Here is a 57671-nt window from a genome sequence, read left to right on the forward strand (position 1 = left end):
GTGGAGACCCGCCCGGCCGAACGCCATGCGCGGGCGACGAGGTCGGCGTCGTCGGCGGTGATGAGGTTGCCCATCACGCGCACCACCACCGACATCAGCCGCGCCGACCGAATGCCCGGGCGGCCGAGCGCGGGCACGGTCTGGGGCATGGTGAGCAGCCCGGCGAGGCGTCGGGCGGCGGAGAAGGCGAGCCCGTAGTGCTCGGCGAGCAGGCCGGGCCAGGCGTCGGTGTGGTCGTCGGCGCCGAGTCGCTCGACGGCCAGGCGCGCGGTCTCCAGCGCGTAGTCGATGCCCTCGCCGTTGAGCGGATTCACACACGCCGCGGCGTCGCCGATGAGCATCCAGTTGCGGCCGGCGACATTGCTGACGGCACCGCCCATCGGCAGCAGCGCCGATGCGATGCGCACGGGCGGTCCGCTGATCTGCCACTCGTCGGCGACCATGCGCGCGTAGTGCTCGAGAATCGGGCGAAGTGCCATGTGCGCCGGACGTTTTGATGTCGCGAGCGCGCCGACGCCGACGTTGAGCAGGCCGTCGCCTGCGGCGCGGTCAAGGCCGGCGAGCGGGCCGGAATCGACTGTGCCGAGCGGGAACACCCACCCGTAGCCCGGCAGCAATTCGCCGTCGGGGCGGCGCAGTTCGAGATGGGAGCCCATCAGGCGGGCGTCGGCGCGCGCCGACGGCACGTAGGCGCGGGCGGCGACTCCGTATGCGGTGTCGCGGTGCCACTTTCGGCCGAGAACCTTGCCCAGCCCGGACCGCACGCCGTCGGCGACGATGACCTGGCCGACGCGGATCGGGCGCACGCCGTGGCCGTCGTCGAGGAGAACCGAACCGATTGCCGCGCCATCCATTTCGACGTCGACGGCCTTGACGCCGCCCAGCATCTGTGCGCCGCGTTCGACGGCGAGGCGCCGGATGGCGTCGTCGAGTTCGAGGCGCGCGACCGCGCTGCCGTAGGCCGGGAAACGCCCGGACGGCCACGGCACGTACACCGACCGTCCCCAGCCGTTGAGGTCGAGGCCGTCGAGGCGGGGCCGCCCGTCGAGCAGGTGGCCGAGGCCGAGTCGGTCGAGCTCGGCGACGGCGCGCGGGGTCAGCCCGTCGCCGCACGTCTTGTCGCGCGGAAACACCGCCGCGTCGGCGAGAACCGCCTGACGGCCGGCCGATGCGGCGTAGGCAGCGGCCGCCGACCCGCCCGGGCCCGCGCCGACCACCAACACGTCGGTGGACTCGGGGATCTCGCCGCGGGGCTGGTCGCTGCTCACCCGACCAGTATGTCGGCGACGCGTACGGCGATGCTGTCCGGGCAGTGCGGTGCCCAGACGCTAGGCTGCACAGAAGCAGTGTCGTGTCGTGGCGCCTCCGGCGGCGCGGGATGACCTTGACCCTTCTCGAAACGGAGCGGCCAAACACGTGAAGTCGATTTTCGCCGGCGTAGACCTCGGCACCGATGAGTTCGCAGAAACCGTCCGATCATCGTTGGCGCGGGTCGAAGATCTCCTCCTCACCGAGCTGATCTCCGGCGACGATGTGATGACCGAGGCCGCCAGCCACCTCGCGCGGGCCGGCGGCAAGCGGTTCCGGCCGATGTTCGCCATCCTGGCCGCACAGTTCGGTGAGAATCCCGGCGCCGACGAGGTGATCACGTCGGCGACCGTCGTCGAGATGATCCATCTGGCGACGCTCTATCACGACGACGTGATGGACGAGGCGCCGATGCGCCGGGGTGCGCAGAGCGCCAACGCCCGCTGGTCCAACAGCATCGCGATTCTCTCCGGCGACTTCCTGTTCGCGCGGGCGTCGCGACTGGTGTCGACACTGGGCCCCGACGCGGTGCGCATCATCGCCGAGACGTTCGCCGAGCTCGTCACCGGGCAGATGCGCGAGACGGTCGGGGCGGCCGCCGGCGTCGACCCGATCGATCACTACCTGAAGGTGGTGTGGGAGAAGACGGGGTCGCTGATCGCGGCTGCGGGACGCTTCGGGGCGATGGCCGCCGGGGCGTCGGCAACCGACACCGACCGGCTCTCCCGGATCGGCGACATCGTCGGCACCGCATTCCAGGTGTCCGACGACATCATCGACATCAGCTCTGTCACAGGCGATTCCGGTAAGACGCCCGGTACCGACCTGCGTGAGGGTGTGCACACGTTGCCGGTGCTGTACGCGCTGGCCGAGGAGGACGCGTCGTCGGATCGACTGGGAGCGCTCCTGCTCACCGAGGGCGGAAAGGCGCGTCCGCTCACCGACGACGCCGAGGTCGCCGAAGCGCTGGATCTGCTCAACGCGTCCGGGGGCATGGCGCAGGCGAAGGACAAGCTGACCGAGTTCGCCGAGCAGGCGCGCGCCGAGCTCGCGCAGCTGCCGACCGGCCCGGCGCACGGAGCGCTGCGCTCGCTGGTCGGCTACACCGTCGACCGGACGGGTTAGCGCGGGCACGTCCGGACCGGCCGGAAACCGAACCGGCCGCCCGATCGTTTCCGGGTCGACAGGGGCATCGTCGCCTGGCAATCTGCCAGGACCGGACGTGATGTCGTGAGGTCGATCGAGGAACTGATGCATTTCAACGGACTGAAGACCGCGGCCCTGCTGGGCGTGATGTCGGCGATCATCGTCGGCATCGGCGCGGCGTTCCGCAACCCCGTCATCCTGTGGGGTTCGGTGATCGTCGCGATCGCGGTCAACGCATACGTGTACTTCAACAGTGCCAAGATGTCGCTGAAGGCGATGCACGCCCAGCCGGTGACCGAGGTGGAGGCGCCGGTGCTCTACCGCATCGTCCGCGAGCTGGCGACGCAGGCCCGTCAGCCCATGCCTGCGCTCTACATCAGTCCGACCGAATCGCCGAATGCCTTTGCCACCGGCCGCAACCCGAAGAACGCGGCGGTCTGCTGTACCGCCGGAATCCTGCAGCTGCTCGATGAGCGCGAGCTGCGGGCGGTGCTCGGTCACGAACTGTCGCACGTGTACAACCGCGACATCCTGATCAGCTCGATCGCCGGCGCGATGGCCGCGATCATCAGCGGGCTGGCGAACTTCGCGCTCTTCTTCGGCGGCAACCGCAACAACTCGAATCCACTGTTGATGCTGGTCGTCGCCTTCGTCGCGCCGATCGCGTCGACGGTGATCAAGCTGGCCGTCTCACGCTCACGCGAATATCAGGCCGACGCCTCGGGGGCCGAACTCACCGGCGATCCGCTGGCCCTGGCGTCGGCGCTGGCCAAGATCTCCGGTGGTATCCAGGCCGCGCCACTACCCCCGCAACCCGACATCGCCGCACAGAGTCACGCGATGATCGAGAATCCGTTCCGCGCCACCGACCGGATGGCCAAACTGTTTTCGACGCACCCGCCGACGCCCGAACGCATCGCCCGACTGCAGGAGATGGCCCGCCGCGGGACCGGGCAGTGACGTTCCCGCTCAGCTATTTACTTCCCGCTCAGCGAGATCGCTGAGCGGGAAGCAGATGAGTGAGCGGGAACGCCGCGCGGGTGCCTACCGGTAGTTGACGAACTGCAGCGCGATCCCGAAGTCCTCGCCCTTGAGCAGGGCGATGACGGCCTGCAGGTCGTCGCGCTTCTTGCTGGAGACCCGCAGTTCCTCGCCCTGGATCTGCGCCTTGACGCCCTTGGGGCCCTCGTCGCGGATCTTCTTGGAGATCTTCTTGGCGTGCTCGGAGTCGATGCCCTGCACGATCTTGCCGGTGATCTTGAACTGCTTGCCCGACGCCGCGGGCTCGTCGGCGTCGAACGCCTTGAGGGAGATGTCGCGGCGGATCAGCTTCTCCTTGAACACCTCGAGGCCGGCCTCGGCGCGTTCCTGTGCGTCGGAGGTGATGACGATCGCCTCCTCGCCGGACCACTCGATGCCCGTGCCGGTACCCCGGAAGTCGTAGCGCTGCGAGAGTTCCTTGGCGGCCTGGTTGAGGGCGTTGTCGACCTCTTGACGGTCGACCTTGCTCACGACATCGAACGATGAATCAGCCATGGGGTACAGGGTAGAGGGCGCGTGTGACCGAGTGGCGGGCGCTGTCGGTGGGGCGGGGAAGGGCGAATCGCTGACCTGCCGGTTTGCGTTGACCAGCGGTAGTCGTTGTATTCTTCACGGCGTTGTTCACGCGGACGGAGACGGCCTGCGGGAGCGGCACGGCAGGTTGCCCGAGCGGCCAAAGGGAGCGGACTGTAAATCCGTCGCGCAAGCTACATAGGTTCGAATCCTATACCTGCCACAACGAGGAGCTCGTCGTTGCGACGCGCCTTCAGGTCGTCGGTAACAGGCGATTTGGCGCGCCGTCGAATCGGTGTGTAACCTCGTTAAGGCTCTCGAGCGGTCCGCATCAGCACGATGCGGCGGCCCGGGTACGCCCCCTTAGCTCAGTCGGTAGAGCGTTTCCATGGTAAGGAAAAGGTCGACGGTTCGATTCCGTCAGGGGGCTCGGAACGACTGGATCGCCCTCGCGGGTGTTCAGGCCGTCAAGGCGGTGTAGCTCAGCTGGTTAGAGCGCACGACTCATAATCGTGAGGTCGAGGGATCGAGTCCCTCCACCGCTACACAACTGCAGCGCCCGCGGCGGCCCGGGGACACGGGACGCGAGCGCCGACAAATGCACCACCCGTGAAAGAAGGACTACAGTGGCTTCCTCAACCGATGTGCGGCCCAAGATCACCTTGGCCTGCGAGGTGTGCAAGCACCGCAACTACATCACCAAGAAGAACCGTCGCAACGATCCCGACCGCCTCGAGATCAAGAAGTTCTGCCCGAACTGCGGCAAGCATCAGGCACACAAGGAGTCACGCTGACGACATGTCAGCGTTTCCCGACATGAAACATCCTGCGGACCGCCTCGGTGAGGCGGTCCGCAGTCGTATTCGGGGCGTGTGTGTGAAGCGCCTCGCACAACGTGAACAAAGTCGTGGATCCCACTTGATTTCCGCCCATCGGGACCTGGCCAGGTAAGGAGCGAAGCGAATGCCCGCACAGATCAATGACGTCGAGATCAACGGCCGGGCGCCGGCGCGCTCGGCCGATGCGAAGCTCAGCCCGGAGGAGATCGCCGAGCACTCCAAGTCCCTCGTCGGCTTCGGCTACACCGTCGACGACTACTACGAGATCGGCCGCGAAGAGATCCGCAAGCACGCCCTGGCCGTGCAGGATCCGCATCCGACGCATTGGGACGAGGCCGAGGCACGCACATTCGGTCACGACACCCTCATCGCGGCGCCCACCTACGTATCGGTGCTCGGGATCGCCGCTCAGCGCAAGCTCTTCACCGACGTCGTCACCGGCTACGACCTGTGGCAGATCATGCAAACCGATCAGCGGCTGATCTACCACCAGCCGATGAAGGTCGGCGACCAGCTGGTCTGCGATGTGTCGCTGGAATCGTTCCGGCATGTCACCAGCCCGGAGATGATCGACTTGATGGTGACCAAGAACATCATCTGGAATCAGCACGACGAGCCGGTCATGACGACCTACACCTCGCTGGCCGCGCGTCCGGGGATGGAGATCGATCCGTCGCAGGCGCAGTCGCTGGACCACGTGATGATGAAGACCGATCGGGTCGGCGCCGTCGCGCGCACCGTCGAGGCCGATCCCGGTCGGTACGAGCTACCCGACCCGGTGCAGCGTTCCGGCGCATTCGGCGCCGTCGACTTCGACACGTTGACCGTGGGTCAGGAACTGCCCGCCAAGCGGTTTTTGCTGACGCGGGGCAATCTGACCAACTACGCCGGCGTCGCCGGTGATCCCAACCCGATCCACTTCTCCGATCACCTGGTGAAGGCGTCGGGCATGGAAGATGTTGTCGCTCATGGCATGCAGACCATGGGCTTGGGGGCGACCTACATCTCCGAGCACATCGGGGATCCGGCCGCGTTCTGCGAGTACAACGTCCGCTTCACCAGCCCGGTCTACGTGCCCGCCGACGACAGCGCGGCCGTCGACTACACCGGCAAGATCAAGTCGCTCGATCCGCAGACCCGCCGCGGCACCATCGCGATCGTCGCCAAGCAGGGCGACCGCAAGATCTTCGGGCGCGCGCAGGCGGTCATCCAGTTCAACTGACGGGGCGGCCTCGAACTCGGCTCCCCGAACGTGGCCGCGCTCAGGTGGGTCCCGTCGAGGCGTAGAGACCGATCAGCGGCACGGCTGCGGTGTCGACGATGTCGGCGATCGATTCGAGCGTGAGAGTGCCCGCCATGAGGAATCGGTAGCGGGCCAGGTCGAACGGCATGGTGACGACGGTGGCCGGGATGTCGCCGTCGCCGATCTCGCCGCGGTCACGTGCTCGCGCGATGATCGTGCCGCCCAACTCCTCGGCCTTGGCCTGCAGGACTCGCAGCGCGCCGGAATCGGGGTCGGCTGCCGCCCCCGCGAGGATTCCGAGCGCGACTTCGCGGCCGGGATCGTTCAATCGCTCGAGCACGTCACCGATCGTGGAGCGGAGATCACCGGCCAGGGTGCCGGTGTCGTCGGCCCGGATGAGCCCGAACCGGGTGTTCGCCATGGCGGCGACCACCATCTCCAACTTGGAGTCCCAGCGCCGATACAGCACGGCCTTGCTCGTGCCCGCCCGAGCCGCGACCGCTTCGAATGTGAGACCGGCGAAGCCGGAGTCATGAAGCTCGGCGACAACGGCTTCGTGGATCGCCGAATCGAGTTCGGCGCCACGGCGTCGGGTCGTCGCCACCGGTACCTCTTTCGCTGCACGAATGGGCAGATAAGAAACGTTGCGTTTCCTCTCCGGAGGAGACTAGCATCGCACTCGATAAGAAACGTCGAGTATCTTAAAGGGGCCGTTTTGTGAAGAAGTCGGAAGAAGGCAAGGCGCTCGCCCTGGTGTTCGGCCTGACCGCGGTCGTGTCGATCCTGTTGCTGGCCTTCGCGTTGCCGGGTGTGCACGCCAAGCCGAACGACGTGCCGCTGGCGGTGGTCGGCTCGCCTGCGGCGACCGCGCACATCGCCGACGGCCTCGAGGCCCGGCAGCCCGGCGCATTCGACGTCATGACGGTCGCCGACGAGGCGCAGGCCCGGCAGCAGATCCTCGATCGCGAGATCGAGGGCGCCCTGGTGGTGGCCCCGGATTCGGTGGAGGTCCTGGTGGCCACGGCCGGGAGTCCGACGGTGGCCACCCTGATCGAGGGAGTCGGGCAGGGGGTGGCCGCGCAACTCGGAAAGCCGCTGCACGTCAACGACGTGCGCGGATTCGGGACCGGCGACCCGAAGGGTGTGGGCCTGGCCGCGGGGGCGCTTCCGCTGGCATTGGGCGGCTGGATCGGTGGCGTGGCCCTGATGATGCTGATCCGTCGGCCACGTACTCTCGTCATCTCGGCACTTGCGTTCGCGGCGGTCGCGAGCATCACGCTGAACATCCTGCTGCGGTACGTGCTCGGCACCTTCGACACGAACTTCTGGTACCTGGTGCTCGCCGGTGTGCTGGGTATCGCCGCCACCGCGTTCACCGTGATCGGCCTGCGCAGCCTGCTGGGCGGAGCGGGATTGGCGGTGGCCGCGATCCTTCTCGTGGTGTTGGGCAACCCGCTGTCGGGGCTGAGCAGCTCACCCGACCTGCTGCCGCGGCCCTGGGGCACGATCGGGCAGCTGCTGCCTCCGGGCGCCACCGGTAGCCTCCTGCGCAACGTCGGATTCTTCAGCGGCCACCACATCCTGCACCCGGTCATCGTGCTGTCGGTGTGGCTGATCATCGGGCTGATGCTGTACACCGTCGCGGTGTTGCGCAAGACCGATGTGAGTGCCGACGATGAGCTGATCGACGAGGTGATCGGGGTCGCGGAGCCCGGCCGGGACGAGCCGCTCGAACAGGCCCGGCACCATCATGGCCGGCACGAGGCCGCCGGTGCCCGGTCATCCGGTCTGCCGCACTCGCCATGAGAATCTCCGCGTGCGAGCTCGACGAGCGGCGGCAGATCAACGCCCGACCGGGCTGCTCCGAGGCCGTTTTGGGTTCGGTCGGGCCCATGTTCTACACTGAAGTGTCTCGATTGACTTTGACTTGCGCGCTACCCATAGGGTGGCGCGTTGGTTTTGTCGGAGGAACTGCGATGGCCACGGTCGGCGCGGCAGTCCGTAGGGTGGATCGAGATGGTGGCCGGCACAGTCCCGTGAAATGTCCGCAGGACGCCGACGGCCACAAAGGGGCGTAGCTCAACTGGCAGAGCAGCGGTCTCCAAAACCGCAGGTTGCAGGTTCAAGTCCTGTCGCCCCTGCCCTGATGAGGGCATACGTAGACGAGAGGACCTCGAAGTTGAGCAAGCGAGATCGAGCCGCCCGCGCCAAAGACGCTGCGGAGGACGCCGCGTCGGCGGTCGATGAGCTCGATGTCTCCGATGCCCCCGACGGGTCGGACATGGGCGCCGACGGGTCGGACAAGGGCGCTGACGGGTCCAACAAGGGCGCTGACGGGTCGGGCGACACGTCCACCAAGGCGGCCGCGGACAACGAGCTCCGTCCGTCCGGCAAGCGGTCGGGTCGCGCTCGCCGGTCGGCGTCTGCCCCAGGCACCTCCGACGACGACACGGCTTCCGAAGGTGGAACCGCGGTCGCCGTCAAGGAACGCAAGAAGAAGAAGACGTCTTCTGCGGAGAGCCGGAATCCGTTCGTGCGGATCTGGGTTTTCCTGCAGCAGGTCGTCGCCGAGCTGAAGAAGGTCATCTGGCCGACCCAGCGCGAGATGATCACCTACACGGTTGCCGTGCTGGTGTTCGTCGTCGTCGTGACCGCCTTCGTGTTCGGTATCGACCTCGGCTTTGCCAAGGGTGTCCTCTGGCTGTTCGGTTAGCGGTTCACTGCGAGTGAGCCGAACGACCGGCCAGTCGGGCGACCGAATGGTCGCCGGGCGTGATCGGAACGGTCGACGGCGCGACCGGGCCGGCGCGGTCGAGTAGAGAACTCGGCCGGGCGGTCGACGTGAAGACCCGACCGGAACTGTGAGAAAGAGGAGCGTGGGCTGCAGTGAGCACCCCGGACAACACCGAAGCGGCTGAGTTCGACACCGTCGACGAGGCCGTCAATGACGCTGCCGTCGAGGCGGGCGTCGACGAGACCGACGAACCCGGCGTCGAGGCCCAGGCCGAGGCTGCCGAGGACGAGGCGGCTGCCATCGACGGTGGCGAGGCTGCGGTCGATGCCGACGAGGAAGCGGCGCATGAGCAAGCGGCCGACGTTCCCGCCGAGCCCGAGGAGACCGACCCCGTCGAGGAGCTGCGCAAGCAACTGCGCCGTGCCCCGGGCGAGTGGTATGTCATCCACAGCTACGCCGGCTACGAGAACAAGGTGAAGGCCAACCTCGAGACGCGCGTGCAGAACCTCGACGTCGGCGATTACATCTTCCAGGTCGAGGTGCCGACCGAAGAGGTCACCGAGATCAAGAACGGCCAGCAGAAGAAGGTCAACCGCAAGGTGCTGCCCGGCTACATCCTGGTGCGCATGGATCTCAACGACGAGTCGTGGGGCGCGGTGCGCAACACCCCGGGCGTCACCGGCTTCGTCGGGATGACGTCCAAGCCGTCGCCGCTGTCGCTCAACGAGGTGCTGCAGTTCCTGATGCCGCGCACCGAGGCCAAGAAGCCGTCCAAGGCGTCCTCGGCCGGCGAGAGCGTCGAGGCGGCGGCCGCCGCGGTCTCCTCGGCCATCGACGTCGACTTCGAGGTCGGCGAGTCGGTCACCGTCATGGACGGCCCGTTCGCCACCCTGCCTGCGTCGATCTCGGAGATCAACGCCGAGCAGCGCAAGGTCAAGGTGCTCGTGTCGATCTTCGGTCGTGAGACGCCCGTCGAACTCGGCTTCAATCAGGTCGAGAAGATCTAGCCACACCGGGGCTCCGACCCCGTGGACCCCTGAACACGGCGGTCCGACACACAGATTTCCACGCCTCCAGCGGACGTGGATCAACAAGAAAACAAACAAGGAACTCAAGAGATGCCTCCCAAGAAGAAGAAGCTCGCCGGGATCATCAAGCTCCAGATCCAGGCAGGCCAGGCCAACCCGGCTCCGCCCGTGGGTCCCGCGCTTGGTCAGCACGGCGTGAACATCATGGAATTCTGCAAGGCGTACAACGCCGCGACCGAGTCGCAGCGTGGCAACGTCATCCCGGTCGAGATCTTCGTATACGAAGATCGGTCCTTCAACTTCAAGTTGAAGACCCCGCCGGCGGCGAAGCTGCTGCTCAAGGCTGCCGGTCTGCAGAAGGGCTCCGGCGAGCCCCATACGAACAAGGTCGGCAAGGTCTCGATGGATCAGGTCCGCGAGATCGCCAAGACCAAGCAGGAAGACCTGAACGCCAACGACATCGACCAGGCCGCGAAGATCATCGCAGGCACTGCGCGGTCGATGGGCATCACGGTCGAGGGCTGAAGCCAAATCATCCACGTGGGAGGACCGGCTCGGTCCGTACCACCAACCCGCAGATCTGGGTCACAGTGACCGGCGGAGAAAGAACAGAGCAATGAGCAAGCAGAGCAAGGCCTACGCGGCCGCGGCCGAGAAGGTCGACAAGTCCAAGCTCTACAGCCCGCTGGAGGCTGCCGAGCTGGCGAAGGAAACGTCGTCGAAGAACACCGACGCGACCGTCGAGGTGGCGATCCGGCTGGGCGTCGACCCCCGTAAGGCGGACCAGATGGTTCGAGGCACCGTCAACCTGCCGCACGGGACCGGTAAGACCGCCCGCGTGATCGTGTTCGCGACCGGCGACAAGGCTGCCGAGGCCGTCGCCGCCGGCGCCGACGAGGTCGGCGCCGAGGATCTGATCGAGCGGATTCAGGGCGGCTGGCTGGACTTCGACGCGGCCATCGCCACCCCGGACCAGATGGCCAAGGTGGGCCGGATCGCCCGTGTCCTCGGCCCGCGCGGTCTGATGCCGAACCCCAAGACCGGCACCGTCACCCCGGATGTGACCAAGGCTGTCAACGACATCAAGGGCGGCAAGATCACCTTCCGCGTCGACAAGGCCGCGAACCTGCATTTCGTCATCGGCAAGGCATCCTTCGACGCCACCAAGCTGGCCGAGAACTATGGTGCCGCCTACGACGAGATCATGCGCGCCAAGCCGTCGGCCGCCAAGGGCCGCTACGTCAAGAAGGTCACCGTCTCGACCACCACGGGTCCGGGTATCCCCGTCGACCCGCAGGTCACCCGCAACTTCGCGGAGGCCGTGCAGGCCTGAGACGCGGCGACTCAGTTGACATACCGAATCCCCGATCACCTCGACGTGGTCGGGGATTCGGCGTATCGGCGGCCGTCCCCAGAACGTGCACTGCTAGTGATGCCCGGGGCGGACCGGGCTGCCGAGGACCAGGCCCGCTCGGTAGAGATGACCTTCGACGGTCCGGGTGGACAGTGAAAGTTGTTGGGCGATCTCCTGATTGGACAGTCCGCGGCGTGCGAGGGTGACGATCTCCCGCTGTCGTGGGGAGAACGGCACGGTGTCGAGGGCTGCTGCGGTCGCCGGGGTGTGAAGCCCGCAGGCGTCGGCTCGGGCCGTCATCTGCTCGACGGCCGAGAGTCGCTTGCCGGTGTGGCCGGAGTTGCGGAACACGATCGCGGCGTGGGCGAGCGCGTCGACCGCGTGATCGGCCATCCCCAGACCGAGGTACTCGCGCGCCACGGCGTGCAGCAGCTCACCGTCGTGGGTGGCCAGGGCTCGGACGTGCGTGGCGGCGCTGCGTGCGCGAGGTACCTCGGTGAGCAGTTCGGACAGTTCGCCCAGCCGGTCGAGTCCCGTGGTGTCGCCCCAGCGGACGGCGGTGTGCAGGGCCAGTAATTCGTTGACCCGCCGGCCCCGCTCGCGCGCGCACTCGGCGGCACGGTGCGCCGCGTCGATGGCGGTGGACAGCGATCCGCCGATCGCCGAAGACCAGGCGTGCAGCAACGAGATCCGGGTGCGGGCATAGCCGAGCGCCCCGGTCGGCGGGTTCGGCAGGTCGGCGAGCAGGGTGGTGAGGGTTTCGGCGTCGCCGGCCAGTGCGGCTGCCTGGGCGCGTTCGACCTCGAATGGCCGGCGCATGAACTGGGCCGCCTGCGCCGACCGCATCTCGTCGAGGGTGGCATCGAGGGTGGCGGCCGCGTCCGCGGCGTCGCCGTGGGCCACCGCCGCCAGACCCCGGACTCCCCAGGCCCAGAACACCGCGATGCCACCGACGTCCTCGGTCACCGTCATCAACTCGGCGGTCAGTCCGTCGATGGTGTCGAGATCGCCGCACAGTGCACAGAAGAATGCGTGCATGTAGCTCAGCTCGGCACGGTGATACGCGGCGGCGGGGAAGGTGTCGGCGATCTGGTAGCCGGACTTCGCCACCTCGTTCATGTCGGTCACCCGGCCGGTGTCGGCGAGTGCGGCGATGGCGCCCCAGATGCCGAAGATCGTGGGCAAGGGTTTCGACGGGTCCGCCGGTTCGCGGTGGTCGGCGAGTGCCAGCGCCTCTGCGGGATACCCGGCGGTGGCCGCGATGAGACCGCTCCACAGTTGCCGGACCGGCAGACTCACGCCGGACGCGTCGATCACCTCACGGGCCCCGTCCGCGTCGTCCAGACACCAGAACTGGGTGGCCGCCCGGATGAAGCCGATGGTGTCGCGGACGTCCTGGTCGATCTCGTGGTCGACGTCGGCGAGGGTGGTCGACAACAACGTTTCTGCCTCGGTGCCCAGGCCGGACAGCGAGAGGGTATACGCGTGCAGGATGAGTGCGGGCAGGCCGCAGGAGCCCTCGACGGCGGCCGCACTGAGATCCCGTGCGAGTGGGAGGTGGAGCAGATGAAGTGCTGCCTCGGCGCCGTCGAGGAGGAGTGGGGCGCGCTGCGGGAGGGATCGGGTGGCGTCGAGTGCGAGCAGCCCACGTTGCACCCGTGACTGCGCGTCGACGGCGGGATCGGCTGCGAGGCGCTGAATGAGGTTGGTGCGCAACCGGTTCAGCCGAACTCGGCTGACCGTGGCCATCCGCGCCTCCCCATACAGCGGGTGGGTGAGAGTCACGTGCGCGGTGTCGACGGCCCCGCGACCGTAGGCGTCGATGGACTCGATGGCGATGAAGCCGGCGGTCTCGGCGGCCTCCACGTCGGTCGGTGCGCACAGGTCCGACAGCACGCCGAGTTCGAGGGGTTCGGCGAGCGCCACCAGATTCACCACGTCGGCGACCCCGTCACCGACGGCGCGCAGCCGGGCGTCGAGTACCCCGGCCAGGGTGCCGGGCAGTTCGGGCGGGCCGTCGGCGGTCCACCGACCCTCGCGGAGCACCATGCGGCCGGTGTCGAGATTCGTATCGCACACGGTGACGAGGAAGAACGGGTTGCCCCGGGTCATCGTCCACAGCTGCTGCGCCAACGGGACCGCGATGGGCGCTCCGAGCCGCCAGCGCATGAGGGCGGATACGTCCGCGCGGCCCAGCGGGGCCAGCTCGAGGTCGACGATCGTGCCGTCGCGCAGCAGATCGGCGGTTCGCGTGGACGCCGCCGCGTCGCCGCGGGTGGTGATCAGCAGGCCGACCGCGGGGATCGCGAGCAGGCGGTGCACCACGAACAGTGACTGTTCGTCGAGGTGGTCGACGTCGTCGACGACGACTACCTGCGCCGGTGCGGCCGACAGGGTGCCGAGGAGCGCGGTGATCCGGCGGAGCGGATCGACGATGGCGTCGTCGATCCATGGCGCGAACGCGCCGAGCGGGATCTGTTGGGTCGACCCCGTTCCGCCCACCCAGAAGACGGGAACGTTCAGGCCGGAGACGGCTTCCCGGGCAAGTCGTGTCTTGCCGACGCCGCCGGCGCCGCTGACCATGACCGCGCCCGGCGGGTCTCGGGTGAGTTCTCGCCGAATACGCCGAAGTTCTGGACCGCGCCCCGTCCATGGCCATTCGCGCATATGTGCAGAATAAGTGCGCGATGGCTGCCTCACCGGCACTTCGCGCGACCGGTGGTGCCGCATTTCATCCTCGTCGCTCTCCGCGCCGGGTGAGGGGCGAAGAGTCTTCTGGGGTGCTCTGGCCGACGACGTGAGATGGGACGCTAGGTTGGTGGAAAGTACAAAACAGACAAAATGCAAAAGGAGCCGGGTTGACATCTCCAACGACTGGAACGACAACCGCCCCGAGTCCAGGGATGTCCCAGAGTGGGGCGGCCACCACAATGCCAAGGTCGGCGGAACCGGCACCCACTCAGGTCCCGCCGGGGCAGCCGCAGCGGTTTGCCATTCAACCCGAGACGGTCATTGCGATGGCGAGTACGTGGAAGGGCCAGGGTGCCATCGTGTCGGGGCTCTCTTTCAGCGCGTTTACCGATACGGCAGGAGAAAGTAGTCGAAGCTTCGCCGCGGTTCGGTCCGCGGGCAGTCCCGCAAAGCGGGCCACCGATTCGGTCGGGGCGCGATTGGAAGCATTCGCCACACAATTGCGGGTATTCACAACGAGGGTGGTCGACGCTGATGGAGCGGCGGCATCCGGATTCGATCGGTTGCCCTCCCGGTGACGCGCACGTCCATCAGCCAACTGCGTACCTGGGATACAGCCTCACTCGGCGCGGCCGGATCGACGGCTGCAAGTAATGCCGCCACATTGGACGGTGCGATCGACGCGTCGATTCGTTCGTTCCACAGCTCGACGACCTGGCACGGTAAGACCCATGATGCAGCGGAATCCAAGCTCAATGCGGAACGTGACCACGCCTTCGAGGTACGCAACGTCTTGAACCAGATCGCCGACGAAGCAGGCGATGCGGCGACCGACCTGGGTTTCGCCAAGGACTACGTACTGCGGGAGGTCGACTCCGCGATCGCTGAGGGTTTCGATGTGTCGGAGACGGGGCTGGTGACACATCCGGATCCCAGCAAGGAAGAGCAAGCACGTACGTTCGAGGCGAAAATCATTCGTGGTTTGGATACGGTCGGCGACCTGGATGACACGTACGGTACGCGGTTGGAGGGGCTCGCCTCGGATTTGATCTCGATGATCAACGGCCAGCCCGACATCGACATCCGCGGTGTCGGCCTGATCGACCCCGATGTGCTGGTGAACAGACTGGCGAGCATGACGCCAGACCAACGCGCAGAGTTGCTCGCCGGTTTGACGCCGGAACAGTTACGTCGGCTCGCCCAGGCCGACCCACAGGCCATCGGCAATATGGACGGTGTTCCGCTTGCGGTGCGGATAGACGCGAACGAGGTCAACATTCGCAACGCGTTGATCGACGAACGTCAGACTCACCCGCCTGACGAGAACCGGATCAAACAGCTCGTCTCGATGCTCGAGCAGTTCGACGACCCCTTCGCGAATTCTGCCGACGGCAACGGCGCCGACGACAGTGCGGTCGAGCGAACCTTCTTGGCGTTCGAGAACACCACGAACGGAAACATGATCGAACTGGTCGGAGCGATCACTCCGACGACTCGGAACGTAGCGGTGTACGTCCCGGGGACCGGAACCAACCTCAACGGCAGCCAGAGCAACCATGACTCGGCGTGGAACCTTGCACACGCGACGGGCGGCCCGGTCATCCTCTACATGAATGGCGAGCTGCCCCAGAACATGTTCTCGATGTCGGACGATTCGGCAGTCGACACCACGTACGCGAACAATATGGCACCGAAGCTCGTGGCTTTTGGTCATGAGCTCGATCGCACGCTCGCTGATGTGGCCCCTGATGCGGCGACCACATATATCGGTCACTCCTACGGCGGCTCCGTGGTCGGGACTGCGGAACAGCTTGGGCTCAATGCCGACCGGGTGATCTATGCGTCGTCGGCCGGTACCGGTGTGCTCGACGGCCCGTGGCAGAATCCGAATCCGCATGTCGAGCGGTATTCGCTGACAGCGCCGGGTGACCCTATCCACTACGCGCAGAGTCAGGGATCGATACAGCACGGCGGTGATCCGGATACCGCTCCCGGCGTGACCCGGCTCGACACCGGGTATTACGGGATCTGGAACGAGGAACACCCGGACGAGTTGGTGCAGGGCCCAGATGGCCATGGCGACTATTGGAACGATCCATCATCGGATGCGTTCCAGAACATGGTCAAGGTCATCACCGGCAAGGATCCCGTCCCATACCTGTGGCGTGGACCAGACTCGGAACTCAGTAGCCCTCGATCCCCGAGCGGGTTGGAGAGCATCCCGGGGTCACGACCGAATGCAATCGAACAACGAGGATGGTGAACGGGCACTTGATTCTTCGCCTGGCAGCGGCTATCGCGGCGGTGCTCGGGCTTGCCGGCTGCGGCCTGACCGAGGATCAGGACGACGTTCCCGCCGTGTCGATGTCGCGTGCGGAGGTCGTCGCGATTCTCAATGCCAACATGCGGGCGCTGGATCCCGAGTGGCGCGACTCCGACCCCGCCAAGTTGTCACCTGGGCGGCTTGCCCGCCATGGGTGCTGGACCAACCCGAACACGATGATGCCGGACGGCCCGCCGTGGAGCTACCGGATCGGCCCCCTGACGTACGGAGGCTCGCCGGAAAAGATCACCCGCATCCTGCGAGGAGTCGACACCTTGGGGCAGCGAGGCTTCAGTCCTATAGATCCTATAGGGATGCCGTCGCGCGGTCGGGGTGACCGTTACGTGCGCGACGCGCGGAAATTCACTGTGGGAGTCTCCTTCGAGGGCAGCGACCGGGTCTCAGTGTCGGCGTCCTCGCCATGTGTCCGGCATCCCAATCCCGCAGACGACGAGCGGTGAGCTGCCTTCGCGCGGCTCGAACTTGCTCGCGCGGGCCGTCGACAGCCCGCGCGAACCAGCTCGGACCGCGCGAACGGGGAAAATGGGATAGGACTGGGGAACACGTGGATGGTGAACGGCCACAATGAATCTTCGCCTGGCAGCGGCCGCCGCGATGATCCTCGGGCTTGCCGGCTGCGGCCTGACCGAGGACCAGGACGACGTTCCCGCCGTGTCGATGTCGCGTGCGGAGGTCGTCGCGATTCTCAATGCCAACATGCGGGCGCTGGATCCCGAGTGGCGCGACTTAGACCCCGCCGAGTTGTCAGCTGGGCGGCTCACCCGGTCTGGATGCTGGACCAACCCGAACACGATGATGCCGGACGGCCCGCCGTGGAGCTACCAAATCGAAACCGGGAAGTACGGAGGCTCGGAAAAGATCACGCGCATCCTGCAAGGAGTGGACGCCCTGGGGCAGCGAGGCTTCAGCCCGATAGATCCGATAGCGATGCCGTCGCGCGGTTGGCGTGACCGTCACGTGCGCGACGCGCGGAGATTCACTGTCGACGTCTCCTTCGAGGGCAGCGACCGGGTGTCGGTGTCGGCGTCCTCACCATGTGTCCGGCACCCCGATCCCGCAGACGACGAGCGGTGAGCTGCCTTCGCGCGGCTCGAATTTGCTCGCGCGGGCCGTCGACAGCCCGCGCGAACCAGCTCGGACCGCGCGAGCAAGTTCGGACCGCGCGAACGAAAACAGTCGTGCTGTTGCGAGCTGAGTGTGCGCGGCAGGATCGTCGCCCTTCTCAGCGCAGCGCCGCGGCGAGCTCGTCGACACGGTCGACGAGCTCGGCGCCGTCTCGGGCACAGACGACGGCGTCGCAATACTCGCGGTAGGCACCCAGAGAGCAGCCGGACTGGTTCCAGTACCGGCGCGGTTCAGGGGTCACCCAGGCGACCCGGTGCACTCGCCGCGCCAACTCGGCGAACAAGTCGACTCGCGGATCGAAGCCGTTGCTGCGGGCGTCGCCGGCCACGATCACCGTGGTGCGCGGACCGAGGAGGCCGCCGAAAGTGCCGAGAAGGCCGGTGAGCATGGCGCCGTAGTCGCTGGTCGCGGCCAGATCGAGGCCGTCGGCGCCCAATACCGCGGCCAGCGCCGAGTCCCCGTCGTCGTGTCTGAGCGATTCGGTCACGTGGACCGGCGTGTCGACGAAGGCGAGGACCTCGCATCGATCTCCATGCCGGTGCAGGGTCTGGGCGAGGCGGAGCAGGAAGCCGGCGACCGGTCGCACCGACAGCGAGACGTCGACGAGAAGCACCGGACGGACCGGCCCAGGACGAGTGGAGCGCCGCCAGAGTTGTAGCGGCACACCGTCTGTGGCCACCGCCGAGCGCATGGTGCGGCGCATGTCCAGTCCGCCGTGGTCGGTGCGGGCCACGATGCGCTGTGGCGCCCCGCGCATCCGCTGGACCAGCCGATGGCAGGCGCGGTCGATGTCGGCCTGATCGAGGGTGGGCGAACGGTCGACCGCCCCTGCGGGTTCGGTGATGTCGTCGGCCTCGGCAAGACGCCGAGCCAGCGCATCCACGAAAGCCTCGAGGGCCCTTTCCCATTCGGCGCGCTGCCGGTCGTCGATCCACTCGGTGCCGTCGGCGCCGTAGGCCCGCCGGGCATCATGGGCGTCGAGTGCGGCGAGGACGGCGGCTGCACCGTCGACGCCCAGTGGGTTTCCGCGCACCCGTGCCGCAGGCCCGGTCAGCTCCCCGATGCTCGCCGAATCGGCCTCGTCCACGTCGATCGTGTAGGTGATCCCGCCGGCCGCCGAGTCGGAATCCTGGTCGACCGCAAGTGATTCGGTGCCCGCGGAGACCGTGAAGTCGTTCTCCTCGCGGTGCGCGCTCTCGGCGTGGCGGGCGCGGGCGTCCGGGTCGTCGGCCAGCAGGTCGCCGATGTCGTCTGTGTGCTCGTCGGCACCGATCCGCCGGGACGCACCGTCGAATTCCTCGTCCCATGTGATGTCGTCGGGGAGATCTGCCGCGGCACCGCGCGGGCGCGGGCCCGGCCCATCACCCACGACGAGTCCGCCGAAGAAGGTGTCGTAGGCGCGGTCGAATCCCGTTGTCTCGTGGACGTATTTGACGCTGACCGCGCGCAGTGCGGCCCGCAGGCCGGGCGCGTGGCCGCCGAGGAGGTCGAGCACGCGTCGGATCTCGATCACCTCGGCCGGCGAGACGCCGACCCCGAATCGGCGCAGCACCCGACCGAACAGGACCGCGAGCCGGTCGAGGGTCATCTCGCGTGCGGCGGTCGGGTCCGGAGAATGCGGGTGCCGGGTTGCCATCGTCGTCGACCGTGCTCAGCGCCGTAGGGAACTGCGTGCGCGGCCCGCGCCGAACGCGGTGGCGGTCACCGAACCGGCGGGACCGGAACCGTCGGTTCCGACGACGGCGGACACACCGGCGCTCGCGTGCGGGGCCTCGATCTCGCGGCGGGCGATGTCGAGGTCACTGCCGAATTTCACGAGCAGCGACAACAGTGCCCGGTGGGTGGCTTCGCGATGCTCGCCGCCCGTGTCGCCGAGGAAGGCCGCGGCCCGCGCGGCATCGATGACCTCGGCGATCGAGGGACTCTTGCGGAGCGGTAGTTCGCGTAACCGGCGGGCGAGGTCGACGACCTCCGCGACGACGGAATCCTCGACGTCGGGCGCACGCACCCCGACGATGCGGCATTCCCGGCCGGCATCGGGATAGTCGGCCTGGAAGTGCAGGCAGCGGCGTTTGAGTGCGGGGGACAGCTCGCGGGTGTCGTTGGAGGTCAGGATGACCCAGGGGGCCGACCGCGCCGTGAAGGTGCCGAGTTCGGGGACGGTCACCTGTCGTTCCGCGAGGACTTCGAGCATGACGGCTTCCATCGCCTCGTCGGTGCGGTCGACCTCGTCGACGAGCAACACCGCCGGGGTGCTCGAGCGGATTGCGGCGAGCAGTGGCCGGGCGATCAGGAACTCCTCGGTGTAGACCCCGATCTCGGCACGTGCGAGCGCCGCCGAGGCCGCCGGAAGACTCGGCTCGGATGCGAGTTCGGCTCCGATACGGTCGCGCAGCATCTGCACGTGCAGCAATTGGCGGGCATAGTCCCACTCGTAGAGTGCCCGTGCCTCGTCGAGACCCTCATAGCATTGCAATCGGATCAGCTCCCGGCCGGACGCAGCAGCAAGGGCCTTGGCGAGTTCGGTCTTGCCGACCCCTGCCGGGCCCTCGAGGAGCAGCGGACGATCGAGGAGGGTCGCGAGGTGGACGACCACCGCGAGGTCGGGGTCGGCGATGTAACCCTGCTCGTCGAGGCCGGCGACGAGGTCGTCGACGGTCGCGAAGGTGTGCGGTTCGGTCGGCGGGACCGCGGGTTCGGGCATGGTTCCCCTTTGTGTATCGGGCATCGTTGTGGTTGGTGTACAACACTTTTGCCGAGGACAGGAGGTGGATCGGTCCGGGTCGAAGGGTCAGTTCAGGTTGCTTCGCCCGGGCCGACCCACCGTGCGGGAGTTGCTCAGGCTCCCGGTTCTCTGGGCGGCGGCCCTCGGGTCAGTACGTGCCGGTCATCGCATGCGAGACCATCGGGATGAGCGACTCGACGGTGCATTCGCGCGGGTTGCCCGGCGTGCACCAGTCGTCCATCATGTGTTCGGAGATGGCACGGATCTGCTTGTCGGAGGTGTCCATGGTCTCGCCGCGACCTTCGTACTTGCCGGTGTTCATCCGGTTCTTCTCGTAACTGCCCACGCTCAATTGGCCGAAATTATCCGGGATTCCAAGGTCTTTCGACAGCCGGATGGCCTCCTCGACGGCGGCGTCGGCGGCCTGCACGGTGGTCATGCCGCTGGTGTCGATACCCAGGAGGGCGGCGATGTCGGCGTATCGCTCATAGCGGCTGGGCAGGTTGTACTCCCAGACGCGGGGCAGGGCAATGGCGTTGTTGAGGCCATGGTGGCTGTCGTAGAAGGCGCTCACCGCATGCGAGAGCGAGTGGATCAGTCCGAGACCGCCGGAGTTGAACGCCTGAGCCGCAATGTATTGCGCGTGCATCATGCCGGTCCTCGCGGCGAGATTGCGGGGCTCGTACACGGCCGTGCGCAGGTGGTCCCGGATGAGTTCGACGGCGTACTTGGCGTTTCCGAGCGATGGGGCGAAATCCAGCCGCGATACGTAGGGCTCGCTGGCGTGGGCGAGAACGTCGAATCCGCAGAAGGCGGTGAAGTGTTCAGGGCAGCTGTAGTAGAGAAGCGGATCGTCCATTGCGAGATCGACCAGGCAGGTGTCGTCGAAGGCCACCCACTTGTGGGGCTTGTTCATGTCGGAGGTATCGGTGATGACGTAGGCCCACGACGTCTCCGATCCGGTGCCCGCCGTCGTCGAGACCGCGATGTGCTTGGGATTCTCTTTGTTGGTGGCCTTGGAGAAGCCCTCGAACTCGTTGATGTTGCGGCCGTCGTGGGCGATCACCATCCGGGCGCCCTTGGCGGCGTCGTGGCTCGAGCCGCCGCCGACGGAGATGATGCCGTCACACTTCTCGGACTGATAGAGCGCTGCGGCGTCCATGCAGTTGTAGTCCTTCGGGTTGGACTCGACCTTGTCGTAGAGCACGACGTCGACACCCTGATATTCGATCTTGCCCTTCAATTCCTCGATGATCCCGGAGCCGCGCAGTCCGGTCGTCATCAACAGGACCCGGGTCATGCCGAGGTCCTTGGCCTCGACGCCGAGCATGTCGTGGGCGCCGACTCCGAGTTTTGCGTTGGGGAAGGGGTGAAAGTCCTTGATCGGGAAGTCCCAGATCTGATTCAGCTCGATGGCCATGAACGTCGATCTCCTTGTGTCGCGGTGGATGACATGTCCGAGCATGTCGGCGGTCTCCCGGCCAACACAAGAACACATGAACAAATGATCGATCAGATGTTCAACCAAGCAGATGGGGTGGACGCTGTCCGACCGGACAGGGCGACGATGTCGGGCGACGGGCGTGCCGGTCGCAACGTCGCGCGGGTCGAACTTGCTCGCGCGGGCCGTCGACGGACCGCGTGAACCAGCTCGGACCGCGCGAACGGAGAAAATGGGATAGGACTGAGAGCAATCGGCACCCGAGGACTCGCGGAGGTAGTGGGATGGACGCACGAGGGACCAAGCTGGCCGTCATCGGTGCCGGGGCGGTGGGGACGGCGGTGGCCTATGCCTCCCTGATCCGCGGGGTGGCGCGCACGATCGCGCTGATGGACATCAACGCCGCCAAGGTCACCGCCGAGGTGCTCGACATGTCGCACGGGCTGGAGTTCGTCCCGCGCACCGACATCGTCGGCGGTGACACGATGGACGTCGTCGCCGATTCCGACGTCGTCGTCTTCACCGCCGGCGCCAAGCAGAAACCCGGACAGTCGCGTCTGGAGTTGGCGGAGGCGACGATCGGGCTGACGCAGGCGATCCTGCCGCAGGCCGTCGAGGCGGCACCGAATGCGGTGTTCATCATGGTCACCAACCCGGTCGACATCGTCACCAGCGCCGCGCTGAAGATCAGTGGGCTGCCGGCCAATCGACTGTTCGGGTCGGGGACCGTGCTCGATTCGTCGCGCCTACGGTTCCTCATCGCGCAGCACGCGGGCGTGGCGGTGCAGAACGTGCACGCCTACATCGTCGGCGAGCACGGCGATTCGGAGATCCCGCTGTGGAGTTCGGCCGCCATCGGCGGTGTGCCACTGCGGGATTGGAAGGCACTGCCCGGCTATGAGCCGATCGACGAGGACGTGCGTCGGCGCATCCACCACGAGGTGGTGCATGCCGCGTACAAGATCATCGATGGCAAGGGTGCGACCAATTATGCGATCGGCCTGGCGGCCACCCGGATCGTGGAGGCGGTGCTCAACAACGAGCACCGGGTGTTGCCGGTGTCGACGCTGGCCACCGGATTCGAGGGACTCGACGACGTCTGTCTCTCGTTGCCGTCGCTGGTGGATCGGAGTGGGTGCGCGCGCCGGCTCGAGGTGGCGATGTCCGACGACGAGCGCGCGGGGCTGCTGGCGTCGGCGGACACGCTACGAAACATGCAGCAGCAGTTCGGGTTGTGACGGCGCCCGGGATTCAGGACAGCGCCGTCTGGATGGCGTTCTGGTAGCGGGTCCGCTGGTCGGCGGGCGTGCCCGCGGGGAAGTCGACGACCACGTTGAGAACCTGGAACGCCTGAAGGTGTTCACCGAGGTAGATCTCCGCGCGCCCGGTGGTGGTGAACTGCATGAGGGTGAACTGGTCGGTGGCCAGCGCTGTTGCGCACCCGGCCTTCGGGCACACCTGTGAGGTCACGTCATGCTGATCGGTGACGGGTAGCCCCGATCGGCTGACCTCGTCGGCGGTCCGGCTGAGGGTGTGCGGGTTCAGGTTGTTGGCGGTCGCCGACGTCGATCCGGTGTCGGCCGGGTCGGCGGAGTTCACGCACGCCGCCGGCAGCAGGGCCACCCCACAGATCGCCAATGCGGTGATCCCGCGCCGTATCGTCGTCGATCCCATGTCGCGCTCCCGTCATCGCCCCGTCGTGCCCGTCCGGGCTCGACGTTACTGCGGTGCGCCGGGCGCCCGATCGGCGCCCGGCGCACCGGGGATGATGAGCGTCTGCGACTGGCGTCAGGTCTCCTGCAGGACGGGTGCGGGTGCGGTCTGCGTGATCGGACCGGTGAACCACTTCTTCACCGACAGGTGCCAGTACGCGTAGAGCAGGATGAGGGCACCGCCGACGAGCAGGGGTGTGTAATTGACGTACTTCCAGGCGAAACTCTGATCCCAGGGCATGCCGCCCAGCGAGGTCGGGAACATGGCGATGACCGAGGTCACGACGATCTCCGCGAGCGCCAACGGGGCGATCCACTTGTACTTGGAGCCCAGTGTCCAGGAGCCGGATTCGAAGGAATCGCCGGCCCGCCAGCGGTAGTAGATCGGGACGGCGAAGCACAGGTACAAACCGACGACGCCGATCGAGACGACTGCGAAGAACGCGACCGGCACCGGTGCGCCGTTGATGTCGACGGCGACGAGGGCGGGCAGGGTGATGATCGCGGCGACCGCGGCCGTGGCGATCACCGCGTAGGCCGGTACGCCCCGCGCGTTCACCTGCTTCCACAGGTGGTGGCCGGGAACGGCCCCGTCGCGGCTGAACGCGAACATCATCCGGGAGGCGCTGGTCTGACAGGCGGCAGCGCAGAACAGCTGCCCCGCAGTGGAAATGAGCAAGACGACCCCGGCCCACCGTGAGGAGAGGGCCTGGGTGAAGATGGTGGCCACCGCACCGCCGCCCTTGGTCACGCCGTCGGCGTCCTGCACGGCGAACAGGAAGCTGAGCAGCAGTACCCAGCCGCCGATCGCGGAGTAGGCGATCGAACGCCAGATGCCCTTGGCCGCAGCGCCGGCGGCGCCCTTGGTCTCCTCGGAGATGTGTGCGGATGCGTCGTAGCCGGTGATCGTGTACTGGGTCAGGATCGCCGAGATGGGCAGGATGTAGAGGATGAACCCGGCGTGCGATGTGGAGCCACTGAAGATCCCGGAGTTGTTGACGGTGCGGGCGAACACGTCGGAGACCGACGCGTGCTGGTCGGGTACGAGGAAGAGGATGAGAATGACTGCGGCGGCACCGAATACGTGCCACCAGACCGAGATGTTGTTCAGCATCGACAACAGGTGCCCGGAGAAGATGTTGATCAGGACGGCGATCGCCAGGATGATCAGGAAGATGATGAACACCCGGGTCAGGCTGTAACCGGCCAACCACGACTCGCTGAACGTGCCGATGGTCAGGTCGAGGAACGTGGCCGCGCCGTAGGCGACCGATGCGAGGATCGCGACGAGCCCGATCAGGTTGAGCCACCCGGTGTAGAAGCCGGCCTTGGCGCCGCCGAGTTTGGCTGCCCACCAATAGATTCCGCCGGAAGTCGGATAGGCGGAGACGAGTTCGGCCAGGCAGAAACCGATCAGCAGGATGAAGATCGACACGATCGGCCAGCCCCAGGCGATCGCCGCCGGGCCGCCGTTGTTCCAGCCGAGTCCGAAGGAGGTGAAGCATCCCGAGAGGATCGAGATGATCGAGAAGGAGATCGCGAAGTTGGAGAATCCCGACCACGAGCGGTGCAGCTCCTGGGTGTAGCCCAGACGCGCCAGGTGCGCCTCGTCGTCGGTCAGGTTTTCGTGCCCTTCGGGCATGTGCGCCTCCATCATTTCGATCGAATGGTGAAGCGCCATTGCTGCACTGGTGATGCAGACGATAAGCCCGTCGAGGCGCAGGCGCGCGACGGTGCCCGATTTATCCGGTTTCTCCTCCGGTCGTGATCGGTCCGGCCGGGGTGGTCTCGTCGGGCAGGTCGACGATCTGCCGGTTGACGATCTGCCGCAGTGCGGCGACGTGCCCGTCGAAGGCGTCGCGGCCGGTCGGGGTCAGGCGGGCGCGCACCGTGCGCCGACGGCCGGTGACCGGGCGTTCGGTGCTGACGTACCCGGCCGCTTCGAGGGTGGCGAGTTGTTTGGACAACGCCGAATCTGACAAGGCCAGACGGTCTTTGAGGTAGGCGAACTCGGCCCAGTCGCTGGCGGCGAGGGTGGCGACCAACGAGAGCCGCGTGCTGGGGTGGATGAGTTCGTCGAAGCGAGGAGTCCTCACCGCTGCACCCGCCGGAGAATGGCGGCAAAGATGGTGTTGCCGCCGAATCCGATGGCGGCGGCCACGATGACCGCGGCCCAGGTGGCCGAGTGCTCGACGCCGTCGGCGTCGAGGGCGAAACCGAATCCGATGGTCACCGCGACGGCGACGAGCAGGATGCCGATCACGATCAGCGGCACCCGGCGACCGGCGACGGCGCGGCTGACCTGAACGCCCCGGTGGGCGTGGCGTCCGTCGAGCAGGCGGCCGGCGACGGCGGCATGCCCGGCGCCGAAGGCGGCGGTTGCCACGGTGGCCACCCACGCCGGGGTGAAGTCGGTGAGGATGCCGAGGACGATCCAGCCGATGGCCATGACGGTCCAGTAGAGCTGCGGCAATCCGACCGCATCGGCGACGCGACGACGGGCGCCTGCGACCTCGTCGAGAGCCGCGCGGGCCTGGTGGGGGGTGATGTCGGCCATGCGGATCGGCCTCCTCGTCATTGGTTTCCTCGTTCAAGGGTTTCCTCGTTCAAGGGTTTCCTACTTGGAAAGTAGTCTCTACTTTCCGGATGGGAAAGTCAAGGGCTCGGCCGCGGTGTGAAAGAGATTGGGCGCGGTGTGAAAGAAATCGGGCGCAGAGTGGAACCGATCGGTGGCCGAAATAGTCTGATCTGTATGCGCGATGACAAGCTGCTCACCCGAATCGCCGGACTGTTGCGTCAGGCGGAGAACACCGACAATCCGCACGAGGCGGAGACATTCATGGCCGCGGCGCAGCGCCTGGCCACCAAATCGGCGATCGACCTGGCGCTGGCCCGCGCCCACGACCCGGCCGCGCGGACCACGACCACCCCGATCTCGCGGCAGATCGCCATCGGCGAGGCGGGCAAGCGTGGGCTGAAGACGTATGTGCAGTTGTTCGTGGCGATCGCCCGCGCCAACGACGTCACCGTCGACGTCGCCGGGAACTCGACGTTCGTGCTGGCGTACGGCTTCGAATCCGACATCGACACCTGTGAGGCGCTCTACACGTCGCTGGTGGTGCAGATGGTGGCCGCGAGCGACGCGTATCTGCGGTCGGGGGAGTACAAGAACGAGATGTCGGCGCGCGTGGTGCGCCGCGACGAGGGCTGGCGGTCGCGAAAGGTCGTGGAGCGAAAACCGTTGGCGCCCATCACCGCCCGTCTCAACTTTCAGTCCGCCTTCGCCGAGCGGATCGGTGCCCGGCTGACGCAGGCACGTGACGAGCAACGGCGCGAGGCGATCGCGGCCGACGGTGAGTCGAGCCCCGATGGAGCCGGTCTCGAGGGGTCACGCGGTTCCGGGTCGTCGACCGCGCTCGCGTTGCGCAACAAGGAGATCGAGGTCGTCGACTTCTATCGCACCGAGTCGCGGGCGCGGGGTACGTGGCGGCCGACGAGCGCGTCGGCGGGCTACTCGGAGGGCGCGCGGCGGGCCGGTGACCGCGCCGGGCGGCGCGCGAAGATCGGCGCGGACCCGCAATTCGGGGCCCCGCGGGGCGCTCTCGAGGCCTGAGGCTCCCGCGCCGGCGCGCTCACCGATGCGCTGCGCTCACCGATCCGCGGCGGTCACGGATGCCGGTCGTCGGCCTCGATGCGTGCGTCGGCGAGTGCCAGCGAACTGCGCGCGATGGGGGCGGGTGCCGGAATCCCGGTGAACCCGCCGACGAGGTGCCCGAGCGGGCCGTCGTCGGTGGCGATCGCATGGGTGACCGTGGCGCACACGACCAGAACCATGGCGTAGAAGTACAGCCAGCTGATCGCGAGGAACACCATGCCGAGGGTGCCGAAGTGGTTGATGGTCCCCGACACCGTCTTCGGCAGGATTATGCGACTGCCCACCAGATACACCGTGACGAGTGCGCCGGTGAGTGCGCCGTTGACCGCCAGCAACCGCATCGGCACCTGCTTGGAGACCATCAGCCGGGGCACGACCGTCCACAGCGCCCACCAGATCAGGAAGGTCACCACGATGACGACCGTCAGGCCGAGGGCACCCGTTCCGTTGAACCGCACCCCGAAAACGCTGGCGCTGTGCACCGGCGTGATCAGGCCTTGCGCCACCACCGCAACCGGGAAGAGGAAGATCACCGGCACCCATCGCCACCAACTGCGCCACGACAGCTTGTTCACCCGGAACGTCTGCATGTACATGCGGCCCAGTGCACGGGCGAGTGAGGTGGCGCCGGCGATCGTCATGAGCGCACCGATCACACCGAACGCCGTGGTCGTCGATGTGGACAGCGACGCGTCGATGCGTTCGGGGTGTACGCCCAGATTCGACAACGCCTCATCGAGGTACGTGCGGCCGACGGGAAGTGTGGTGAGCAGGATGACGATGGGCAACACCGAGGTGAAGGCCTGTGCCGACAGCGTCATCGACCGGTCGGAGAGACTCGCGGTGGCCAACTCGCGCGCGATGCGCACCACCAGCGGGGCGCCCGGCAACGAGAACGCCCGGTCGGCGATGCCTGCGCCGCGGGCGCGCCATCGCTGGATCCGGTCGGACGCCAGTGCCTTCATCGACCCTCCCTCATCGAGTGGCTCCCTCATTCGCGGCTGTGGGAGATGGTAGCGGGGCATCTGCCGGCGGCCGGGCACAAGGCGCCGCCGACACGGTTGACGGGCATGCGCCGGTTAGCATCGGGGCGATGACTGCGCGCGATTCGGCACGATCCCGGCTCTATGAGGCCGAGCGGCTGCTACTGCGGATGTTCGAGCGGCCCGGGTCGGCGCGCACGGTGCAGATCGCCGGTACCGAGCTGACCCTGCCCGTCGAGGCGTTGTTCTCGTCGGTGGATTCGGTGCGCGACTACGTCGAGCGGGTGCTCGCGATGCCCGCGGTGCGGCAACGCTTCGTCCGCGCCGAGGTGCCGGTGTCGGTGCGTGCCCGGCGCGGCTTCCGGGCTGCCGAATATCGGCGGGAGACGGGCGAGATCGCCATCCCGCAATCGCGGGACGGGCGTTGGGCCCTACGGGAATTGGTGATCCTGCACGAGTTGGCCCACCACCTCGACGATGTCGCGGGCCCAGCGCACGGACGCGGATTCGTGCTCACCCTCACCGAACTCGTCGGCACGGTCCTCGGGCCCGAGGCGGGGTTCGTCTACCGCGTCGTGCTCTCGGATTCGGGCTTGCGGTGATCGGCGCGGGCGAGTCCGTCGTCGGCCAGGAAGGTCAGGTAGCTCGGGTGCGCGGGATCGAGGACGAGACGCTGGCGCCGGCCACGGGCCTTGAGCAGGTCGGGCACGACCGTCAGGTACCGCGGGAAGCTGGCGGCGTAGACATCGACGCGCAATCGGTGCCCGGGTTCGAGGACCGCGTCGGTGGGGACGAGGCCGATGTCGATGCGCACCGGCTCGTCGGCGGGCACCGGCAGCTTACGTTTGCGGGACAGATGGTGATAGGCGCCCACGAGGGTTCCGTCGTCGGTGAAGCTCGACCGTGACCGGTCGAGTGCGCGATTGGTGGCCGACAATGCCCCGTTGGTGAGGACGGCCGAAGAGCCATCGGGCGCAACATCATTGACGGTCACCGCCCAGATGGCCTCGTGGGCGGTGGTGGCGACGTTGAGGCGCAGGTTGAGTGCCCCGCTGAGGTGGGTGGCCGCAGTGACCGGGGCGCTGGTGAACGAGAGGGCCCCGCGTTCCTGGAATCGGGCATCGGTGGTGAACGAGTTGCCGAACACCATCGACGCCCCGGCCGTCACCTGGGTCATGTCGCGCGAGGCCAGGCCGCGCAGGTCGGGCCGGACGTGTAGCGATGACAGCCCTTGCCCGGGAACAGGACTCAACGATCCATCGTGGACGGAGTGTTCGGCGGTGTCCGACGCGTCGTCGGTGAGGTAGAGCCGTTGCGGCCGGACGCCGGGGCGGGGAAAGGACGGCCCGGAGGTCCATGAGCCACCCTGCTGCATCATCGTGACCGGTCCATAGAAGTCGATCCCGTTGCGCTGACCCTTGAGCCAGCGGTCGAACCAGGCGCGCTCGAGGACGTCGAGACGTGGTGGGGCCGAGCTGGAGCCGTGACCGGTGCCGACGTCGAAGTGGTAGCCGTCGCCGATGAGCATCTGCTTGCGGCCCGGTTCGAGCTCGAGGCGCTCATAGATGCCGGTCGCGCTGCCGCCGAACAGATCGTGCCAGCCGCCGACGGTGAAGGTGGGGACCTCGATCCGGCCGACCTGCGGATCTCGTTCGTCGAAGTAGGGGTCGTCGAAGATGCGGTCGTCGCGCGCGGTGAGGAAACCCCAGAGCAGCGACGGGATCTCGGTCGCCGGCGACGCCACACGGTCGCGCAGCCAAGCCAGGGTGTCGCCGCGCAGCGCGTCGCGGATCCAGGTCGACGGATTGGGCACCCATTTGAGGACGTTGACCACCGAGAGCCACATCGGGATGAACGCCGAGGGCATGCCGCCGGTGATGTAGATGTCGCGGACGATGTCGTCGCAGCCCTCGACGGCGAAGACCGCACCGAGCTCGGGTGGCCGCTTGTCGGCGGCCTGCAGGGAGTTGATCGCCGAATAGGACCAGCCGGCCAGTCCCACCCGGCCGTCGCACCAATCCTGTTCGGCGGCCCAGGAGATGACCTCCACCGAGTCCTGTTGTTCGCGGGCGCCGAGGATCTGCCATTTGCCGCCGCTGGCGCCGGTGCCGCGGACGTCGACGATCACCTGCACGTATCCGCTGCGGACGAGGGTGCGGTTGATCCCGAAGACGTCGAGGATGCCGCCCGCGAGGGTGCCCGTCAGTCGCGTCAGTCCGCCGAGCGCGGTATCGGTGGCGTCGAGCGACGTCGACGCGACGCGCAGCGCGCGTCCCAGGACGGGGGCGTGGGTGAGGTTGTCGACGAGGTCGACCGTCGCCCGGTTGTACGGGTTGATGTTCACGATGGCCGGATAGGGCGTAAGGACGGTCTGACCGAAGCGGTTGGCGGGTCGGATCACGGTTGCCCGCAAGGTGGCGCCGTCACTCATGGTGAGTTTGACGTCGCGGTCGATGACCACACGCGGGTAGATCTGAGCGCCGTCGACGGACTCACGCCAGCGGATACCGTCGGCGCCGCCGGTCGGATCGCCGAGCGGCAGGGTGCCGAAGCGCGGGGCCGAGCGCGGCGTGGCACGCCCGCGGTCTGGTTGCGCGGCAGCGGACCGGCCTGATGTGGCCGGGCCGGTGCGTGGCACCACCGGGGACTTCGGGTCCAACTGATAGGTCATGGCGCTTCACCCTGCCTGGGGCGTGACCCTGGCGCCGGACCCACCGGCGCCGCTCACACCCCGTCGTGTGCTCGGCAGCAGAAGTGGAACCGGACTTACAGTCTGTGGCCCACGTCACTACCGACCGCCGACTGTAGTCCATGGCGGATATAGGAACCGCATCGAGGTGGGCGCCAATTGGGTCACGACAGCGAAATGCGCAGGCCGGCAAGGGTGCCGACTCATTCGTTCGATGGTCGCGGCCGGCCCGGGCAAGCGATTTGGCCGCCGGGCGTCGTGTCCGGTAATCTCGAACCTCGGTGTGACGTGCATTGCCACGTCGTATCGGTTCAACCAGAGACCGTTGGTCATCGGGAGCGATCCCGATCGAAGGACGACATCCGTGTCGGCGACCCACGCAGGGAGAACGTGGAACAACGAGTGGGCGACCGGATTCCGGTGTGCTCACATGTGACGCCCCGTGCCTTCTGCGTGCCGGGGCGTTTTGTCGTTCCGGGAGCTTTCGTTCATCGAGCGGATGTGCTCGCCGGGGGTGCTGTCCGCCTCCTGCGGTCACCGGTTGAATCTGACCAAACTCAACTCGAGTGATGAGGAAGGAGGCGAAGTATGGCCAAGTCCGAAAAGGTCGCCGCGGTTGCGGAGATCGCTGAGCAGTTCGAGGGCGCTACGGCAACGGTCGTCACGGAGTACCGTGGCCTGTCCGTCAGCCAGATCACCGATCTGCGTCGTTCCCTCGGCGAGGGTGCAACCTACTCCGTCGCCAAGAACACCCTGGTGAAGCGTGCCGCCGAGAAGGCGGGCGTGGAAGGGCTCGACGAGCTGTTCACCGGTCCGACCGCGATCGCCTTCATCGAAGGCGAGCCGGTGGTGGCCGCGAAGGCGATCAAGAATTTCGCCAAGGACAACAAGGCTCTGGTCATCAAGGGCGGGTACATGGACGGCCGGGCGCTGTCCATTGCCGAGATCGAACAGATCGCCGACCTTGAGACCCGTGAGGTCCTGTTGGCCAAGCTCGCCGGTGCCATGAAGGGCAATCTGGCAAAGGCTGCCGGCCTGTTCAATCAGCCGGCATCGCAGGTGGCGCGGCTCGCCGCGGCCCTGCAGGAGAAGCAGCAAGCAGCATCCGGCGAGTAAAGCCCGCCGGCACAACAGTTTTCCCGCGCCGCGGGAACCCGTACCCCATCCCGGACGGGATGAACCACCCCCGTACCGGGGACAGACAGGAAGGACGCCACCATGGCGAAACTCACCGCTGACGAGCTCATCGATCAGTTCAAGGAACTGACCCTGCTGGAGCTCAGCGATTTCGTGAAGAAGTTCGAAGAGGTCTTCGAGGTCACCGCGGCCGCTCCGGTCGCCGTCGCCGCTGCCGGTGCGCCGGCCGCTGCCGCCGAGGCCGCTGCCGAGCAGGACGAGTTCGACGTCATCCTCGAGGGTGCCGGCGACAAGAAGATCCAGGTCATCAAGGTCGTCCGCGAGGTCGTCTCGGGTCTGGGCCTCAAGGAGGCCAAGGACCTCGTCGAGGGCGCGCCGAAGGCGATCCTGGAGAAGGTCGACAAGGAAGCCGCCGAGGCTGCCAAGACCAAGCTCGAAGAGGCCGGCGCCAAGGTGTCGGTCAAGTAAGACGGTCGTCGCGATCTCCGCGTGACGCGGAATCTCCGGCACGAGAGGGCCGGTGTGGGTGAGAGCCCGCACCGGCCCTCTTTTGTGTCCGTCGGCGTGGCGCTGGGCGGCCGGAGACTGCGATGCCGGTCGGGGGCCGCGCACAGACTAGTATCAGCCCGCGTGACTGCTGCTGTGTCCCGTCGTGCGTTCACGACGATCAACGTCGTCGGGGCGGTAGCTCTCGTACTCGGGGTGTGCCGGGTGTTCGGGCAACCGTGGCTGGTGCATCTCGGGCCGACCAAATACTGGGGTCCGCCGGTGGATCTGCAGATCTACCGCTACGGCGGCCAGTTCCTGCTCCACGGGCAGCATCTCTACGACTCGATGATGCCGCAGGCCAACGACAGCATTCTGCCGTTCACCTACCCGCCGTTCGCCGCGGTGTCCTTCGTGCCGATGAGCTGGCTGCCCGTGCGGGTGCTGTCGGTGATCTTCCTGATCCTGGGGGTCGCGCTGACGTGGTGGCTCATCCGCATCCTGCTGCGCCGGGTCGGCTGCGGCGATCTGCCGATCGGCTGGTCGATGCTGTTGACCGGCGTGGCTTTCGAACTCGAACCGATCCGCGTCACCCTGGACCTGGGGCAGATCAACCTGATCCTGGCCGGGCTGGTCATCGCCGACACCCTCTGGGATCGCCGCCCGGCGTGGGCCGAACCGTACCGGGGCCTTTTGGTGGGGATAGCCGCGGCCATCAAGATGACACCGGCGGTGATCCTCATCTATTTCATCGTGCGCAGGCAGTGGCGGGCCGCGATCAACGTCGCCATCGGTTTCCTCGCAGTGACCGGCCTCGCGTGGGCGATCGCCCCGTCGGACTCGTGGAAGTACTGGACGGCGACGGTCTTCGATCCCGAGCGGATCGGGGGACTGGCCTACGTCTACAACCAGGGCATCGCCGGCGTCCTCGCGCGCATGGGGCTGAGTGACAGCGTCCGCTCGCACTGGTGGCTGGCGCTGTGTGCCGTCGCGGGCCTCTACTGTCTCGCATTGGCCTGGTTCCTCGCCCGGCGCGGCGAGTATGAGCTCTGCTTCCTGTCGGCGTGGGCGGTCGCGCTGCTGGCCACCCCGGCCGCCTGGATTCACCATTGGGTGCTGACGTCGGTGTTCATTCTCGTGTTCGTCACGATCGGGGTGCGTGCGCTACGGGCACGCCCCGGCGACCGGCGCGGCGCGGTGTTCTTGGGGCTGGGCGTGCTGGGCCTGCTGGCGCAGTTACCCGGACCGTCGATATTCCTGCCCAGCGCCAACCTGAACGAGCTGCGGTGGGGCTGGTGGGAGGTCATCTGGGGCAACTCCTCGCTGATCTGGCTCGTCCTCGTGTTGCTCATCTCGTGGTGGCTACCGCTGACGCGGGTACGGGAGGCGTGGGCCACTCGCGTGCCCGGTGCGCCTGCGGCCGTAGCCGAGCAGGGTGACGACCACGCGAGTGCGCCGAGCGCCACGAGCGGCATCGTGGTCGGCGACGAGTCCCCGGACGCGCCCGGCGATCGAGGATTCGCGCACTCCTGAGAGCGTGAGGCACGTCACGATCGGCCACCATCCGACGGGAAGACCACCCGTGGCGGCCAGTGAAACGGGGCCCACTTTCCTTCGGCCCCATTCATCGGCTAGTGTCATCGCCCGAAGGCAAGTTACCGGTTGGTAGGTTGCCTTCCACGTCCACGCTGTGTGTTCGGTGCGGTGGGGCAGGAACTGTGACGGTCGTCCGATACAGTGATCCCAGCCACAATGTCGCCGAAGGTGGGCTCCCACGTGCGGGAGTTCACCGGGGGCAGCGATCGTCTGGAGGAACTGTGGGTGTAGAGGTCAGCGTCGAGGGGCTCACCAAGTCGTTCGGTTCACAGAATATTTGGCGTGATGTGAGCCTCACGTTGCCGATGGGTGAGGTATCGGCGTTGCTGGGGCCCTCGGGTACCGGTAAATCGGTGTTCTTGAAGACCCTCATCGGGTTGCTGCATCCCGAGCAGGGGTCGGTGATCATCGACGGAACCGACATCACCCAGTGCTCGGCCAAAGAGCTCTACGAGATCCGCAAACTGTTCGGTGTCCTCTTCCAGGACGGCGCGCTCTTCGGTTCGATGAGCCTGTACGACAACATCGCGTTCCCGCTTCGTGAGCACACGAAGAAGAAGGAAGACGAAATCCGCCGGATCGTGATGGAGAAGATCGAGCTCGTCGGTCTGACCGGTGCCGAGGACAAGCTGCCGGGCGAGATCTCCGGCGGTATGCGCAAGCGCGCCGGACTGGCGCGGGCGCTCGTCCTCGATCCGCAGATCATCCTCTGCGACGAGCCGGACTCCGGACTCGACCCGGTGCGTACCGCCTACATCTCGCAGTTGCTGATCGACATCAACGCCCAGATCGACGCGACGATCCTGATCGTGACGCACAACATCAACATCGCCCGCACCATCCCCGACAACATCGGCATGCTCTTCCGCAAGGAGCTGGTGATGTTCGGACCGCGCGAGCAACTGCTGACCTCCGAACAGCCCGTCGTCAAACAGTTCCTCTCCGGCGATCGCTTCGGTCCGATCGGGATGTCCGAGGAGAAGGACGAGGCGGTCCAGAAGCAAGAAGAGGCGATGCAGGCCGCCGGTATCGGCGGTGGTGGTACCAGCGACGACTTCTCCGAGATGATCCCGCAGGTCCAGCCGAACCCGGGGATGCCCGAGCGCAAGGCCGTCGCCCGGCACCGCCGGCGGGTGCTCGAGTTGCTGCCGACGCTGCCGCCGAACGCTCAGCGCGCGATTCGCGAGTCGATGGAAAAGGAAGACGAGCTGCTCGCCACCACCCGGGCCCACGAACAGCACACCGAGGGCCATGCCGGGGCAGGCCAGGGCGAGTGGAGCACCGCGGCCGGTGGCGTCGCCACCGCCGAGGCCCCGACCGACGTCTACGAGTTCGGCGGCAACGACGCCCCCACCCAACAGTGGGAGGTGCCGCCGGTCGGACGGGCCGATCAGCCGACCGAGCAGATCGACACCACCAAGAAACCTCGACACGGCGACGGGCGGAGCTAGTTCAGCATGGTCAATGCCACCACCCGTGGCGCCGACAAGATCGCACAAGCCGGAACGAGTGCCCTCGCCCAGGCGGGGAATATCGTTCAGCTGTTCGTCGACGTTGCGCGCCAGACCTTCGTACGCCCCTTTCAGTGGCGTGAATTCGTCCAGCAGGCCTGGTTCATTGCCAGCGTCACGATCCTGCCGACGGCCCTCATCGCGATCCCGTTCGGCGCGATCGTCTCGCTGCAGACGGGCTCGCTGATCAAGCAACTCGGCGCGGAGTCCTATACCGGTGCCGCGAGTGTGCTCGTGGTGATCCAGCAGGGTTCACCACTGGTGACCTCGCTGCTGGTGGCCGGTGCGGCCGGATCGGCGGTGGCCGCCGACCTGGGGTCGCGCACCATCCGCGAAGAGATCGATGCGATGGAGGTACTCGGCATCAACCCGATCCAGCGCCTCGTCGTGCCACGCGTGCTGGCGATGATCCTGGTGGCCGTGCTGCTCAACGGCCTCGTCGCGGTCGTCGGCATCGGTGGTGGTTACTTCTTCAACGTCGTTGTCCAGGGCGGCACCCCGGGCGCATATCTCGCATCGTTCAGTGCGCTCGCACAGCTTCCGGATCTATGGGTCTCGATGGTCAAGGCGGCGATCTTCGGTGTGATCGCCGGTGTCATCGCCGCCTACAAGGGACTCAATCCGAAGGGCGGCCCCAAGGGGGTCGGTGATGCGGTCAACCAGAGCGTCGTCATCGCCTTCCTGCTGCTGTTCCTTGCCAACCTGATCATCACGGCGGTCTATTTGCAGATCGTCCCACCGAAGGGGAGTTAGCCGTGACCGGTGGTGTGACGATCGCGAAGAGCCGCCCGGAGTACTACCTCTACGAGGCGCGCAAACTGGCCGGCAAGCCGTTGAAGGTTCTCGACGGTGCCGGCGAGCAGATGTCCTTCTACGGCCGCGCCCTGGCGTGGATTCCGAAGACGCTGGTGCATTACACCCGCGAGGTGCTGCGCCTGCTGGCCGAGGTGGCATTCGGTACCGGCGGTCTCGCGGTGATCGCGGGCACGGTCGGCGTCATGGTGCTGATGTCGGGGTTCACCGGCGTCGTCGTCGGTCTGCAGGGCTACTCGGCTCTCGACCAGATCGGGTCGCAGGCGCTGACCGGCTTCCTCTCGGCCTACGTCAACACCCGTGAGGTCGCGCCACTGGTGGCCGGGCTGGCGCTGTCGGCGACGGTCGGCTGCGGTTTCACCGCCCAGCTCGGTGCCATGCGGATCTCGGAGGAGATCGACGCGCTCGAGTCGATGGCCGTGCCGTCGATCCCGTTCCTGGTGTCGACGCGTGTGATTGCCGGATTCATCGCGGTCATCCCGCTCTACGTGCTCGGGCTGCTCGCGTCGTATCTCGCCTCACGTGAGATCACGGTCATCTTCAACGGCCAGTCCGCGGGCAACTATGACCACTACTTCAATCTCTTCTTGCCACCTGCCGATGTGTTGTGGTCGTTCGGCAAGGTGCTGATATTCGCCTTCGTGATCATCCTCGTGCACTGCTACTACGGCTACTACGCCAGCGGCGGCCCCGCCGGTGTGGGCGTGGCAGTCGGTCACGCCGTACGTGCCGCGCTGGTGCTGATCGCAGTGCTCGACTTCTTTCTCGGGCTGGCGATCTGGGGAACCACCACGACCGTCAGAGTGGGAGGCTGATCGATGGGCACCGTTGTGCGCCGCAGACTGCTCGGCGTCGCCTTCCTGGTTGTCGTCGCGCTGTTCTTCACGGTGACGATCATGAAGTTCAACAAGACGTTCACCGACTTCACGACCGTCACCCTCACCACCGACGCCGTCGGAAACGCGTTGCCGGCGAACGCCGACGTCAAGGCGCGCGGCGTCGTCGTCGGCGAGGTCCGCGGTGTCGAACCGGCATCGGACGGCACCGTCAACGTCGAATTGGGACTCAACCCCGACATGGCCTCCCAGATCCCGCAGTCGACCACCGCGCGCATCCTGCCGAAGACCCTCTTCGGTGAGCGCTACGTCGATCTGCAGGTGCCGACCACGGGTGGGCAGGGACTGGAGAACGGTGACGTCATCAAGACCGACAACAGCGGCAATGCCAAAGAGCTGCAACAGCTCTTCGACAAGCTGCTGCCGGTGCTCGACGCCATCCCGCCGCAGGATCTCAACGTGACGCTCACCTCGCTGTCGAATGCGCTGCAGGGACGCGGTGAAGAACTCGGCGACACCCTCGAGAACCTCAACAAGGTCTTCGTCGGCGTCAACGGTGTGCTGCCCGATCTGCAGGGCACGCTGCGCGGCCTCGCGAGCTTCTCGCAGACCTACTCCCAGGCGTTGCCCGACGTCATCGACGCGCTCGACAACTTCCGGACCACCTCGAACACGATCGTGCAGCGACAAGGCGATCTGCGGACCCTGATCTCGACCCTCGGGGTGGCCGCGACCGACACCACCGGATGGTTGCAGCGCAACGGCAACAACCTCGTCGACCTGGTCGTCGACTCGGAGCAACTGGTGACCGGTCTGGCCAAGCAGTCACCGACCTTCAGGTGCACCTTCCACAACTTCGCGACGATCCTCCCGGAATCCCGCAAGATCGTCGGTGCGGGCACCCAGAATCCTGGTGTGCGAGTCAACCTGCAGTTCGTGAACCCGCGTGGGCGCTACCTGCCCAACCAGGACGAGCCGCGGTTCTTCGACACAGATCCGCCTGCGGTCTGCTACGAACCCGCGACCAACGGGCGCCCGTTCCCGCAGTACCCCGGTGGCGGTCTCGCCGACGGCTCCTACCAGCCGCCCTCGCGTAACCCCGGTCCCCGGAATGTGCAGACGCTGCCGCAGCCGCAGTTCACCACCACCCCGGTCGGTGTCATCAAGTCCTCGCCGTTCGACGATCCGGCGTTCCGGACGCAGTTGAAGATGATCTACGGCTCGGCGGATGGGACCCGGCCGGCCGACGTGCCGACCTGGGTCACGATGATCGGTGGGCCGGCCCTGGCCGGCGCGGAGGTGCACATCAAGTGAAATCCATGGTGGGACCACTGATCAAACTGATCGTGTTCGCAGTGGTGACGGTGGTTGCGACGAGCTTGCTGGCGTTGACGATCGCCAACTCCGGCGGCGACGGCAACAGCAAGTACGGGGCCGTGTTCGACGATGCCGCGTTGCTCAACAAGGGCGACGACGTCCGGATCGCCGGCGTGCGTGTCGGGCAGGTCACCGACGTGGCCGTGTACGACCAGAACAAGGCGATGGTGAAGTTCAACATCGACCGGTCGTCGTTGCCGCAGGGCGCGCAGCTCTACATCCGGTACCGCAACCTCACCGGTCTTCGGTATCTGGCCGTCGAGCGCGGAGCCGGTGACCAGGACACGTCGGTGTCGCCGGGGTTCACCTTCGGCACCGACCCGAACGTCCGGGACACCCATCCGGCGGTGAATCTGACCGAGTTGTTCAACGGCTTCAAACCGCTGTTCCGGCAACTCTCGGCCGCCGACGTCAACACGCTCTCCGACCAGATCATCAAGATCTTCCAAGGGGAGAGCGGCGACATGTCGTCGCTGATCTCCAGCACCTCGTCGCTGACGAACTCGCTGGCCGACCGGGACAAGGTCATCGGTGAACTGATCACCAACCTGACCTCGGTGCTCGACACCGTCAACAAGAACGACGAGCACTTCAAGTCGCTGCTCGATAACACCGAGCAACTGGTGACCGGGCTTGCCGCACAACGTGGTTCGGTGGGATCGGCGATCACGTCGGTATCGCACCTGACCACGGTGACCGGGTCGATCCTGTCGCAGACGCGACCGTCGATCCAGGGTGACATCGCCGGGCTGAAGTCGCTGGCCGATCAGGTCAACGCCCGCAGCTCCGACGTCAACGACATCCTGAACAACCTGCCGGTGAAACTGCAGAAGATCGGCCGGGCGGCGACGTTCGGCTCGTGGTTCCAGTTCTACATGTGCGGCATCGACGTCGTCGCGGGCAACGGCAAGTCCACGCTGCTGACCCAGCCGATCGTGCCGCTGCCCGATATCAATCACGTGCTCTACACCAGCGCGGCGACCCGCTGCTGGAAGAACAACAGGCCCGGGGGGTGATGACAAGATGACCGACAGCGAGAACACACAACGCGGCGACGCCGCACAGACCACGTCCTCGACGGGCGCGGCCGGTGATTCGACGCCGAAACCGTCGCATCCGCATCGCCGCTTCGGTGGCCGGCGCAGTCCGGTGTCGATCGGGGGGATCGGCATCCTGATCGTGTTGATGGTCGCGATATCCGCGTTCTATCTCACGTCTCTGCCGCTGGTCGGCCAGCAGGCGACCTACCATGCGAAGTTCACCGAGGCCGCCGGACTCAAGTCCGGTAACGAGGTGCGCGTGGCCGGTGTCAAGGTGGGCGAGGTGAACGACGTGACACTCGACGGCGACCGCGTCGACGTCAAGTTCCGCGTGTCGAACACGTGGATCGGTAACCAGACGCAGGCCTCGATCCAGATCAAGACGGTGCTGGGGCAGAAGTATCTGAGCCTCAACCCCCGGGGCAGTGAAGCCGCCGATCCCGACGTGCCGCTGACCGACACGGTCTCGCCGTACGACGTCATCGAGGCGTTCTCGGACGCGTCCAATCAGATCCAGGACCTCGACACCACGCAGCTGGCCACGTCGATGCAGTCGCTGTCGGAGGCCTTCTCCGGTACGGCGGGCGACATGGGGCCGGCGCTCGACGGCATCGCGCGGCTGTCGAACACCATCGCCAGCCGTGACCAGCAGGTGCAGAAGCTGCTGCAGGCCACCAAGGACACCTCCAAGATCCTCGCCGACCGGAATCAGACGTTCGTGAAGCTGATCGCGGGGGCCGGGCAGCTGCTCGACGAGCTCAACAACCGGCAGAAGGACATCTCGGCACTGCTGGCGACGACGACGACCCTGTCGAACGCGCTGACGGGCATCGTCCACGACAACGAGGCGCAGATCGGCCCCGCGCTCGATTCCCTCAAGGGTGTCAATGACCTGCTCAAGAAGCAGAATGCCAATCTGCGGGCGACGATCACCAACATGGCGCCGTTCTACCGGCTCTACGCCAACGTGCTCGGCAACGGCCGCTGGTTCGAGTCGGTGGTGACCAACCTGCTGCCGCCTGCGCTGCCGCAGCAGAACACCACCCGCCCGCCGAACAAGCAGGCAAATCAGAACAACGGCGGAACGGGGGCCACCGGATGATGTCCACCGCACCGGATCTGTCGAGGACCTCCGGTCCCGGACGCTGGTTCACCCCGCGTCACATCGTCTACATCGTGTTCGGCGTGATCATCGCCCTCATCGTGGCGGGCGTCCTGTGGTGGGCGTTCTCCTCGGTGGGCACCACCAAGGTGACCGCGACGTTCCACCGCACCGTCGGCATCTATGAGGGCTCGGAGGTGCGAGTCCTCGGTGTCCCCGTCGGCAAGGTGGATACGGTCGAGGCGTCCGGTGATTCGGTCAAGGTGACCATGACCGTCGATCGTGGCGTCAAGTTGCCTGCCGATGTGAAGGCCGTCCAGGTGATCCCGTCGGTCGTCGCCGACCGCTTCGTGCAGCTGACGCCGGCGTACTCCGGTGGCCCGCAGGCAGGCAAAGACGTCACCTTGGGGTTGAACCAGACGATGGTCCCGGTCGAGATCGACCAGGTCTACCAGAGTGTGCAGAAGCTGTCGGAGGCGCTCGGGCCCAACGGTGCCAACAAGAACGGCGCGGTCAGCAACCTCATCACCACCGGTGCGAACAACCTCGGTGGCAACGGTGAGAAGCTCGGCGCGGCGATCGAGAACCTCTCGAAGGCCAGCACGACGCTGAGCGACTCGCATGGCAACTTGTTCGACACCGTCAAGAACCTGAACACGTTCGTCGGGGCGCTGCGCGAGAACGACACGCAGGTGCGCCAGTTCAACACCCAGATGGCCGATTTCAACAGCTTCCTCGCCGGCGAACGCCAGCAGCTCGGGACAGCACTGAACCGGCTGTCGATCGCGCTCGGCGACGTCGCCGGATTCGTCCAGGACAACCGCGAGCAGATCGGACAGACGCTCAAGGATCTGGAGCCGACCACGCAGGCCCTGCTCGATACCAAGACGTCGCTGAAGGAGGTGCTGACGGTGCTGCCGCTGACGATCAACAACCTGATCAACGCCTACGACGCCGAGTCCGGCACACTCGCGATGCGGCTGGACATCCCCGACCTGCAGAACCTGCTCGCCCCGGCGTGCAAGTTCCTCGACCTGGGCCAGTTGGTACCCGGCAACCCGGCCGCCAAGCAGTTCAGCGACACCCTCGCACCGATCATCAACCAGTGCGTGAACATCGCGACCCAGGTCAACGACAAGGTGCTGACGCCGATCCTGCCGGTGCTGCCGTTCGGCATCATGAGCAACAACAAGCTGCAGCAGTACCCGGTCCCGGGCACCGTTCCCGGCACCCCGGATCCGAATCTGAGTCCGGGACCGGCGAGCACCGGCCGCGCACCGGCGGCGGCAACTCCGCGTCCGTCGGCGAGCCGCCCGGCCTCGACAACGGCCCGACCAGGAACGGGAGGCCACTGACATGGCGCTCTTGCGAATCCGTGGGCGGCTGGTGGCCGCACTGCTGAGTCTGGCGACCGTGGTCCTCGTCGCCGGCTGTGGGAGCAACGGCATCCAGTCGATCCCACTGCCCGGCGGGGTGGACGTCGGGGACAACCCGCGGACCTACACGATCCAGTTCAGCAACATCCTGGATCTGGTGACCCAGTCGGCGGTGAAGCAGAACGGCGTCGCCGTCGGCCGCGTCACCAAGGTCGAGGTACCCGACAACGAGTGGTATGCGCTCGTCACCATCAAGGTGAAGAACGAGATCGACCTCTCCGATCAGGCCCGTGCCGCCGTACAGCAGACCAGCCTGCTCGGTGAGAAGTTCGTCGCGCTCGACGACCCGGCGCCGGCCAACGCGGCGCGTCAGGCTCAGGGCCAGCCGATCCCCATGGATCGGACCCGGACAGCGACCGATATCGAGCAGGTGCTCGGTGCATTGTCGATGCTGCTCAACGGCGGCGGCATCAACCAGCTGCAGCCGATCGTGACCGAGCTCAACAAGGCATTCGATGGTCGTGCCGACAATGTGAAGAGCCTGTTGCACAATGCGTCGTCGCTGATTGCCGGGTTGAACCGGCAGCGTGACGACATCATCTCCGCAATCGACGGACTCAACACGCTGTCGTCGCGTGCCAATGCGCAGACCGATCAGATCAATCGCATCCTGCAGGAGTTGCCCGCGGGTGTGGCGGTGCTCGAGGAGCAGCGTCCGCAGTTCGTGGACCTGCTGACCAAGCTCGACAAGCTCGGGCAGGTCGGTACCAACGTGCTGGGCCGGGCTCGCGACTCGATGATCACCGACCTCAAGGCGTTGCGCCCGGTGCTGACCGAATTGTCCAAGGCCGCACCGGATCTCATCACCGCGGCACCGTTGATGCTGACGCATCCGTTCCCGGATTCGCTGCTCCCCGCGGTGCAGGGTGACTCGACCAACCTGTTCATGACGCTGGACCTGCGCACGCTGAACCAGCTCGAGGCGCTCGGTGTGGGCCAGGGCAATCCGGTGTACTCGCCGCCGAAGCGGCACAACGTGGCGGTCAATTCGGCCAACCCGTATTACAAGGGCAACGGTCCGCGGTACGGGTGGCCGACGATCACGCTGCTGCCGCCGAACCGCAATTCGCGGCCCGGTCCGAACACCCCACCGTCGGGTGGGACCTATCCGGCCAGCTTTGCGCCGGTTCCGGGGCACGGGCAGGGTGTGCTCGACGGCACGCTCGCACAGATGGGGATGGGCGCATGATCAGCAAGATCGCCAAGATCCAGTTGGTGGTGTTCGTCGTCGTCGGCATCGTCGCGATCGTCTACGTCGGCGCGAAGTATGCACGGCTGGACAAACTCGTCGGCATCGGCAACTACACGGTGACCGCTCAGATGAAGCAGTCCGGTGGCATCTTCACCAACGCCGAGGTCACCTACATGGGCGTACCGGTGGGCCGCGTCGGAGCGATGACGCTGACCCACGACGGGGTGAACGTGAAGCTCGATCTCAACTCGGGCGGTCCCCAGATTCCGGCATCGTCGAAGGCGGTGGTGGCCGAGCGGTCGGCGATCGGTGAGCAGTACTTGGATCTCCAGCCGTCCGGGTCGACGTCGGGACCGTTTCTGGCGGACGGGTCGACGATCGAGCCGGAGAACGTGTCGGTGCCCGCGCCGCTCGAGGACGTGGTCGCCTCGGCGATCGACTTGACGAACTCGATCCCCGTCAACGATCTGCACACGGTGATCACCGAACTCGGTAAGGCGTTCAACGGACAGGGCGACAACCTCACCAGGCTCGTCGATTCGCTGAACACCTTGTCGAAGGCCGGGGCCGACAATCTGCCGGAGACGATCTCGCTGATCCAGAACTCCAACGTGGTGTTGTCGACGCAGGCCGACCAGTCCGACGCGATCCTGACGTGGTCGCACAACCTCAACCTGATCACCGCGACGCTCGCGTCGGCGGACCCGGATGTGCGCCGCCTGCTCACCACGGGCACGGCGTCGGCGACGCAGTTGTCGGCGCTGATCCAGAAGAACGGCAACGATCTCGGGAAGGTCGTCGGTGATCTCGCCGAGGTGTCGCGGACCATCCAGCCGGCGACGTTCATGACGTCCGGGACGTTCGCGATGCTCTCGGCGTTGTCGGCGGGCAGTCACACCCCGGCGCCCGGGGACGGTCAGATCCACTTCGGCATCGTGCTCGAGATGAACAACCCCGCCACATGTACCAAGGGGTATGAGAGCACCTACAAGATGATCGACGACATCAAGAAGAAGGACCCCACGTTCGACATCCGCTACGACGACTTCCCGTTCAACAAGAGCGCCTCGTGTGATGTCCCGTTCGGCAATCCGACGGGCGTGCGCAGTGCCGATCGGACCGAATACGCCAACCCCGACACCCCGCAACCCTGGGACAACACGCCCAAGAAAGACCCCGACAAGCTGAACCTCAATCCGCTTGCCACCCAGCTGGGCTACCTGCTCGGTGTGCGGCCGGTGAACCCGGGCGGATTCGGTTACGGCGTCGGCCAGTGACGAAAGCCACTGCATGACGGGCGCCCTGCGACCCGTCCGACACGCAAGTTCGAGAAGAAGGAGCGATTGGCAACCTCTCAGGTCCAATCGTTACAGTGACGCGCGATGACCACAAAGAGTGACCCGAAGCGGTCCAGTACGCCCCAGAAGGCCGACAAGACAGCCAAGGGGGCGAAGGTGCAGCAGGGCGAGAACGCCCGGACGGGCAAGACCCGGACGGGCAAGACGCCGACCGGCAAGGCGGACTCCGGTGGTGATCGCCCATCGCCCACGGGCTCGGCTGTGGTCCGCAACATCGCCGGGGTGGTGGCGATCGTCGCCCTGGTCGCTGCGATCGCCTGCGTGGGCTGGTTCGGATACCGGGCCTACGAGGTCTATGCCGTGACGCAGCCCACCCAGCAGTCACGTGATGACGCCACGGGTGCCGCCGAGCAGGCGATGCTCAACGTCACCACGATCGATCCGAAGAAGATGGACACCTTCAACCAGCGGCTGCAGAGCAGCTTCGCCGGCGACGCGCTCGATCAGGTGCGCCAGCAGGTGGTGGCCACGCTGAATCCGCAGCTGCAGAAGGCCGGTGCGGAGGTCGGGTCGACGACCTCACGGGTGGTGCGGTCCGCGCCGACCGAGGTGAATCGCGACGAGGGCACCGCACAGGTGCTCGTCTACCTCGCAGTGAGCGGCCAGACGCCCGGACAGGCGACCGAGACACCCCACACGATGGGATTCCTGGTGGGCATGCAGAAGTTCGGCGACACCTGGAAGGCGGTGAAGGTGAGCCCGCTCGACGGCATCTCCTACGCCGACGACGGGTCCGCAGGAAACGGCCAGCAGCCTGCCCCGACCGACGCCCCGGCAGGTGGTAACTGATGGCACGCACCCCACGCGATCCCCGGCCCGGATACCGGCCCAAGGTCGCCGGATCGCGCCGATCTGCTGACGACACGGCCGAATCGGTGACGCCGGAGCCGGCTCCGAACGAGGAGCCCACGGTCGGCGAGACGGCCGCACCAGAGACGGCCGCACCAGAGACGGACACCGTGGAGACGACTGCAGCGGAGGCCGCGGTTGCCGAGCCGGGCGCTGCCGAGCCCGTCGAGAACACCTCTTGGTCGTCGGAAGAAGCTGCGACGGAAGAGGTTTCGCCCGAGTCCGGCACCGGTGAGTCCGGCACCGGCAAGTCCGGCGCCGATGCGGACGAGGCCGACGCCGTCGAATCCGATGTCGTCGAATCCGATGCCGTCGAATCCGATGTCGAGGGTGCGACGATCTCCCTGACCAAGCAGACCTCCGATGCCGCGGAGCCCGAACGCCCCGCGGGTAAGACCCGGCCGGTGTCGCGGGTGTCGACGATCAAGCCGCAGCCCGCCGCTGCCAAGCGGGGAAAGACCCAGCGCGGCAAGGGAACCGGATTCTCGGGGCCGGGTCGTGACAAGGCGGCGGCCAAGGACAGGGCAGCGCGCAATCGGGCCCGGCGTGGCTGGTTTCCCGGTCTTGTGATCGCGATCGTCGCCGGGGCGGCGGTGGTGCTCGGCGTCGTCGCGCTGGTCCTCGGTCTGCATCCGGGGGCGAGTGTCAGTGCGAACAAGGCATTTGTCGACCAGAAGGCGACCACCGATCTCACCTCGCAGGCGCAGTCCAAGTTCTGCACGGTCCAGGCGGCCCGCAGCAAGGACTTCGACAAGTGGGTCGCGTCGGCGCGCGCGGCACTGACAGGGGAGGCACTCACCCAGTTCAACCAGGGTGTGCCGACCATCAAGGAGCAGTTCGGCCAGCAAGACGTCACCAACGACTGCAAGGTCGACGCGGTGGGCGTCCGGGATCTCTCCGGCAGCTCCGATGGGTCCACCGCACAGGTGGTGTTGAACTTCGTCGCGTCGGGAACCGCGAACGGGACCCCGACCCAGAGCGTCATCGGGCGCTACCAGCTCGGCCTGGTCAAGCACGGCGATCAGTGGGTCATCGAGAGCTACGGCGACATCTGACGCCTCGAACCCCGGAAAGTTGTCGGATGGTCCGCTGAGCGGATCATCCGACAACTTTTGTGGCCTACGGAACCTCGTCTACCGGGCGTCGGGTCATCCGAAGACGCTGCGCACGCGGATGCGGGTGGCCGTGGCCGCGGTCGGACCGCGCGCAGTGCTGTCCGATGTTGCACGACGCCGACCTGCACGACGCCGACGGGCTGCCCGTGACCTCGGTGGCGCTGACGGTGCTCGACGCTGCCGACGGCGTCGGCGCCCGAGTCGTCGACAACGCGCTGCCGACTTCGTCTTCGACGCAGAGAAGGTGATAGTCGAGTTCGACGGCTTCGCGTTCCATCGCGCCGCGGTGACGTTCCGGCGGGACCGCACGAAGCGGAACAGGTGGATCGCGGCCGGCTACACGACGCTCAACTACACGTGGTCCGACGTCACCGGGTCTCCGGAGCGCGTCGCCGGCCAGGTCCGGGCAGCCCTCGTGGCGGAACAGGTTGCCCGATGAGTCGCCTCGCGGACCATCGGGCAACCTCTACGCGCGATGTCGGCAAATCGGCCAGGACTGGTCGGCGGGGCAAAAGCGACGAGTTCTTCGGCAAATCAGCGCGTAGCGCTTGACGTGACGGCGTCGGGGGGCCAATCTGTCACCAGCGAATTGCGCGCACGGCAGCCACGCGGCGTGTTCTCGCTTCCCGGCGTTGGTGTCGGCGGTGTGTCCCCTCGAGCGGCAGGCTCGGGCATCGGTGATCGCCGCTTGACACAGCGTGTTGTTTTCCTGCTATAGTTGGACGTTGCGCTGGCTGCCTCCTGTCCATCTATCGATCCTCCTTCCGCCCACCTTGTGTGAGCTGCGGTGATCGCCGATCCAGGTTTGTCACCAGCGAACGGCCCAATCAGCCACGCCACACAACGCACGGCATTGAACACATCGTGTTGGAAGGACGCACCTTGGCAGTCGACCGCCAGTCCACCTCAACAACCATCCCCGGCGCACCACATCGCGCCTCGTTCGCCAAGATCGGCGAACCCTTGGAGGTACCGGGCCTCCTCGACATCCAACTCGACTCCTTCGAATGGCTCGTCGGGTCGCCCGAATGGCGCGCGAAGGCCATCTCCCGCGGAGACGAGAACCCGTCCGGAGGCCTCGGCGACATCCTGCACGAGCTCTCGCCGATCGAGGATTTCTCGGGTTCGATGTCGCTGTCCTTCTCCGACCCGCACTTCGACGAGGTCAAGGCCTCTGTCGAGGAGTGCAAGGACAAGGACATGACGTATGCGGCCCCGCTGTTCGTCACCGCCGAGTTCATCAACAACAACACCGGCGAGATCAAGTCGCAGACCGTGTTCATGGGCGACTTCCCGATCATGACCGACAAGGGCAGCTTCATCATCAACGGCACCGAGCGTGTCGTGGTGTCGCAGCTGGTCCGTAGTCCGGGCGTGTACTTCGACTCGTCCATCGACAAGACCACCGAGAAGACCCTGCACACCGTCAAGGTCATCCCGAGCCGTGGCGCGTGGCTGGAATTCGACGTCGACAAGCGTGACACCGTCGGCGTGCGTATCGACCGCAAGCGCCGTCAGCCGGTCACCGTGCTGCTCAAGGCGCTCGGGTGGACGACCGAGGAGATCGCCGAGCGTTTCGGGTTCTCCGAGATCATGATGTCCACCCTGGAGAAGGACAACGCCGCCAACCAGGACGAGGCGCTGCTCGAGGTCTACCGCAAGCTGCGTCCGGGCGAGCCGCCGACCAAGGAGTCCGCGGAGAACCTCCTGGAGAACCTGTTCTTCAAGGACAAGCGCTACGACCTCGCCCGCGTCGGCCGGTACAAGATCAACAAGAAGCTCGGTCTGACGGAGAACCCGATGACCGGCGAGTCGGTGCTGACCCGCGAGGACATCGCCGCAACCGTCGAGTACCTGGTGCGTCTGCACGAGTCCGACCCGCACACCGTGACCTTCGCCAAGGTCGCCGGCCCGGCCGGGCTCGACGTGCCGATCGAGGTCGACGACATCGATCACTTCGGCAACCGTCGTCTGCGTACCGTGGGCGAGTTGATCCAGAACCAGATCCGCGTGGGCCTCTCGCGTATGGAGCGCGTCGTGCGTGAGCGCATGACGACCCAGGACGTCGAGGCGATCACCCCGCAGACCCTGATCAACATCCGTCCGGTCGTGGCGGCGATCAAGGAGTTCTTCGGAACCAGCCAGCTCTCGCAGTTCATGGATCAGAACAACCCGCTGTCGGGTCTGACCCACAAGCGTCGCCTGTCGGCGCTGGGCCCGGGCGGTCTGTCCCGTGAGCGTGCGGGCCTCGAGGTGCGCGACGTGCACCCGAGCCATTACGGCCGCATGTGTCCGATCGAGACCCCGGAAGGCCCGAACATCGGCCTCATCGGATCGCTGTCGGTGTACGCGCGGGTCAATCCGTTCGGCTTCATCGAGACCCCGTACCGCAAGGTCGTCGAGGGCGTCGTCAGCGACACCATCGAGTACATGACCGCTGATGAGGAGGATCGTTACCTCATCGGGCAGGCCAACACCACCTACGACGCGAACGGCAACATCACCGACGAGCGCGTCCTGGTCCGCAAGAAGGGCTCCGAGGTGGAGTTCGTCGACGCGGCACAGGTCGAGTACCTCGACGTCTCGCCGCGCCAGATGGTGTCGGTCGCGACCGCGATGATCCCGTTCCTCGAGCACGACGACGCCAACCGCGCCCTGATGGGTGCGAACATGCAGCGTCAGGCCGTGCCGCTGGTGCGTAACGAGTCGCCGCTGGTCGGCACCGGTATGGAGCTGCGTGCTGCCGTCGACGCCGGCGACGTCATCATCTCCGCGAAGACCGGCGTCGTCGAGGAGGTCTCGGCCGACTACATCACCGTGATGGCCGACGACGGCACCCGCGACACCTACCGGATGCGCAAGTTCGCGCGCTCGAACCACGGCACGTGCGCCAACCAGCGCCCCATCGTGGACGAGAGCCAGCGGGTCGAGGCCGGTCAGGTCCTCGCCGACGGGCCCTGCACCGAGAACGGTGAGATGGCCCTGGGCAAGAACCTGCTCGTGGCGATCATGCCGTGGGAGGGTCACAACTACGAGGACGCGATCATCCTGAGCCAGCGGCTCGTGGAGGAGGACGTGCTCACCTCGATCCACATCGAGGAGCACGAGATCGATGCCCGCGACACCAAACTCGGTGCCGAGGAGATCACTCGTGACATCCCCAACGTGTCCGATGAGGTGCTCGCCGATCTCGACGAGCGCGGCATCGTGCGCATCGGTGCCGAGGTTCGGGACGGCGACGTCCTGGTCGGCAAGGTCACCCCGAAGGGCGAGACCGAACTGACCCCGGAGGAGCGCCTGCTGCGCGCGATCTTCGGCGAGAAGGCGCGCGAGGTGCGCGACACCTCGCTGAAGGTGCCGCACGGTGAGACCGGCAAGGTCATCGGTGTGCGCGTGTTCAGCCGTGACGACGACGACGATCTGCCGCCCGGCGTCAACGAGCTGGTCCGCGTGTACGTGGCGCAGAAGCGCAAGATCCAGGACGGCGACAAGCTCGCCGGCCGCCACGGCAACAAGGGCGTCATCGGCAAGATCCTGCCCGCCGAGGACATGCCCTTCCTGCCCGACGGCACCCCCGTCGACATCATCCTGAACACGCACGGTGTGCCGCGTCGTATGAACATCGGCCAGATCCTGGAGACCCACCTCGGGTGGATCGCCAAGGCCGGCTGGAACATCGACGTCGCCACCGGGGTGCCGGATTGGGCGTCGAAGCTGCCCGAGGACATGTACTCGTCGGCCCCCGACACCAACACCGCCACCCCGGTGTTCGACGGTGCCCGCGAGGAGGAGCTGACAGGGCTGTTGTCCTCGACGCTGCCCAACCGTGATGGCGAGGTGATGGTCAACGGCGACGGCAAGGCGATGCTGTTCGACGGTCGCTCCGGCGAGCCGTTCCCGTATCCCGTCGCGGTCGGCTACATGTACATCATCAAGCTGCACCACCTCGTCGACGACAAGATCCACGCACGCTCGACCGGTCCGTACTCGATGATCACCCAGCAGCCGCTCGGCGGTAAGGCCCAGTTCGGTGGCCAGCGCTTCGGTGAGATGGAGTGCTGGGCGATGCAGGCCTACGGCGCCGCCTACACCCTGCAGGAGCTGCTGACGATCAAGTCCGACGACGTGGTCGGCCGCGTGAAGGTGTACGAGGCGATCGTCAAGGGCGAGAACATCCCCGAGCCCGGCATCCCCGAGTCGTTCAAGGTGCTCCTCAAGGAGCTCCAGTCGTTGTGCCTCAACGTCGAGGTGCTCTCGAGTGACGGCGCCGCGATCGAGATGGCCGACTCCGACGACGAGGATCTCGAGCGCGCCGCGGCGAACCTGGGTATCAACCTGTCGCGCAACGAATCCGCCACCGTCGACGATCTCGCCAACTGATTCTCACCGACGAACAAGAGCTCGAAAGGTAACAAGTGCTCGACGTCAACTACTTCGACGAACTGAAGATCGGCCTGGCCACGGCCGATGACATCCACAACTGGTCGTACGGTGAGGTCAAGAAGCCGGAGACCATCAACTACCGCACGCTCAAGCCCGAGAAGGACGGCCTGTTCTGCGAGAAGATCTTCGGACCGACTCGCGACTGGGAGTGCTACTGCGGCAAGTACAAGCGCGTGCGTTTCAAGGGCATCATCTGTGAGCGTTGCGGGGTCGAGGTCACCAAGGCCAAGGTCCGCCGCGAGCGGATGGGCCACATCGAGCTGGCCGCACCGGTCACCCACATCTGGTACTTCAAGGGTGTGCCGAGCCGGCTGGGCTACCTGCTCGACCTGGCGCCGAAGGATCTCGAGAAGATCATCTACTTCGCCGCCTACGTGATCACCGCCGTCGACGACGAACTGCGCCACAACGAGCTGTCCACGCTCGAGGCGGAGATCGAGGTCGAGAAGAAGGGTGTCGCCGATCAGCGCGACGCCGATCTCAACGAGCGTCAGCAGAAGCTCGAGGCCGATCTCGCCGAGTTGGAGGCCGAGGGCGCCAAGTCCGACGTGCGCCGCAAGGTACGCGACGGTGCCGAGCGCGAGATGCGTCGCATGCGTGACGCGGTTCAGCGTGAGCTCGATGGCCTCGAGGAGCTGTGGGACAAGTTCGTCAAACTTGCTCCCGGCGATCTGATCATCGACGAGAAGCTCTACCACCAGCTGCAGGATCGCTACGGTGAGTACTTCACCGGCGCCATGGGTGCCGAGGCGATCAAGAAGCTGCTCGAGACCTTCGACATCGATGCCGAGGCCGAGTCGCTGCGCGAGACCATCCGCAGCGGCAAGGGCCAGAAGAAGCTGCGTGCGCTCAAGCGACTCAAGGTCGTCGCCGCGTTCCAGCAGTCGGGTAACTCGCCGCTGGGCATGGTGCTCGATGCCGTGCCGGTGATCCCGCCGGAGCTACGTCCGATGGTGCAGCTCGACGGTGGCCGCTTCGCGACCTCCGACCTCAACGATCTGTACCGCCGCGTCATCAACCGCAACAATCGCCTCAAGCGACTGATCGACCTCGGTGCCCCCGAGATCATCGTCAACAACGAGAAGCGGATGCTGCAGGAGTCGGTCGACGCACTGTTCGACAACGGTCGCCGCGGCCGTCCGGTCACCGGACCGGGTAACCGCCCGCTGAAGTCGCTGAGCGATCTGCTCAAGGGCAAGCAGGGCCGGTTCCGTCAGAACCTGCTCGGCAAGCGTGTCGACTACTCGGGCCGTTCGGTCATCGTGGTCGGTCCGCAGCTGAAGCTGCACCAGTGCGGTCTGCCCAAGCTGATGGCACTCGAGCTGTTCAAGCCGTTCGTGATGAAGCGTCTGGTCGATCTCAATCAGGCCCAGAACATCAAGAGCGCCAAGCGCATGGTCGAGCGTCAGCGTCCGGCCGTGTGGGACGTCCTCGAAGAGGTCATCGCCGAGCATCCGGTTCTGCTGAACCGTGCGCCGACGCTGCACCGCCTCGGTATCCAGGCCTTCGAGCCGCAGCTGGTGGAAGGCAAGGCCATCCAGCTGCACCCGTTGGTGTGTGAGGCGTTCAACGCCGACTTCGACGGTGACCAGATGGCCGTGCACCTGCCCCTGAGTGCGGAGGCGCAGTCCGAGGCACGCATTCTCATGCTGTCGTCGAACAACATCCTGTCGCCGGCCTCGGGTCGTCCGCTGGCCATGCCCCGTCTGGACATGGTGACCGGCCTGTACTACCTGACCACCCTCAAGGAGGGTGTGGCAGGGGAGTACCGGGCCGCCACCGACGACAGCCCCGAGGAAGGGGTGTACTCCACCCCGGCCGAGGCCATCATGGCTGTCGACCGCGGTGCGCTCACCGTGCAGTCGCGGATCAAGGTGCGGCTGACCGATCAGCGTCCGCCCGCCGACGTCGAGGCTGCCGAGTTCCCCGACGGCTGGCGCTTCGGGCAGCCGTGGACCACGGTGACCACCCTGGGCCGCGTGCTGTTCAACGAGCTGTTGCCGGCCGAGTACGCCTTCGTCGACGAGCAGATGCCGAAGAAGCGTCAGGCCGCGATCATCAACGATCTCGCCGAGCGTTATCCGATGATCGTCGTCGCGCAGACCGTCGACAAGCTCAAGGATGTGGGCTTCTACTGGGCCACCCGTTCGGGTGTCACCGTGTCGATGGCCGACGTGCTGGTGCCGCCGCAGAAGGCCGAGATCCTCGAGCGTTACGAGGAGCGTGCCGACGGGCTGGAGCGCAAGTTCCAGCGCGGTGCCCTGACCCCGGACGAGCGGCGTGAAGCGCTGGTCGAGATCTGGAAGCAGGCCACCGAAGAGGTCGGTAAGGCCATGGAGGACTACTACCCCGACGACAACCCGATCGCGATGATCCCGAAGTCGGGTGCGACCGGAAACATGACCCAGGTCCGTAACCTCTCGGGCATGAAGGGTCTGGTGACCAACCCGAAGGGTGAGTTCATCCCGCGCCCGATCAAGTCCTCGTTCCGTGAGGGCCTGACCGTCGCGGAGTACTTCATCAACACCCACGGTGCCCGAAAGGGTCTGGCCGACACCGCACTTCGCACCGCCGACTCGGGTTACCTGACCCGTCGTCTGGTGGACGTCAGCCAGGATGTCATCGTCCGCGAGACCGACTGTGCCACCGAGCGTGGCATCGTCGTGCAGCTCGGTGAGCTGCAGGCCGACGGCTCGATCATCCGGGACGCGCATGTCGAGACCTCGGCGTACGCGCGCACCCTGGCCGCCGACGCCCTCGACACCGACGGCAACGTCGTCGTCGAGCGCGGACACGACCTGGGCGACCCGGCGATCGAGGCCCTGCTGGCGGCCGGCATCACACAGGTCAAGGTCCGTTCGGTCCTGACCTGCGGGACCGGCACCGGGGTCTGCGCGATGTGCTACGGACGGTCGATGGCCACCGGCAAGCTCGTCGACATCGGCGAGGCGGTCGGCATCATCGCCGCCCAGTCGATCGGTGAGCCCGGTACCCAGCTGACCATGCGTACCTTCCACCAGGGTGGCGTCGGTGACGACATCACCGGTGGTCTGCCGCGTGTGCAGGAGCTCTTCGAGGCGCGCGTGCCCAAGGGTGTCGCGCCGATCGCGGAGGTCTCCGGCCGGACCCGTCTCGAGGACGACGACCGCTTCTACAAGATCACGATCATCCCCGATGACGGATCGGAAGAGGTTGTCTACGACAAGATCTCGAAGCGTCAGCGTCTGCGTGTGTTCAAGCACGAGGACGGCTCCGAGCGTCTGCTCGCCGACGGCGACCACGTCGAGGTCGGCCAGCAGCTCATGGAGGGTTCGGCGAACCCGCACGAGGTGCTGCGTGTGATGGGCCCGCGTCAGGTGCAGGTGCACCTGGTCAACGAGGTCCAGGAGGTCTACCGCAGCCAGGGTGTGTCGATCCACGACAAGCACATCGAGACCATCGTGCGTCAGATGCTGCGTCGCGTGACGATCATCGACTCGGGTTCGACGGAGTTCCTGCCCGGTTCGCTCACCGAGCGGGCCGAGTTCGAGGCCGCCAACCGTCGCGTCGTGACCGAGGGCGGCGAGCCCGCGGCCGGTCGTCCGGTGCTCATGGGTATCACCAAGGCATCGCTGGCCACCGACTCGTGGCTGTCGGCGGCGTCGTTCCAGGAGACCACGCGTGTCCTGACCGATGCGGCCATCAACAGCCGCAGCGACAAGCTGATCGGTCTCAAGGAGAACGTGATCATCGGTAAGCTGATCCCGGCCGGTACCGGCATCAACCGGTACCGCAACATCCAGGTTCAGCCGACCGAGGAGGCGCGCGCCGCGGCCTACGCGATGCCCGCCTACGACGACACCTACTACAGCCCGGACGGCACCTTCGGTGCACCGGCCGGCGCTGCGGTGCCGCTCGACGATTACGGCTTCTCCAGCGGCGACTACCGGTAGTCACCACAGCCGAAAGACCAACGGCCCCCGCACCTCTCGGTGCGGGGGCCGTTGTCGTAGGAGCCTGGTGCTACTGTTCGTGGCGGTACGGCAGGTACTGGACATTCCAGTGGTTGCCGTCGGGATCGTCGAAGTAGACGAAGTGACCCCACGGCTGGATGTCGATGTCGGAGACGTCGATGCCGGCGTCCTGCAGCTGCCGGTGGGCGGCCTCGATGTCGGAGACGCACAGCATCAGCGTGCCTGCGCTGGGTGGGGTGCCCTCGATGAGGCCTTTGCCGAATGCGATCGAGCATCTCGATCCCGGTGGCGTCATCTGCACGAAGCGGACGTCGTCCGACGGGGACTGATCGTGGTCGGGGTGGAAGCCGACGCGCGTGTAGAACTCCTTGGCGCGGTCGACGTCGGTGACGGGCAGAAATGCGACTTCCAGTGTCCAGTCCATGGTGTCCAGCCTCTCGGTTCGGTGTCCGCATCCGGGCTCGTATCGCTCGAATGGGCCCAGACTCCCAGGTATTGCGGACAACTCCGGTCCGGTTCAGCTCACCATGACGCCGAACATGATGGCCATACCGACGGCCATGAAGACCTGGCACAGGTCGCCGGCGAAGGTCATCAGGTCCGCCGACGACGCGCCGGCGGCGCGACGCCGAACGAAGTACAGATAGAGCCAGACGAAGGCGGCGATCGCGAAGCCGATGGCGAGGACCCAGTTGATCGGTGCCACGTAGGCGGGCTGTGCGGTGTGGTGATGCATGTCCATGCCGGGCATGTCCATCCCCGGCATCCCCGGCATGTCGCCCATATCCGAGTGGTCGTGGGCCAGCACCGTCGTCGACGTCGGCCCGATGGCGAGCGAGAGCGCTTGCGGGGCATCGCTTCCCGGCAGCAGGCTGCCGTTCATCAACGCATACATCCAGGCCATCGCGCCCATCATCGCGGCGTGATAGACCGCGGCGAGCCGACCCCACCCCGTCGTCGTCGGCGGCACACAACCGCAGTCGTCGGCCGGGCGCAGGGACTGGCGCAATGCCAGGGTGAGCAGGAACCACACCGCCGCCGCGATGAAGAACACCATCGGTCCGACGGTCGGCCAGTCCGCACTGAACGGCCACGCCATCACCGCCATCGCCACCGACATCACCAGATGCAGGACGTGCCCGACGATGGCCTGCCAAGGCATCGGGCGGACGACGATCAGATAGACGCACTGTGCGGCGGCCAGCGCGAAGAGCACGGTGACCACCCACCGCAGGACGATGTCGTCGATCATCGACCAACCTCGGTGCCCGCGGCTTCGGGGGCGGCCGGCTGCCTGCGTACCGCGATCATGCCGCGGGCGGTGTCGACGAGCACGAACAGCGCCAACGGGATTCCGAACCAGGGCAGGAACCAGCCGAGAATCGCGGCGACGACCACCACGCCCACCGCCTCGGCCGGGCGCAGGCTGCCCAATGCGCCTCGCCGCGGGGCGCGCGGCAGGTGGCGGTCGTCCCTGGTGGGCCGACGGCGCCACCACATCAGGTAGCCGCGCACGATGACGCTGACGAGTCCGATACCCAACAGCACCAGCGCGATCTGGTTGATGATGCCGAACAGACCCATGTGCGCGCTGATGGCCCACTTGGTCAGCTTCGCCATGAGCGGCCACTGCGCGAAGTCGACGCGGTCGGTGACGGCGAAGGTCGTCGGGTCGACGGCGATGGAGTCGTAGTGGCTCGGGTAGCCGCGCGCATTCTCCGCGACCGTCCACGCCGATCCCCGCTCGGTCGGCGGCGTGATGTTCATCGGAGCGACCAGTCCGGCCCGTTGGGCGGTCTCGTACACGCGGGTGAAGTCGTTGTTGCCGATCGTGGGCGCCGTCGGCGATGAGGAGGGCGGCACGGAGGGCGCTGTCGGCAGTGTGCTGGGCGCTGTCGTCGACACCGACCGCTCCGTCCACGACATGTCGCTGCGCAGATCACCGATGTGGCCACCGGCATACCGCGACCAGCTCAGACCCGACGCCGACAACCCGATCAGGCCGATGATGATCCAGACCCCGACGGCTCCGTGCCAGCTCAGGGTGCGGCCCCGGCGCGGCGCGTTGCGGTCGGGGGTCAGCAGGCGGCGCAGTTTGTGGGTGCGTCGGCGGTGCCCGATCCACAGCGCCAGGCCGCCGAGGGCCACCACCCAGAGCCAGCTCGCGCCGATCTCGCTGTAGTTCCGGCCGACGTCGCCGAGGTGCAGATTGCGATGCAGGTCGTCGAACCATGCGCGTACCGGCAGCCATTCACCCGAGGTGTTGAGCGCGCCGCGGACGTCGCCGGTGTACGGGTCGACGAATACGGTCCGGCTGCGACCGGCGGGCACGTCGGCCGCGGAGAGGAGCACCCGCGTCGTCTCCCCGGCACGTGGGGCCGGCGTGACCGACGTGATCGTGCCCTCCGGGTGGGCCCGGCGGGCCGCGGCGACCTGCTCGGACATCGGGAGTTCGGCGGTGCCGACGTGGTCGACGGTCAGTTCGTGGGCATACACGGCACGGTCGAGCTGCGGGATCAGCGCGTAGAGCGTGCCGGTGATCGCCGCGACCAGCAGAAACGGGCCGATCAGGATGCCGGCGTAAAAGTGCCACCGCAGCAGGAACGGTCGCCAGCGGTCCGCCGCGCCGCCCGTGCTGGTGGGCGCAGACGACGGGTCTGTGCGGGCCGTCGGCCGAGGAGGGACGCCGGCGGGCTGTGTGGTCACCACGTGTGAAGTCCTGCTTTCGGCTGGCGGGCAATCAGAGGGTCGAGACCCCGGTGCGTGTCAACGGTTCCGGTGCATTCGGGAACAGAGGTCGCGTCCGACCGGTGATTGGTTCCCGACAATATCTGTGTCGTGCGTCACCAGAGATCG

General features: G+C 66.5%; 49 protein-coding genes and 4 tRNA genes. 37 read left to right on the top strand and 16 right to left on the bottom strand.

Annotated elements, in window-relative coordinates; translation table 11 throughout:
- On the bottom strand, positions 1-1268 hold a 1268-nt coding region (locus ACPXB3_RS14000; protein WP_425727978.1), incomplete at its 3' end, for a geranylgeranyl reductase family protein.
- Positions 1269-1416: 148 nt separating this feature from the next.
- On the opposite strand from ACPXB3_RS14000, the gene ACPXB3_RS14005 reads away from it, so the two are divergent.
- A complete protein-coding gene (locus ACPXB3_RS14005) occupies positions 1417-2433 on the top strand; it encodes a polyprenyl synthetase family protein (protein WP_425727980.1) in 1017 nt (338 codons plus the stop codon).
- A gap of 126 nt (positions 2434-2559) precedes the next feature.
- Positions 2560-3414 carry a zinc metalloprotease HtpX gene (gene htpX / locus ACPXB3_RS14010; protein ID WP_425705002.1) on the top strand — a complete coding sequence of 285 codons (855 nt, stop codon included), beginning with the start codon at positions 2560-2562 and terminating at the stop codon, positions 3412-3414.
- A gap of 84 nt (positions 3415-3498) precedes the next feature.
- Here htpX and ACPXB3_RS14015 read toward each other — a convergent pair whose 3' ends face one another.
- Entirely contained in the window at positions 3499-3990 is a 492-nt protein-coding gene (locus tag ACPXB3_RS14015) for a YajQ family cyclic di-GMP-binding protein (RefSeq protein WP_425704939.1), read from the bottom strand.
- Positions 3991-4150: 160 nt separating this feature from the next.
- On the opposite strand from ACPXB3_RS14015, the gene ACPXB3_RS14020 reads away from it, so the two are divergent.
- The 5 genes from ACPXB3_RS14020 to ACPXB3_RS14040 all read left to right on the top strand — a co-directional run bounded on the left by ACPXB3_RS14020 (position 4151) and on the right by ACPXB3_RS14040 (position 6069).
- Positions 4151-4231 (top strand) — tRNA-Tyr (locus ACPXB3_RS14020).
- A gap of 134 nt (positions 4232-4365) precedes the next feature.
- Positions 4366-4438 (top strand) — tRNA-Thr (locus ACPXB3_RS14025).
- Positions 4439-4479: 41 nt separating this feature from the next.
- Positions 4480-4553: transfer RNA gene (locus ACPXB3_RS14030), tRNA-Met, on the top strand.
- A gap of 81 nt (positions 4554-4634) precedes the next feature.
- Positions 4635-4802, top strand: coding sequence for a 50S ribosomal protein L33 (gene rpmG / locus ACPXB3_RS14035; protein WP_003929651.1), 168 nt, complete (start codon positions 4635-4637; stop codon positions 4800-4802).
- A gap of 169 nt (positions 4803-4971) precedes the next feature.
- The gene (locus ACPXB3_RS14040) at positions 4972-6069 is read left to right on the top strand and encodes a fused (3R)-hydroxyacyl-ACP dehydratase subunits HadA/HadB (protein ID WP_425727982.1); all 1098 of its coding nucleotides are present in this window, start codon (positions 4972-4974) and stop codon (positions 6067-6069) included.
- 40 nt (positions 6070-6109) lie between these two features.
- On the opposite strand, the gene ACPXB3_RS14045 is transcribed toward ACPXB3_RS14040, so the two are convergent.
- The gene (locus tag ACPXB3_RS14045; RefSeq protein ID WP_425704937.1) at positions 6110-6694 is read right to left on the bottom strand and encodes a TetR/AcrR family transcriptional regulator; all 585 of its coding nucleotides are present in this window, start codon (positions 6692-6694) and stop codon (positions 6110-6112) included.
- A 113-nt stretch (positions 6695-6807) separates the two neighbouring features.
- On the opposite strand from ACPXB3_RS14045, the gene ACPXB3_RS14050 reads away from it, so the two are divergent.
- From ACPXB3_RS14050 to rplA, 6 genes are all read left to right on the top strand, one after another.
- Positions 6808-7896 (top strand): ABC transporter permease, encoded by a 1089-nt coding sequence (locus tag ACPXB3_RS14050; protein ID WP_425727984.1) that lies wholly within the window; start codon positions 6808-6810, stop codon positions 7894-7896.
- A gap of 262 nt (positions 7897-8158) precedes the next feature.
- Positions 8159-8231 (top strand) — tRNA-Trp (locus tag ACPXB3_RS14055).
- Between the two features lie 38 nt (positions 8232-8269).
- On the top strand, positions 8270-8803 hold the full coding sequence (gene secE / locus ACPXB3_RS14060; protein ID WP_425727986.1) for a preprotein translocase subunit SecE: 534 nt from the start codon (positions 8270-8272) through the stop codon (positions 8801-8803).
- Positions 8804-8976: 173 nt separating this feature from the next.
- Positions 8977-9831, top strand: a complete 855-nt coding sequence (gene nusG, locus ACPXB3_RS14065) for a transcription termination/antitermination protein NusG (RefSeq protein WP_425704934.1) — start codon at positions 8977-8979, stop codon at positions 9829-9831.
- 111 nt (positions 9832-9942) lie between these two features.
- Positions 9943-10377, top strand: coding sequence for a 50S ribosomal protein L11 (gene rplK, locus ACPXB3_RS14070; protein ID WP_425704933.1), 435 nt, complete (start codon positions 9943-9945; stop codon positions 10375-10377).
- Between the two features lie 91 nt (positions 10378-10468).
- Entirely contained in the window at positions 10469-11185 is a 717-nt protein-coding gene (rplA, locus tag ACPXB3_RS14075) for a 50S ribosomal protein L1 (protein ID WP_425704932.1), read from the top strand.
- A 93-nt stretch (positions 11186-11278) separates the two neighbouring features.
- On the opposite strand, the gene ACPXB3_RS14080 is transcribed toward rplA, so the two are convergent.
- A complete protein-coding gene (locus tag ACPXB3_RS14080) occupies positions 11279-13873 on the bottom strand; it encodes a helix-turn-helix transcriptional regulator (protein ID WP_425727988.1) in 2595 nt (864 codons plus the stop codon).
- Between the two features lie 598 nt (positions 13874-14471).
- Between ACPXB3_RS14080 and ACPXB3_RS14085 the strand changes: the two genes are divergently transcribed.
- The 3 genes from ACPXB3_RS14085 to ACPXB3_RS14095 all read left to right on the top strand — a co-directional run bounded on the left by ACPXB3_RS14085 (position 14472) and on the right by ACPXB3_RS14095 (position 17315).
- The gene (locus ACPXB3_RS14085; protein ID WP_425704930.1) at positions 14472-16160 is read left to right on the top strand and encodes an alpha/beta hydrolase; all 1689 of its coding nucleotides are present in this window, start codon (positions 14472-14474) and stop codon (positions 16158-16160) included.
- 8 nt (positions 16161-16168) lie between these two features.
- Complete coding sequence (locus tag ACPXB3_RS14090; RefSeq protein ID WP_425704929.1) at positions 16169-16681, top strand: hypothetical protein; 513 nt, start codon at positions 16169-16171, stop codon at positions 16679-16681.
- 124 nt (positions 16682-16805) lie between these two features.
- Positions 16806-17315, top strand: a complete 510-nt coding sequence (locus ACPXB3_RS14095) for a hypothetical protein (protein ID WP_425704928.1) — start codon at positions 16806-16808, stop codon at positions 17313-17315.
- A 148-nt stretch (positions 17316-17463) separates the two neighbouring features.
- Here the strand turns inward: ACPXB3_RS14095 and madC are convergent, their stop codons facing one another.
- The 3 genes from madC to mdo form a co-directional block, all read right to left on the bottom strand.
- Positions 17464-19002 (bottom strand): MadC family VWA domain-containing protein, encoded by a 1539-nt coding sequence (madC, locus tag ACPXB3_RS14100; RefSeq protein WP_425704927.1) that lies wholly within the window; start codon positions 19000-19002, stop codon positions 17464-17466.
- Between the two features lie 15 nt (positions 19003-19017).
- On the bottom strand, positions 19018-20070 hold the full coding sequence (locus ACPXB3_RS14105) for a MadB family AAA-type ATPase (RefSeq protein ID WP_425704926.1): 1053 nt from the start codon (positions 20068-20070) through the stop codon (positions 19018-19020).
- A 169-nt stretch (positions 20071-20239) separates the two neighbouring features.
- Positions 20240-21511 (bottom strand): NDMA-dependent methanol dehydrogenase, encoded by a 1272-nt coding sequence (gene mdo / locus ACPXB3_RS14110; protein ID WP_425704925.1) that lies wholly within the window; start codon positions 21509-21511, stop codon positions 20240-20242.
- Between the two features lie 305 nt (positions 21512-21816).
- Here mdo and ACPXB3_RS14115 point away from each other — a divergent pair, with 305 nt between their 5' ends.
- Positions 21817-22770, top strand: coding sequence for an L-lactate dehydrogenase (locus ACPXB3_RS14115; protein WP_425727990.1), 954 nt, complete (start codon positions 21817-21819; stop codon positions 22768-22770).
- 13 nt (positions 22771-22783) lie between these two features.
- On the opposite strand, the gene ACPXB3_RS14120 is transcribed toward ACPXB3_RS14115, so the two are convergent.
- From ACPXB3_RS14120 to ACPXB3_RS14135, 4 genes are all read right to left on the bottom strand, one after another.
- Positions 22784-23206, bottom strand: a complete 423-nt coding sequence (locus tag ACPXB3_RS14120) for a hypothetical protein (RefSeq protein ID WP_425704923.1) — start codon at positions 23204-23206, stop codon at positions 22784-22786.
- 114 nt (positions 23207-23320) lie between these two features.
- Positions 23321-24886: an amino acid permease gene (locus ACPXB3_RS14125; RefSeq protein ID WP_425704922.1), complete on the bottom strand. Its 1566-nt coding sequence runs from the start codon at positions 24884-24886 to the stop codon at positions 23321-23323.
- Between the two features lie 100 nt (positions 24887-24986).
- Positions 24987-25340: a winged helix-turn-helix domain-containing protein gene (locus ACPXB3_RS14130; RefSeq protein WP_425727992.1), complete on the bottom strand. Its 354-nt coding sequence runs from the start codon at positions 25338-25340 to the stop codon at positions 24987-24989.
- A complete protein-coding gene (locus ACPXB3_RS14135; RefSeq protein ID WP_425704920.1) occupies positions 25337-25801 on the bottom strand; it encodes a hypothetical protein in 465 nt (154 codons plus the stop codon). The genes ACPXB3_RS14130 and ACPXB3_RS14135 overlap by 4 nt, the downstream gene beginning before the upstream one ends.
- A 195-nt stretch (positions 25802-25996) precedes the next feature.
- Here ACPXB3_RS14135 and ACPXB3_RS14140 point away from each other — a divergent pair, with 195 nt between their 5' ends.
- Positions 25997-26857, top strand: coding sequence for a DUF2786 domain-containing protein (locus ACPXB3_RS14140; RefSeq protein WP_425704919.1), 861 nt, complete (start codon positions 25997-25999; stop codon positions 26855-26857).
- A gap of 53 nt (positions 26858-26910) precedes the next feature.
- Here ACPXB3_RS14140 and ACPXB3_RS14145 read toward each other — a convergent pair whose 3' ends face one another.
- Positions 26911-27864: a hypothetical protein gene (locus ACPXB3_RS14145; protein WP_425704918.1), complete on the bottom strand. Its 954-nt coding sequence runs from the start codon at positions 27862-27864 to the stop codon at positions 26911-26913.
- A gap of 128 nt (positions 27865-27992) precedes the next feature.
- On the opposite strand from ACPXB3_RS14145, the gene ACPXB3_RS14150 reads away from it, so the two are divergent.
- Positions 27993-28484, top strand: coding sequence for a TIGR04338 family metallohydrolase (locus ACPXB3_RS14150; protein WP_425727994.1), 492 nt, complete (start codon positions 27993-27995; stop codon positions 28482-28484).
- Here the strand turns inward: ACPXB3_RS14150 and ACPXB3_RS14155 are convergent.
- Positions 28448-30553, bottom strand: coding sequence for a CocE/NonD family hydrolase (locus ACPXB3_RS14155; protein ID WP_425727996.1), 2106 nt, complete (start codon positions 30551-30553; stop codon positions 28448-28450). The two genes, ACPXB3_RS14150 and ACPXB3_RS14155, sit on opposite strands and share 37 nt — an antisense overlap.
- A gap of 606 nt (positions 30554-31159) precedes the next feature.
- On the opposite strand from ACPXB3_RS14155, the gene rplJ reads away from it, so the two are divergent.
- The 18 genes from rplJ (at position 31160) to ACPXB3_RS14245 (ending at position 54794) form a co-directional block, all read left to right on the top strand.
- Entirely contained in the window at positions 31160-31687 is a 528-nt protein-coding gene (rplJ, locus tag ACPXB3_RS14160; RefSeq protein WP_425704915.1) for a 50S ribosomal protein L10, read from the top strand.
- A 102-nt stretch (positions 31688-31789) separates the two neighbouring features.
- On the top strand, positions 31790-32176 hold the full coding sequence (rplL, locus tag ACPXB3_RS14165) for a 50S ribosomal protein L7/L12 (RefSeq protein WP_425727998.1): 387 nt from the start codon (positions 31790-31792) through the stop codon (positions 32174-32176).
- Positions 32177-32338: 162 nt separating this feature from the next.
- Positions 32339-33727, top strand: coding sequence for a glycosyltransferase 87 family protein (locus tag ACPXB3_RS14170; RefSeq protein WP_425704913.1), 1389 nt, complete (start codon positions 32339-32341; stop codon positions 33725-33727).
- Between the two features lie 284 nt (positions 33728-34011).
- Positions 34012-35241, top strand: a complete 1230-nt coding sequence (locus ACPXB3_RS14175) for an ABC transporter ATP-binding protein (protein ID WP_425704912.1) — start codon at positions 34012-34014, stop codon at positions 35239-35241.
- Between the two features lie 6 nt (positions 35242-35247).
- Positions 35248-36054: an MlaE family ABC transporter permease gene (locus ACPXB3_RS14180; RefSeq protein WP_425704911.1), complete on the top strand. Its 807-nt coding sequence runs from the start codon at positions 35248-35250 to the stop codon at positions 36052-36054.
- A 2-nt stretch (positions 36055-36056) separates the two neighbouring features.
- A complete protein-coding gene (locus ACPXB3_RS14185) occupies positions 36057-36929 on the top strand; it encodes an MlaE family ABC transporter permease (RefSeq protein ID WP_425704910.1) in 873 nt (290 codons plus the stop codon).
- 3 nt (positions 36930-36932) lie between these two features.
- Positions 36933-38264: an MCE family protein gene (locus tag ACPXB3_RS14190; RefSeq protein WP_425728000.1), complete on the top strand. Its 1332-nt coding sequence runs from the start codon at positions 36933-36935 to the stop codon at positions 38262-38264.
- Entirely contained in the window at positions 38261-39343 is a 1083-nt protein-coding gene (locus tag ACPXB3_RS14195; RefSeq protein ID WP_425704908.1) for an MCE family protein, read from the top strand. The genes ACPXB3_RS14190 and ACPXB3_RS14195 overlap by 4 nt, the downstream gene beginning before the upstream one ends.
- Positions 39344-39350: 7 nt before the next feature.
- The gene (locus tag ACPXB3_RS14200; RefSeq protein ID WP_425704907.1) at positions 39351-40469 is read left to right on the top strand and encodes an MCE family protein; all 1119 of its coding nucleotides are present in this window, start codon (positions 39351-39353) and stop codon (positions 40467-40469) included.
- The gene (locus ACPXB3_RS14205; RefSeq protein ID WP_425704906.1) at positions 40469-41824 is read left to right on the top strand and encodes an MCE family protein; all 1356 of its coding nucleotides are present in this window, start codon (positions 40469-40471) and stop codon (positions 41822-41824) included. Before ACPXB3_RS14200 ends, ACPXB3_RS14205 begins: the two co-directional genes overlap by 1 nt.
- A gap of 1 nt (position 41825) precedes the next feature.
- Positions 41826-43094, top strand: coding sequence for an MCE family protein (locus ACPXB3_RS14210; protein WP_425704905.1), 1269 nt, complete (start codon positions 41826-41828; stop codon positions 43092-43094).
- Entirely contained in the window at positions 43091-44374 is a 1284-nt protein-coding gene (locus tag ACPXB3_RS14215) for an MCE family protein (protein ID WP_425704904.1), read from the top strand. Before ACPXB3_RS14210 ends, ACPXB3_RS14215 begins: the two co-directional genes overlap by 4 nt.
- A 105-nt stretch (positions 44375-44479) precedes the next feature.
- Positions 44480-45244, top strand: coding sequence for a hypothetical protein (locus ACPXB3_RS14220; protein WP_425704903.1), 765 nt, complete (start codon positions 44480-44482; stop codon positions 45242-45244).
- Entirely contained in the window at positions 45244-46359 is a 1116-nt protein-coding gene (locus ACPXB3_RS14225) for a hypothetical protein (RefSeq protein ID WP_425728002.1), read from the top strand. Before ACPXB3_RS14220 ends, ACPXB3_RS14225 begins: the two co-directional genes overlap by 1 nt.
- 164 nt (positions 46360-46523) lie before the next feature.
- The gene (locus ACPXB3_RS14230; protein WP_425728004.1) at positions 46524-46667 is read left to right on the top strand and encodes a hypothetical protein; all 144 of its coding nucleotides are present in this window, start codon (positions 46524-46526) and stop codon (positions 46665-46667) included.
- Entirely contained in the window at positions 46664-46858 is a 195-nt protein-coding gene (locus tag ACPXB3_RS14235) for a hypothetical protein (protein WP_425728006.1), read from the top strand. The genes ACPXB3_RS14230 and ACPXB3_RS14235 overlap by 4 nt, the downstream gene beginning before the upstream one ends.
- Before the next feature lie 443 nt (positions 46859-47301).
- Positions 47302-50799: a DNA-directed RNA polymerase subunit beta gene (locus ACPXB3_RS14240; RefSeq protein ID WP_425704900.1), complete on the top strand. Its 3498-nt coding sequence runs from the start codon at positions 47302-47304 to the stop codon at positions 50797-50799.
- Between the two features lie 35 nt (positions 50800-50834).
- Positions 50835-54794 (top strand): DNA-directed RNA polymerase subunit beta', encoded by a 3960-nt coding sequence (locus tag ACPXB3_RS14245; RefSeq protein ID WP_425728008.1) that lies wholly within the window; start codon positions 50835-50837, stop codon positions 54792-54794.
- A gap of 70 nt (positions 54795-54864) precedes the next feature.
- Here ACPXB3_RS14245 and ACPXB3_RS14250 read toward each other — a convergent pair whose 3' ends face one another.
- The 3 genes from ACPXB3_RS14250 to ACPXB3_RS14260 form a co-directional block, all read right to left on the bottom strand.
- Complete coding sequence (locus ACPXB3_RS14250) at positions 54865-55239, bottom strand: VOC family protein (protein WP_425704898.1); 375 nt, start codon at positions 55237-55239, stop codon at positions 54865-54867.
- A gap of 93 nt (positions 55240-55332) precedes the next feature.
- The gene (locus ACPXB3_RS14255) at positions 55333-56067 is read right to left on the bottom strand and encodes a DUF5134 domain-containing protein (RefSeq protein WP_425728010.1); all 735 of its coding nucleotides are present in this window, start codon (positions 56065-56067) and stop codon (positions 55333-55335) included.
- Positions 56064-57524 carry a PepSY-associated TM helix domain-containing protein gene (locus tag ACPXB3_RS14260; RefSeq protein ID WP_425728012.1) on the bottom strand — a complete coding sequence of 487 codons (1461 nt, stop codon included), beginning with the start codon at positions 57522-57524 and terminating at the stop codon, positions 56064-56066. The genes ACPXB3_RS14255 and ACPXB3_RS14260 overlap by 4 nt, the downstream gene beginning before the upstream one ends.
- Positions 57525-57671 lie beyond the last annotated feature (147 nt).

It is taken from the genome of Gordonia sp. DT219, assembly GCF_049847065.1.
Lineage (GTDB): Bacteria > Actinomycetota > Actinomycetes > Mycobacteriales > Mycobacteriaceae > Gordonia.

What these genes read in the sequence shown, in the direction of transcription:
- rplK (WP_425704933.1), top strand. Translation starts at nt 9,943, where the DNA reads ATGCCTCCCAAGAAGAAGAAGCTCGCCGGGATCATCAAGCTCCAGATC.
- ACPXB3_RS14215 (WP_425704904.1), top strand. Translation starts at nt 43,091, where the DNA reads ATGATCAGCAAGATCGCCAAGATCCAGTTGGTGGTGTTCGTCGTCGTC.
- ACPXB3_RS14255 (WP_425728010.1), bottom strand. Translation starts at nt 56,067, where the DNA reads ATGATCGACGACATCGTCCTGCGGTGGGTGGTCACCGTGCTCTTCGCG.
- ACPXB3_RS14220 (WP_425704903.1), top strand. Translation starts at nt 44,480, where the DNA reads ATGACCACAAAGAGTGACCCGAAGCGGTCCAGTACGCCCCAGAAGGCC.
- rplA (WP_425704932.1), top strand. Translation starts at nt 10,469, where the DNA reads ATGAGCAAGCAGAGCAAGGCCTACGCGGCCGCGGCCGAGAAGGTCGAC.
- ACPXB3_RS14135 (WP_425704920.1), bottom strand. Translation starts at nt 25,801, where the DNA reads ATGGCCGACATCACCCCCCACCAGGCCCGCGCGGCTCTCGACGAGGTC.
- ACPXB3_RS14080 (WP_425727988.1), bottom strand. Translation starts at nt 13,873, where the DNA reads ATGCGCGAATGGCCATGGACGGGGCGCGGTCCAGAACTTCGGCGTATT.
- ACPXB3_RS14250 (WP_425704898.1), bottom strand. Translation starts at nt 55,239, where the DNA reads ATGGACTGGACACTGGAAGTCGCATTTCTGCCCGTCACCGACGTCGAC.
- ACPXB3_RS14040 (WP_425727982.1), top strand. Translation starts at nt 4,972, where the DNA reads ATGCCCGCACAGATCAATGACGTCGAGATCAACGGCCGGGCGCCGGCG.
- ACPXB3_RS14140 (WP_425704919.1), top strand. Translation starts at nt 25,997, where the DNA reads ATGCGCGATGACAAGCTGCTCACCCGAATCGCCGGACTGTTGCGTCAG.
- ACPXB3_RS14230 (WP_425728004.1), top strand. Translation starts at nt 46,524, where the DNA reads ATGTTGCACGACGCCGACCTGCACGACGCCGACGGGCTGCCCGTGACC.
- rplL (WP_425727998.1), top strand. Translation starts at nt 31,790, where the DNA reads ATGGCGAAACTCACCGCTGACGAGCTCATCGATCAGTTCAAGGAACTG.
- ACPXB3_RS14225 (WP_425728002.1), top strand. Translation starts at nt 45,244, where the DNA reads ATGGCACGCACCCCACGCGATCCCCGGCCCGGATACCGGCCCAAGGTC.
- ACPXB3_RS14180 (WP_425704911.1), top strand. Translation starts at nt 35,248, where the DNA reads ATGGTCAATGCCACCACCCGTGGCGCCGACAAGATCGCACAAGCCGGA.
- ACPXB3_RS14015 (WP_425704939.1), bottom strand. Translation starts at nt 3,990, where the DNA reads ATGGCTGATTCATCGTTCGATGTCGTGAGCAAGGTCGACCGTCAAGAG.
- ACPXB3_RS14145 (WP_425704918.1), bottom strand. Translation starts at nt 27,864, where the DNA reads ATGAAGGCACTGGCGTCCGACCGGATCCAGCGATGGCGCGCCCGCGGC.
- ACPXB3_RS14125 (WP_425704922.1), bottom strand. Translation starts at nt 24,886, where the DNA reads ATGCCCGAAGGGCACGAAAACCTGACCGACGACGAGGCGCACCTGGCG.
- ACPXB3_RS14150 (WP_425727994.1), top strand. Translation starts at nt 27,993, where the DNA reads ATGACTGCGCGCGATTCGGCACGATCCCGGCTCTATGAGGCCGAGCGG.
- ACPXB3_RS14120 (WP_425704923.1), bottom strand. Translation starts at nt 23,206, where the DNA reads ATGGGATCGACGACGATACGGCGCGGGATCACCGCATTGGCGATCTGT.
- ACPXB3_RS14200 (WP_425704907.1), top strand. Translation starts at nt 39,351, where the DNA reads ATGACCGACAGCGAGAACACACAACGCGGCGACGCCGCACAGACCACG.
- madC (WP_425704927.1), bottom strand. Translation starts at nt 19,002, where the DNA reads ATGGCAACCCGGCACCCGCATTCTCCGGACCCGACCGCCGCACGCGAG.
- ACPXB3_RS14105 (WP_425704926.1), bottom strand. Translation starts at nt 20,070, where the DNA reads ATGCCCGAACCCGCGGTCCCGCCGACCGAACCGCACACCTTCGCGACC.
- rplJ (WP_425704915.1), top strand. Translation starts at nt 31,160, where the DNA reads ATGGCCAAGTCCGAAAAGGTCGCCGCGGTTGCGGAGATCGCTGAGCAG.
- ACPXB3_RS14190 (WP_425728000.1), top strand. Translation starts at nt 36,933, where the DNA reads ATGGGCACCGTTGTGCGCCGCAGACTGCTCGGCGTCGCCTTCCTGGTT.
- htpX (WP_425705002.1), top strand. Translation starts at nt 2,560, where the DNA reads ATGCATTTCAACGGACTGAAGACCGCGGCCCTGCTGGGCGTGATGTCG.
- ACPXB3_RS14210 (WP_425704905.1), top strand. Translation starts at nt 41,826, where the DNA reads ATGGCGCTCTTGCGAATCCGTGGGCGGCTGGTGGCCGCACTGCTGAGT.
- mdo (WP_425704925.1), bottom strand. Translation starts at nt 21,511, where the DNA reads ATGGCCATCGAGCTGAATCAGATCTGGGACTTCCCGATCAAGGACTTT.
- ACPXB3_RS14205 (WP_425704906.1), top strand. Translation starts at nt 40,469, where the DNA reads ATGTCCACCGCACCGGATCTGTCGAGGACCTCCGGTCCCGGACGCTGG.
- ACPXB3_RS14115 (WP_425727990.1), top strand. Translation starts at nt 21,817, where the DNA reads ATGGACGCACGAGGGACCAAGCTGGCCGTCATCGGTGCCGGGGCGGTG.
- ACPXB3_RS14155 (WP_425727996.1), bottom strand. Translation starts at nt 30,553, where the DNA reads ATGACCTATCAGTTGGACCCGAAGTCCCCGGTGGTGCCACGCACCGGC.
- ACPXB3_RS14095 (WP_425704928.1), top strand. Translation starts at nt 16,806, where the DNA reads ATGAATCTTCGCCTGGCAGCGGCCGCCGCGATGATCCTCGGGCTTGCC.